Below are 57338 nucleotides of genomic sequence, written 5' to 3'. Positions count from 1 at the left end.
CGTCGGGGAATCCCGCCGCTACCGCCGCCGCGACTTCCAGCAGTGCCTTTCGCGTGCGCCCACGAAGACGATCGAGTTCGATTTCCGCCCCCTCCTCGAGATGCGGGTCGAACGGGATCGTGCGAACCCGAGCGCAGCGCTGCTCGAAGTGTTCGACAACCTTCTGCAGGTCGACCTTTCCGGCCCTCTGCCGAACGCCGTTGACGACCGCGACCGATGTGGCGACCAGTTCCCGGTAGCCGTGCGCATCGAGCCAATCCAGCGTTGCCGACGCGCTGCGCACACCATCGACCGACCCCGAGCTGACCACCACCAGAGTGTCGGCTCCCTCGAGAATTCTTTCCATCGCCGAGTGCATCAGACCGGTGCCGCAATCGGTGATGACGATGCTGTAGAACTTCTCCAACAGCGACACCGCGCGATCGTAATCCTCACCGCTGAATGCCTCCGACGCTGCCGGATCCGAATCGGATGCCAACACCTCCAGTCGATGCACGTTCTGCGACGTGTATGCCCTCACGTCGCTGTAGCGGTCCAGAGACTGTATGTCGCGCAACAGATTACGGACGGTGGAGGTCGTCTCGAGCGGCACCTTCTGACCCAGCGTTCCACGATCGGGGTTGGCGTCGATCGCGATCACCCGATCACCTCGAATCTCGGCGAACGTCGAGCCGAGGGTTGCCGTCGTCGTGGTCTTGCCGACACCGCCCTTCAGCGACAGCACCGCGACGCGATGGCATCCGACAAGAGGCCGATCCACCTGCGCGGTCAAGGCCGAGCGTCGCTGCTGGGCGGCACTGTTTCCGACATCCACACGACCACCCGTCATCAGATACAACGCCCGACGCCACCCTCCCAGCGGCGGCGCATTCCCCGATCGGACGAGCAACGAACTACCGAGATCGAGTGAGGAGACCTGCTGCTCCGCCGACCGACTCTGGTCGAAGGCCGCCGGTGCCGGTGCGACCACCATCGCGTCACCCGGGGCATGCCTGAGCTGCTGTGGCTGACCAGGATGCGGCTGATTCGGATGTTGCCGACCGGGCCACTGGCCGGGCTGAGGTCCCCATTGCGTCTGAGGGTTCCACTGATTCTGGGTATGCCACTGACCCCCCGCCACCGAGTGCTGCTGCGGATCGCCGTGGTTCTGCGGTGCCCAATTGTGTTGCGGCCCAGCCTGATTCTGCGGAGCCAACTGATTTTGCGAAGCCCACTGGTTCTGGGGCCCCGGGTTCTGAGGGGCCCAGTTCTGAGGCACCGAATTCTGAGCAGCCCAGTTCTGAGGCACCGAATTCTGAGCAGCCCAGTTCTGCGGAGTCGAGTTCTGAGGCAACGGGCCCGAAGGCACCGGGCCCGAAGGCACCGGGCCTGACGGCATCGGACCCTGCGGCGGGGGTGGTGCCGACGCGACGGGCGGGCTCGCCTCGGGGGGCGTGTGTGGAGGAGTCGGTTTCACGGTCGGTGCCACGGGAGCCTTCGGCGCTTGCACCGGTGTCGTCGGTGTTGCCGTCGCGGTCTTGCCTTCCTCGGCCGGGGTCGCGGCGACCCCGGCATCCTTGCCGTCACCTTCTACCGGCCCAGACGAGTCTTTCGGTCGGGAAGCGCGCGGTGCAGGATTCGGCGGGGGTGTCGGCGCGGTCTCGGGTTGCGGCGCGGGCGGGTTCGAGATGCTTTCGGGCGGCATGGTGATGGGGGTCGATCGAAAGGGCTCGCGCGGCGGTGTGGGTGTGGCCTCCGTCGTCGCTGCGACGGCGATAGGTTCGGATCCCGTCGTGGGCGGCGCTGCGTGATCTTCCGGCACATCGTCGTCCAGTGGCCGGACGGGTTGCCAGTTGTCCTCGTGCCGATCGGCCATGACCGATTCCCCCCAGTTTCGCGTCCCACATCGAAGATCCGAGCTCGGATGTGTCCCCCATCGAGCCGGATCGGACGCTACCAGCTGGAGGTCCAGCGTGGAGGCTGTGGAACGAGCGAAGGTCAGTTCAGTCCCGCGTAGCTGTGCAGTCCCGAGACCACCATGTTGATGATGAAGAGGTTGAAGAGCATGGCGGTGAATCCGGCGATGTTGATCCACGCTGCGCGAGTGTTGCGCCATCCGGAGGTGGCGCGGGCGTGCAGGTAGGCGGCGTAGATGATCCAGGTGATGAACGACATGGTCTCTTTGGGGTCCCAGCCCCAGAAACGTCCCCATGCGGCTTCGGCCCAGATTGCGCCGAGGATGACGCCTGCTCCGAAGAGCGGGAAGGCGACGATCGTCGTCTTGTAGGCGAGTCGGTCGAGAGCTTGGGCGTCGGGCAGCTTGGAGGCGAATTTGCCCCAGAAACCGACGCTTTCCTCTCCCAGGGGCTGCTTGATGCGGAGCAGGAACAGCAGGCTCGCGACGCCGGAGACCAGCAGGATGCCGCTTCCGACGCTGACGATGGTGACGTGGATGGGCAGCCAGTACGAGCGCAGAGCGGGGACGACCGGTGCGGCGTCGGCGTAGAGCTTGGTGGCGGCGAAGAACATCAGCACGATGATGGGCGCGAGGACGAACACGAGCATCGGGCGCATCGTCTTCTTGCGCAGCACGATCACCGAGGTGAGGGCGGCGGCCGCCGTGGCCATGGTGACGAACTCGTACATGTTGCCGAGCGGGAAGCGGTGGGTGGCGAAGCCGCGGAGTACCACCGAGGCGACGTGCAGGGCGAGGGCTGGGGCGAGCAACGCGAAGCCCATGCCTGCGAGTCGTTCGGACAGCGGTCGCTTCGGTGTTTCGACGACGCGTCCGGGTCGGCTGTCGGCAATGGGGGCACCGGCACCGACGAGTTCCTTGGCTTGTACTGCCGTCGCCTTGGCGGAGGCGTACTGGGCGATGAGCAGGACGAATGCGAGCACGTAGATGGTGAACGCTGATTCGAAGGACCAGTCGCTGTACTGCGAGAGGGTCTCGTTGATCGGCATCGGTCAGTTCTCCTGTTTCGAGGTATCGCCGAGCAGGCGGGTGCACAGGCGGTCGAACTCTTCGCCCCACCCCGCCTGATCGGTGCGTGCAAGTCCGCCGAGGTCTACTACAGTACGTCGTGCCTGGGCGTCGGCGGTGAGTCGGACCCAGATTCTGCGACGTTTGATCACCAGTGAGACGAGCAGTCCGCCCATCATCGTGAGCGCGAAGACGAGTACCCAGGTCTGAGCCGGGTCGTGCGAGACCTGAAGGTTGACGAATTCCTCCGCTCCGTCGAACGTGACGATCGTTCCGTCGCTCAGGGTCGCGGATTCTCCCGGCATCAGGTTGACGCGGTCCTGCTTCACGAGTCTGCCCTGGGCGATCATTTCCTGATCGAGCGAGAAGATGGACTGCGGCAGCCCGGTGTCGAGTCCGGTGTCGCCCTTGTAGATGTCGATGGCGACGGCGGGGTCGTTCATGGCGGGGAAGCTCGACGACAGCAGGCTTCCGTGGAACGACGCCGTCGGCGCGAACAGACCCTCGATGGCGATCTGATTCTTGCGCCGGTCGAGAGGGTCGGGATACAGGCCGCCGGGCGGGTCGACGCGCAGCACTCCGCTGGAGAGGAAGGTCGTGGCGTCCGTCGGCTGCCATTGGATGGTGTCGGTGCGGGTTTCGCCGTTGGGGAACGTCACGGTGAAGGTGGGTGCGTAGCCGTGCCCTTGCAGGTAGACGCGGTCCCCAGCGACGCGCAGCGGGTGGTTGACCTGAAGTTGGTCGTCGCGCCAGACGTTGTTCGTGAGGTCCTGGCCCGCCTGGTACTCGATGTTGGAGGTGAACATCTCGGCCTGGCCGGTGTCGAGGTAGTCGGCGGTGAAGTCCTTGACGCGCACGCACAGTGGCTCGAGGTCGGTGCCGTCGACGAGGTTGCCTGCGCGGAACGAGTCGTAGTTCGCCGGGGTCGAGGTGCAGAAGCCCGGGCCGTCGTCGGCGATGACGATGCGGTTGCCCTCGTAGCCGAGCAGCTTGCCCATGGCGATGGCGGCGAGCAGTCCGACGAGGGAGAGGTGGAAGACGAGGTTGCCGAGTTCGCGGACGTAGCCCTTCTCCGCCGACAGCGTCACTGCTCCGCTGTCCTCGGTTCTCTGGGCCACGCGCCAACCGCGCAACTGAGCGCGCACCTGTGCGGCGATCTCCTCCGGCGTTCCGTCGACGTCGTAGCGGGTGTGGTGCGGCAGGCGGGAGAGGTTACGGGGCGCGCGAACCGGCTTGGTGCGCAGTTGCTTCGCGTGCTCGATGCAGCGCGGCAGGATGCAGCCGATCAGCGAGATGAACAACAGTGCGTAGATCGCGGTGAACCAGAAGCTGCCGAAGACGTCGAACAGTTCCAGCTTGTCCATGATCGGGCCGAGGGTCGGGCGGTTGGCGATGTACTCGTCGACCTTGCCCGCGTTGAGGCTGCGCTGCGGCACCAGGGCACCGGGCACAGCGGCGAAGGCAAGTAGGAACAGCAGAACCAGCGCGGTGCGCATGCTGGTCAGGCCGCGCCAGGTGTTGCGAACCAGGGCCACTCCCCTGCCCAGCACCGATTGCTTGTGCGGCGGCGACGCTTCGGTGCGCTCTTCGGTGTCGGCGGTCATATCGGCAACACCACATCGGAGACGAAGGCGTCGCGCACCCAGCCGACGAACTGATCCCAGGCACCGGTGACCAGTGCAATTCCTACTGCTATCAACATGATTCCGCCGAACACCTGTATCTGTCGTGCATGTGTACGTAGCCAGCCGACGCCTCGCAGCGCGCTGACCGAACCGAACGCGAGGATCACGAACGGTAAGCCGAGACCGAGGCAGTACGCCACGATCAGGACGACGCCGCGCGCTGCCGTCGTACCGTCGGTACCTGCGGCCAACGAGATGACGCCCGCGAGCGTCGGCCCGAGGCACGGGGTCCATCCGAGTGCGAAGACGCCGCCGAGCAGCGGTGCTCCGGCCAGTGAGCCGATCTGTTTCGGCTCGAAGCGCACATCGCGCTGCAGGGCCGGGATCAGTCCGACGAACACCAGGCCCATGGCGATGGTGACGACGCCGCCGATTCGCATGAGCAGTTCGCGGTTGATCGCCAGGACGGAGATCGCTCCGAACACCGACGCGGTGGCGAGAACGAAGACGACGGTGAATCCGAGAACGAACAGTCCCGCCGCCCCGGCCACGCGCAATCGACCGCTGCGCACCTTCGTCTGCACAGCTGCCTCGTCGGCGCTGACGGCCGGAGCGTCGGCTCCGACGACTCCGGCGAGGTACGAGAGGTAGCCGGGCACCAGGGGCACCACGCACGGCGACGCGAAGGAGACGAGCCCGGCCAGCACGCAGGCCCCGAGGGCCAGGATCAGTGGCCCGGAGGCCGCAGCTTCCTGGAAACTCGCGCCGATCCCGGCCAGGTGAGTCACGTTCACTGCTGCACTGGCTCCTCGGCTGCCACGCGTTCGACGACGGGTTGCAGGTCCTCGGCGAGCAGCTCACGCAGGAACACTGCTGCGACGCGGTGCTGCCGGTCGAGCACGACGGTCGTCGGAATGACGGAGGTGGGAACGCCGCCGAGCGCGGTCAGGGTGCGCATGGGCGGGTCGTAGATCGAGGCGTAGCTGACGTTGTTGCTGACCACGAAGTCCTGTGCGGCGGTCTGCGACTCGTCGCGCACGTTGATGCCGAGGAACTCGACGCCGAGGGACTTGGTGGCCTCGTAGACGTCCTCGAGGTCGTCGGCCTCACCGCGGCACGGACCGCACCATTGGCCCCAGACGTTGAGAACCACGACGTCACCGTCGTAGTCCGACAACGAGGTCGTCTTGCCCTCGGTCATCAGATCCGGCCCGGACAGTTCGCCGATTGTGCCGCGTTCGTCGGGCTCGTAGAAGATGTCGGTCTGCCCGCCGGGTGAGACGAACTGGAAAGTGCCGCCCTGCGCCACCGCGTCGGTGCCGGTCGAGCATCCTGCGACAAGAGCGATGGCAGACGCTGCACAGACGGCGAGGAAAAATCTACGCACCGGTGATCCTCGGATCGGATGCTCCCGCGGGCTCGGAGTAGACGAGGTCCACGAGCTGATCGCCCTCGTAGACGAGCGAGGTCAGCGACGCGAGCCCGCACTGACGATTGCGCGGGTCGTGCCAGAGCCGGTCGCCCTGCAGGAACCGGCGCAGCGTCCACACCGGGAGCTGGTGGCTCACGCACACGGCCTCGTGCCCGACGGCTTCGACGCGGGCCGCGTTGACGGCGGCGAGCATGCGGTGCGCGATCTGCAGGTACGGCTCGCCCCAGGAGGGGGTGAACGGGTCGCGCAGCTTCCACCAGTGCCGTGGTCGGCGCAGGGCACCGTCACCGACGGCCACGCGCAGGCCCTCGAATTCGTTGCCTGCTTCGATGAGGTTCTCGTCCTCGGCGATCGACAGACCGTGGGCCGCTGCGATCGGCGCGGCGGTCTGCTGCGCGCGCAGCAGAGGTGATGCCACGACGTGAGTGATGTCGTGGCCGGAGAGCGCATCGGCCACTGCCTTGGCCTGCGACTGGCCGGTCACCGACAGCTTGAAGCCCGGCAACCGCCCGTACAGGATGCCCTTGGGGTTGTGCACCTCGCCGTGCCGGAGGACGTGCACGATGGTGCGCGTCGTCGAGTGCGGATGTGTTGCGGGGGCCTCGGTCACGTCGGGGTCCTGTTTCTCGCTAGTCGGGTGGTGAATCAGTTCGTTGCGGTGGCGGCAGCTGCGGCTTTCGCGGCGGCCGGGGCCGCGTCGGCGATGATCTCGAAGGCTCGGTCGTCGAGGGCAGCGGAGACGAACCAGGCCTCGAATGCACTCGGCGGCGGGTACACCCCGCGGGAGAGGAAGGCGTGGAAGAACGCCGGATATCGCCACGTCTGCGCGGCCTTGGCCTGCGCGTAGTCGGTGACCGGTCCATCGGCGAAGAACACACTCACCATAGTGCCCGCGAACTGCACGTGATGGGTGACGCCTTCGGCGGTGAGGGCGTCGCCGAGCAGTGTTCCGAGTCGCTGCGAGTTGGTCTGCAGCTTCTCGTAGACGGCTGCGTCGGCCAGTTGCAGACTGGTCAGTCCGGCCGCGACGGCGACGGGGTTACCGCTCAGCGTGCCTGCCTGGTACACCGGTCCGGCGGGCGCGAGATAGGCCATCACGTCCGCTCGACCGCCGAATGCCGCGGCCGGCAATCCGCCGGACATGACCTTGCCGAAGGTGTAGAGGTCGCCTGCGATTCCGTCGATGCCGTACCAGCCGGATGCGCTGACGCGGAAGCCGGTCATCACTTCGTCCATGATCAGCAGTGCGCCGTGCTCGGTCGCGAGGCGGCGCAGTCCCTCGTTGAAGCCGGTGACCGGAGGGATGGCACCCATGTTTCCTGCGGCTGCCTCGGTGATGATGCACGCGATCTGGCCCGGGTTGGCCTCGAAGGCCGCGGTGACGGCGGCGAGGTCGTTGTAGGGAACGACGATGGTGTCCGACGCCTGTGCGCCGGTGACGCCGGGCGAGGTCGGCAGTCCGAGCGTGGCGAGCCCCGAGCCTGCGTCGGCCAGGAGGGCATCGACGTGGCCGTGGTAGCAGCCCGAGAACTTGACGATCTTGGTGCGGCCGGTGAAGCCGCGAGCCAGACGCACAGCGCTCATGGTGGCCTCTGTGCCCGAATTCACAAGACGAACCTGGTCGACGGGGCCGACGCGACGCACGATTTCCTCGGCGAGTTCGATTTCGCGGAGCGTGGGTGCACCGAACGACAGGCCGGTCGCGGCTGCCTTCTGGACGGCTTCGACGATGGCCGGGTGGGCGTGTCCGTGGATCATCGGACCCCAGGACGAGATGAGGTCGACGTAGGAGTTTCCGTCGGCGTCGGTCATGGTGTATCCGCTGGCCTGCGTGATGAAGCGGGGCGTTCCGCCGACCGACGCGAAGGCACGTACCGGCGAGTTGACGCCGCCGGGAATGACCGCGCTCGCGCGGGCGAAGAGTTGGGCCGATACGGGGGCGTCGTTGCCGGGGGAAACAGTCACGACTTCCAGTGTCCCAGGTTCGGTGAAATCACCAACTACAGGGCGTAATAATCCGGAAAGCGGGGGATCGGCCTGTTTCGGTGGTTGAACGGCGAGTGCGCCGGGTAATCGGTGCCGATGACCAACACCGATGGCGTCAGCAAAGTCGCCGAATTGATGTCCGAAGCCGGGCTCTGCATGTTCACCACCGTCGGCCGAGACGGTCACCTCATCTCGCGCCCGATGGCGCTGCAGGAAGCCGAGTTCGACGGCGACCTGTGGTTCTTCGCCGCTCACGATTCGCGGAAGGTGAGCGACATCGCGGCGAACCCGACCGTCAACGTCTCGTTCCAGTCCGGCGAGGGCTGGGTGTCGTTGTCCGGTACGGCCGCGGTGGTCGACAACACCACCAAGGCCGAGGAACTGTGGAACACCCGAGCGGCCGCGTGGTTCGAGAAGAACCCCGATTCGCGCGAGGTCGACCTGATCCACGTGGCCGCTGAGGGAGCCGAGTACTGGTCCACCCCCGGGTCGAAGGTCTCGAACCTGTTGGCCTACGCCAAGGCCAAGATCACCAACGAGCGACCGGACCTCGGCGAGCACGACGTCGTCGAACTCGAACTACCGCACAATTCGACCGGCTAGTACCGATCGCGCCGGGCTCGCCCCGGACGGCAGCAGCTTCTACCGGTCAGTTCGTGCGGTGGTGTCCGTTGTCCGTGCGTGGGTCGACGGTGTCGCGAACCTTCTCCCCGGTACTACGCGGGTCGGCGCTGGTGTGCGTGGCGGCATCACGATCAGCGGCGTTTCGTGTCCCGGAGTCGTGCTGGCCGGGGAAGGTCTCGCCGATGTCTGCTCCGCGGCGATGCGCTCGATCGTGATCGTCCGACCGGCCGTCGTTGTCCGTGTGTGCGGCCTTGGCACCCGATCGGTGATCGACGTCCGGATCGAGTTCGTTCGCGCGAGCGAATTCGGCGTCCAGCTCATCGCGCGACTTCGCCGCAACACCCTGATGTGACTGAGCCTGCTGCGCGAGCTTGTCGGCCTCGGCTGCTTTGACATCCGCTTCTGCCTGGGCCCAGCGTGCCTTGGCCTCGCTTTCCCTCGCCAGCAGTTCACGCTCTTCGACGATTGCTGCGTCGTTGGCTGCCTTTTCGCGAATCTCGTTCGCTTCCAACCTCTTACGTTCCTTACCCTTGCGTGCGACGACGACGGCGAGGGCAACGACGACGAGTACGACTACTACTGCGACGATGATCCATACTGTGGTGCTCATTGGCGGACTCCCATGTTCTCGACTGCCGGACCGGCAGTCGATCTATGCCGGGTACCCGAGTAAAGACTCGACAAACTCACCGAAGGCACCGACCGCCACGGCTTCGAAAGCGCGCAACGGGAGCAGACCCGCCTCCTCCGGGATACACGCGATGAGCCCGACACCCGTCACGAGCGGCAGCTCGTCGAGGTTGACCCGCGCGGCCAGGCTCGGTGCGGCGGGCCACGACCCGATCACCAGACCTGCGCAGTCGACGCCGGCCGCCCGCGCTGCCGCAACGGTCAGAGCACTGTGGTTGAGCGTTCCCAGCTCCGCACCGGCCACGATCACGATCGGCGCAGACATCGCCCCGGCGACGTCGAGCACGGTGAACCCTCCTGCGCCCAAACGCACCGCCACTCCCCCTGCGCCTTCGACCAGCACGAGGTCGTTGGCTGCGTCGAGCTCGCGCACGGCTCCGATCACAGCGTCGAGTTCGAGCATCGGCCGACCCGATCGGCGGGCCGCGACGTCCGGGGCCAGCGGCTCGGGATACCGCGCCAGCTCCACTCCCCGAACGCCCGAAAGGCGTTGCACCACATCGATATCGGCTTCGTCAGGGTAACCGTCTCCGACGCCGGTCTGCGCCGGCTTGCACACCGCGACGGATCGCCCGCCTGCCCGCGCTGCCGCCGCGAGTGCCGCGGTGATCACGGTCTTGCCGACGCCGGTCGACGTTCCGGTCACCAGCAGAACCGTCACCACACAACCGCCGCATTCGACACCGCCGCGAGGACCGACGCGGCACGATCGATGTCGGTGTCGGTGAGATCGGCGCGCGCGGTCAGTCGCAGTCGAGAACCGCCGGCCGGAACCGACGGCGGCCGGAAGCATCCGACGCGGACGCCGAGCTCGAGGCAGTCCGCCGCCGCGCGCACTGCCCGCTGTGCGTCGCCCAGGATCACCGGAACGACCGCCGATGTCGTCGGTTCGACGCCGGCTGCGGCGGCGAGTTGTGTTGCACGTATACCGATCGAGTGCACCCGGTCGGGTTCGCCCCGCAGGACGGTCAGCGCGGCCGACGCCGCTCCGACGGAGGCGGGTGCGAGTCCGGTGTCGAATACGAACGTGCGTGCACCGTGCATCACCTGCGTGCGCACCGCTGCCGGCCCGAGCACCACTCCACCCTGCGATCCGAGGGCCTTGGACAGCGTTGCGGTGATCACCAGGTCCGGCGCTCCGGCGAGGCCTGCTTCGTGGACGGCTCCCCTGCCACCGTCCCCGCGTACACCCAATCCGTGCGCCTCGTCGACGACGAGCACCGCGTTCCGTCTCCGGCACACCGCGTACAGCTCGGCCAGAGGCGCGAGATCGCCGTCGGCGCTGAACACCGAATCGGTCACCACGAGGGCCCGCTGTTCGCGACGCTCGCGCAACAGCTGGTCGACGTGGCCGGTATCGCAATGTCGAGCGACGGCCACCCGGGCCCGCGACAGGCGGCAGGCATCGATGAGCGAGGCGTGCGACGCGGCATCGGAGATCACCAGCGCGTCTCGGCCCGCCAGTGCCGTCACGATCCCGAGATTGGCGGTGTAACCGGAGGAGAACACCAGTCCGGCCTCGGCTCCGACGAACTCCGCGAGATCCTCCTCGAGGCGCTCGTGTGCGGTCGTCGTCCCGGTGACCAGCCGCGATCCGGTGGATCCGCCGCCCCATCGGCGCACAGCGGCGCAGGCTCCGTCGATGACGGCCGGATGCCTGGACAGTCCGAGGTAGTCGTTCGACGCCAGATCGAGGATGTCGTCCTCGGCGGTGCGGGCGATCACGATGCGCTCGAGACCGTCCTCGCGTCGGGCGTGCGCGGTGGCGTCGAGCCAGTCCAGAGCGGTCATGGCAGCACCATACTTGAACGCCGTTCAAGTATGGTCGCGCGCCACCGCCACCAGGGCTTCGGCGATGGTAGCCACCTCCGCATCGGTACAGATGAACGGCGGCATCGCGTACACCAGACGCCCGAACGGCCGCAGCCACACTCCCGCGTCGACGGCCGCTGCCGTGGCCCGTGCCATGTCCACCGGACTGTGCATCTCGACGACGCCGATGCCGCCGAGAACGCGAACATCGGCGACTCCCGACAGCGACCGGGCCGGCGCGAGGCCGGCGGCCAGTCCCGACGCCAGAGCGGCGACCTCGGCGCGCCAGTCACGCGAGAGCAACAGTTCCACCGAGGCCACCGCGATCGCGCACGCGAGCGGATTGCCCATGAACGTCGGCCCGTGCATCAGGCCGCCGGCCTCGCCGCCCGAGACCGTCTCGGCCACCTCGGTGGTGCACAGCGTGGCCGCCAGGGTCAGATATCCGCCGGTCAACGCCTTGCCGATGCACATGATGTCGGGCGCGACGCCGGCGTGGTCGGCTGCGAACAACTCGCCGGTTCGGCCGAAGCCGGTGGCGATCTCGTCGAAGATCAGCAGGAGGCCGTACTCGTCGGCCAGGCGGCGTAGTTCCACGAGGTAGCGCGGGTCGTGGAACCGCATCCCACCGGCGCCCTGCACTATCGGCTCGACGATGATCGCCGCCAGTTCGCTCGCGTGTTCACCGAGTATCTTCTCGAATTCGGCGACGTAGTCGGCGTCGAACTCCACGGGCGGGGCCGGAGCGAACACCTGCTTCGCCAATACATCGGTCCACAGCGTGTGCATCCCGCCGTCCGGGTCGCACACGCTCATCGGAGCGAAGGTGTCTCCGTGGTACCCGCCGCGCCAGGTCAACAGCCGCGTGCGGCCGTTCTCGCCGCGCCCACGCCAGTACTGCAGCGCCATCTTCACCGCGACCTCGACCGAGACCGAGCCGGAATCGGCGAGGAATACCTTGTCGAGCCCGGCGGGGGTGATGTCGACCAGCAACTCGGCCAACCTGGCGGCCGGAGCGTGTGTCAGTCCGCCGAACATGACGTGGCTCATCCGGCCCAGCTGATCGTGCGCGGCGGCGTCGAGCACCGGATGGCGGTAGCCGTGCACTGCCGCCCACCACGAACTCATGCCGTCGATGAGCTGCCGACCGTCGGCCAACGTCAGCCGCACGCCCGACGCACTGTCGACCACCAGCGGCGTCGCACTCGCCGGAAACCGGCTGTAGGGGTGCCAGAGATGGTCGGAGTCGAGTCGACGGACGTCTTCGGAAGTCAGCACGCCAGAGCACACTGCCACAGCACCCGACCGGCCGTCCCGAGACTGGCGAGGTGGCGAAATGTCCGAATCCATTAGCATCGCAGCATGACGACGCGGACCGTGACGAGACTCGTGGGGGTGGTCGTGGCCGCAACGCTGACGCTTGCCGCCTGCGGGGGCACGTCCGCAGCGCCCGTGCCCACCACGACCGTTCCGGACTTCGCCGTCGACACCTCCACCCCCGTCGGTGCCCTCAACGAACGCATCCTGCGATGGATCAACGCCGAGGAGGCACCCGACCCCGCCGAGGTCGACGCCGTCACCGGACCCGAGCTGGCCGAGGCCGTCGCTCCGCTGGGTGGTCTCGCCGGGCCACTCGAACAGCTGCGCGCAGGCACCCCGAACGTGGCCACGGGGTTCGAGGCCGGTCCCGATTCCGGCGTTCTGCGTTTCACCACCGCAGGCATCCCGGCCACGATCACGACGTCGATCGGTGCGGACGGCAAGCTCGACGGCTTCCTGGCCCGGCCGGACACGCCCACGATCTCGTCGTTCGACGATCTCGACGCGGCACTGTCGAAGGTGGCTCCGAACTACTCCTACAGCGCGTCACGGCTCAACGGCGGCGACTGCGAGTCGATCTACTCCACCGATGCGGACTCGGTGCTGCCCCTCGGGTCGGTGTTCAAGTTGTACGTCCTCGGCGCGCTCACCGACGAGATCGAGGCAGGCACCGTCCGCTGGGACGAGCAGCTCACCGTTCGCGACGCCACCAAGAGCGCGCCGTCCGGCGAACTGCAGAATCTGCCCGACGGCACGAAGGTGTCGGTCCGCGACGCGGCCGAGAAGATGATCTCGTTGTCCGACAACACCGCAACGGATCTGTTGATGGATCGCCTCGGCCGCGACCGGGTCGAGCGTCAGCTCTCGGTCATGGGTCATCACGATCCGTCGGTGATGACGCCGATGATGGACACTCGGCAGTTCTTCGTCATCGGGTTCGGCAATCCGAACATGCGAGCCGAGTGGTCCGAGGCCGACCCCGACGCCCGGGCCGAGCTGCTCGAGCAGGCGGACGCGAGGCCGCTCGAGATCGACTTCGAGAACTTCGTCGACAACCCGGCGTCGGCCGACGGGGTCGAGTGGTTCGCCAACGCGCAGGACGTCTGTGCCGCGATGGGTTACCTGGCGACGAGTGAGTCGGCCGAGGAGAACCGTCGCATCCTGGCGATCACTCCGGGGGTGCAGCTCGACGCGGCGCTGTGGCCGTATTCGGGGTTCAAGGGCGGCAGCGCTCCCGGCGATCTGGCGGGCGCGTTCCTGGCCACCGATGCCTCCGGTCAGGACTGGATCGTCACCGAGCAGTTCCGGGCCGACGACGCGATCGATCCGATCCCGTCCAGCTACGCGTTCCTCGTCGCCCAGCAGGCTTTCGCACTGCTGAAGTGAGTGGGATTTGTAACATCGGTGTTACTGCTGCATTACACTCGCGGTCGTGGAGGCACAACACGAACCAGCCCAATACGCGTGGCCGGAGGGCTTCAAGGAGTTCCTGGTCGGTGAGTTCACCGACTTCAGCCCCCTGGTGAACAGGGCTCTGGAGGACAACTGCGCGTCCCTGTTCCACGACGGTCCGTACGCGAAATCGGGCTTCTGGCGCACCGTCCGCGCGGTGTGGAAAGAATTCGTCTGGCCGGTCTGAGATTCCGGCCTTCACGGGCGGCTGCAAAAGGTTACCGTCGAGTATGGCAACCACAACGGATCACCTTCGGAACACTCTGGACGGCCGCTGGCGAGATGTGAAGAACGAGGCGCGCAGGCAGCTTGCCCGCGACGAGTTCCGTCCGCACTACACGCCGAACACCGTCATCGCCCGCACCAAGGCGATGGAACAGCTCAAGCTTCTCGCCGCTGCAGGCGCTGCCGACAACGGCTTCAAGAAGGAACACGGCGGCACCGGTGATGTCGGTGCAGCGGTGACGATGATCGAGATGCTCGCGATGAGCGATCTGTCGCTGATGGTCAAGGCCGGCGTCCAGTGGGGGTTGTTCGGCGGTGCCATCGAGAATCTCGGCACCGAACGCCACCACGAGGCCTACGTCCCCAAGATCATCAGTCTCGACCTGCTCGGCTGTTTCGCCATGACCGAGACCGGTCACGGCAGTGACGTGCAGTCGCTCGAGACCACGGCGACGTACGACCCGAAGACCGACGAGTTCGTCATCAACTCCCCCACGCCGTCCTCGCGCAAGGACTACATCGGTGGTGCCGCCGAAACGGCGACGGTCGCCGCAGTGTTCGCCCAACTCATCACCGCAGGCCCGGGCGAGGAGCCCGAGAGCCACGGCGTGCACTGCTTCTTCGTTCCACTGCGCGACGAGAACGGTGACGACCTGCCCGGTGTCACCACCTCGGACTGCCAGTACAAGGGCGGTCTTCCCGGAGTCGACAACGGCCGCCTGATGTTCGATCACGTCCGCATCCCGCGAGACAATCTGCTCAACAAGTACGCCGACGTGTCCGACGACGGTACGTACTCCTCCCCGATCGAGAACAAGTCTCGACGGTTCTTCACGATGCTCGGCACGTTGATCCGCGGACGTGTCACGGTCGGCGGCAGTGCCGCGGCGGCTGCCCGTGTCGCCCTCGACATCGCGACGCGATACGCGTTGCAGCGCAGGCAGTTCTCCGCGCCCGATTCCGATCAGGAGGTCCTGATCATGGACTATCTGGTGCATCAGCGTCGACTGTTCCCACTCATCGCCAAGTCCTACGCCCTGCAGTTCGCGCAGAACGAGCTCGTGTCGAAGATGCACGAGCTGCAGACCTCGGACAATCCCGACGCCGAGGAGCAGCGCGAGCTCGAATCGAGGGCTGCCGGCCTCAAGGCGGCGAACACCTGGCACGCCACCGCCGCGATTCAGGAAGCGCGCGAAGCGTGCGGCGGCGCAGGCTATCTGGCCGAGAACCGGCTGATCTCGCTCAAGGCCGACACGGACGTGTTCACCACGTTCGAGGGCGACAATCATGTGTTGACGCAGCTGGTCGCGAAGGAGCTGCTCACCGCGTACGCCGACGACGTCAAGTCCATGAGCCCGGTCGAATGGGTCAAGTTCGCCGCCGACATGGTGGGCGACCGCGTCGTCAAACGCACTGCGGCCCAGGCGATCATGCAGACCATCCTCGATCGGCGTCAGGACAACGAGGAAGAGGGCTCGCTGTTCAACCGCGGCACCCAGGTCAAGATGTTCGAGGATCGCGAGGAGTACCTGCTCTCCACCGTCGCCCGCCGGCTGCAGTCCAAGTCCAAGGAGACCAGCCCGTTCGAGGCGTTCAACGCGGTGCAGGATCACGTTCTGCATGCCGCGAGCGCGCACATCGATCGGATCATCTTCGAGGCATTCATCGCCGGCATCGAATCGTGCGAGGACTCCACCACCAAGGATCTGCTCGACGAGGTCTGCGACCTCTACGCGCTGTCGGTGATCGAGGCGGACAAGGCATGGTTCATCGAACACCGCTACCTGTCCACCGAGCGATCCAAGGCCGTCACCCGCGCCATCAATGAGCGGTGCCGCACCCTGCGTCCGCACGCCGAACTGCTCGTCGACGGTTTCGGAGTACCCGAGGCGTTGGTCGGTGCTGCGATGCTCGGTGAGCCCGGGGCCGGAACCGAGGAAGAGCCGGCCGCGAACCCCAGTCACGCGCACTGACGCGTAGCCGGGTTCAGCCGGGAGTCACTGCGAAGACCCGGCAGGGACCGCCGGTCGCGCCTGCGTGCTTCGGTGCGCCGACGACGACCGTCGCCCCTGCCGGGGGCACCGCGTCCAGATTTGCCAGTGCCTCGACTCCGTATCGGCCTGCCCCGAGAACCGCTGTGTGAGCCGGGTATTCGCGGTCGTTCATCCGGTCGAGGCTCAGGGTGTCCACTCCGATTCCGACGATGCCCCGCTCGCGTACCAGCAGCTGCGCCGCGTCCGCGCCGAAGCCGGGGGCCGCACGTTCGGCCAGCCTGTTCTGCCAGCCACTGTGCATCACCACCAGCGCGCGGTCCGGAATCCGGCCGTGCTCGCGCTCCCACTGCGCGATGTCCTCGCTCGTCACCACGGCCTCGGGGTCGGACGCGGCCCGGGCGGAGATGTCAACCACCACCAGCGGGGCGATCAGATCCTCCAGGGGCAGGATGTCGGCCGTCGCGCCGCCCCGAATGCGGTGCGCCGGGGCATCGATGTGCGTTCCCGTGTGCTCCCAGTACGAGAGTTCGTTCACCAGGAACCCGCCCAGTTCGTAGGCGGCGACCGGCCGCATCGTGAACGGTTCGCTGCCCGGCCACACCGGAAACGTCGGGCTCAGGGTGTGGGTCAGATCGACAAGGCGGCCCGCCGGAATCGCCGAACCGACTACGGGTTCGGCGCGCGCCGCCCCGGCCGTCGCAACGGTCAACGCGGCGGCCCCCAACGATCCGAACAGCGCCCTACGGCCGATTCTGCGGTGAACGGTCTCGATGACCTCGGGGCCGCACATCAGTCGGCAGCGGGGGTGACCAGCAGAACCTTGTCGTCCGATCCGTTGTCGGTGGTCAGGAGGAATGCGCCGTCGTCGCCGAAGCTGGTGAGCGAGCGCAGTCGACCGTACGTACCCACCAGGGCGTCGGCCTCGTCGACGTATTCCGTGCCGTCCTCGGACAGCTTCAGAAACGTCAGCTTCTCGCCCTGCTGACTCGAGATCACCGCGGCCCCGTTCCAGGAACCCCATCCCGCGCCGTTCGCGAAGGTCAGACCGGGCGTGGCGATGGTGGGACTACCCGAGCTCCACACGGCGGCGAGTGCACCGGGCACGCGGGTCGGATCGGTCATCGGTACCGACTCGTCGTAGATGAACGGGAGTCGATCGGGGCGGTAGCCGTAGTTGCCGCCGGGCACCAGCAGGTTCATCTCGTCGTCTCGGGTCGTGCCCTGCTCCACCTCGTAGATCTGACCGGTGCCGGGTCGAATCGCCAGGCCTTGCACGTTCCGATGTCCCAGAGTGAAGATGCGATCCGGGGCGTCGGGTGCGGCGGTGCCGTCTGCATTGATATGTAGCACCTTGCCGCCCAACGAGTTCCGATCCTGCGGAACCGTCGGAGTCGCCGTGTCTCCGGTGCCGACGTACAGGGTGCCGTCGGGGTGGGCCAGGATGCGGCAGCCACCGTGACGACCGCCGTCGGCAACGGGAATGTCGTCGACGAGGGTGCCGGTGCGGGTCAGAGCGGTCCACTCCGGATCCACGGTCCACGAGAGCACGGCGATGTGGTTATCGCTCGCGCCTCCCGCACTTCCGGTTCCGGCGCTACCGGTACCGCCACTACCGCCGCCCTGCACACCCTGGCACGTGTAGATCGTTCTGGATGCGGCGAAATCCGTCGCGAGGGCAATGCCCATCAGGCCCGTCTCGCCGGACGCGTACAGGTCGTCGAGGTCCGCGGCCAGTTCGCGGGTGGCACCGCCGACGTCGCGGATCACGAACCGTCCCGAGCGTTCACCCGTCAGCACCGTTCCGTCCGGCGCGACCACCGCATCCCACGGCTTGGCGAGTCCGTCGAGCACGGTGGTGACCGTCAGATCGGGGAGCGGGTCGGCCTGCGCCGTCGCGGTGGTCGTACCGGCAAGCGTCAGGAAGACGCTGGCAACTATCACTCCGGAACTGGACACCAGCTTGTTCATCCACACTCCTGACGACGATCCGCGACCGGCCCGATATGACCGGTATCACATGATCTTAAACACACTCTTCGGGCAAACCGCCGACTCATGACGCGATTCGGTTCCCGGCAGCAGAACGAATCCACGGCAATCCCCGGTGAGGCGTGGTGGCGGCAACCCCTGGTCAGCCGACCTCGGGGGTGACGAGCAGCACCTGGTCGTCGGAGCCGTTGTCGGTGGTGAGCAGGAAGCCGCCGTCGCTGCCGAAGGGGGTAAGCGACCGCAGCCTGCCGTACGTGCCCTCCAGTGCGTCCGCCTCGGCGACGTACTCGGTTCCGTCGTCCGACAGTGCCAGGAAGACGAGCTTCTCGCCCTGCTGACTCGAGATCACCGCCGCACCGTTCCAGGAACCCCACTGCTCACCGTCGGTGAACGTGACGTCGGGGGTGGCGATGGTGGGATCACCCGAACTCCACACTGCGGGCAGGGCACCGGGAACCCGGTCGCGGTCGGTCATGGGGACCGATTCGTCGTAGACCGACGACCGTCGATCGGGGCGGTAACCGTAGTTGCCGCCCGGCACCAACAGGTTCAGCTCGTCGTCTCGGCTCGTCCCCTGCTCGACCTCGAAGATCTGGTCGGTTCCGGGACGGATCGCCAGTCCCTGCACATTGCGATGACCGAGAGTGAAGATCCGATCCGGGGCATCGGCTGCGGCGGTGCCGTCTGTGTTGACGTGTAACACCTTGCCGCCCAGTGAGTTTCGATCCTGAGGAACAGTGGGGCTCGCCGTGTCCCCGGTGCCGATGTACAGCGTGCCGTCGGGATGGGCCAGGATGCGGCAGCCACCGTGACGCCCGCCGTCGGCAACGGGAATGTCGTCGACGAGGGTGCCTGTGCGCGTGAGGGCCGTCCACTGCGGGTCCACGGTCCACGACATCACGCCGATGTGGTTACCGTCGTCGCCGCGCACACCCTGACAGGTGTAGATCGTTCGCGACGCAGCGAAATCGGTAGCCAGTGCGATCCCCATCAGTCCGGTCTCACCGGCGGCGTAGAGATCGCCGAGGTCCGCATTCAGTTCACGCTGGACTCCGGCCGAGTCGCGGATGACGAACCGGCCGGAGCGCTCCCCCGTCAGCACCGTTCCATCGAGAGCGACCACCACGTCCCACGGTTTGTCGAGGCCATCGAGCACGGTGGTGACCGACAGGTTCGGTAGCGGCCCGGCAGGCGCGGCCGGGGAAGGAGCAGCGTCGGAAGAGCTCTGCGACGCGGTCGCGGACGACTCGCTCGGCTCTGCGCTACTGCCCTGGTCGGTGGTGTCCGCCGAACAGGCCGCCAGCAGGGCGACGCTCATGGCGAGGACGGCTGCGCCGGTGACAGGTTTCTTCACGAGCGCTCCTGACGATGTTCGATGAGTCCCATTTTTCCGGTATCACCGTTTTCGCGACTTCCGAACCACCGACCGAGTGTGTCAGGACACCAATCGATACCCGGCTTCGGCGACTGCGGCGTCCACCGCCGCGGTGTCGAGCGTCGAATCGCTGCTCACCACGACCGCACCGGAATCCACATCGACGTCGACGCCGGTGACTCCCGAGATCTCCGATACCTCTTCCGTCACCGATGCGGCGCAGTGCTCGCACGTCATGCCCTGGACCGAATATGTCGTCTGCATCTTCACTCTTCCCTCTCGAGTCAGGAACGAACCAGGCGCGCGATGGCCTCGGAGGCCTCTTTCACTTTCGCGTCCGCCGCGGGTCCGCCGTGTTTCGCGGCTTCCACCACGCATCCAGCGAGGTGGGCGTCGAGCAGCTTCAACGACACCGACTGCAGAGCTTTGGTCACCGCGGACACCTGGGTGAGAACGTCGATGCAGTAGCGATCGTCTGCGACCATTCTCGATATCCCGGCCACTTGGCCCTCGATACGACGCAATCGCTTCAGCAGGTCGTCCTGCTCGGCGCTGTAGCTGCTCATGTCCGCCCATGATACCCCTACCCGGTAGGGGGTGCGCCTCCGGACACGAGTCGCCGGACGCCGTCGACCGTCAACAGTCCGGCCACGATGGCGGCAAGAGCGGCCAGCGCGATCCAGGACCCCGAGTAGAACGTCCCCGAATACGCCGGGGACACCTCCGGAACAGCGGGAAACTGCGTGGTGCGCACCCCGGCGTTCCAGCACGCCACCGCTCCGATCACCGCGAGCAGAGCCAGCACCAACTCCGCCCACCCGAGGGACTTCCTCACAGGTACTCCCGCTTCGCCGTTTCGAGAGCCGCGCGCAGACCGTCGTCGTCCTTCGCCCACGCCTGCACCAGTCCGCCGCCCACCAACCGCAGCCCGATGCCGTGCCGCTTGCGCGGGACGCCCGACAGCTCTCCGAGTACCCGCGCGGTCTCCCACTTCTTCGGCTCGTATTCGCCGTCGGCGTACTCGGCTGGGGGCAGAATGTCGTCGATCTCGTCGAGGTCGACGGTCTCGGTTCCCTGTCGCAGCCGACGGGTGGTGAGTTCGACGCTGACGTGCATCCGCGCGGCGCGGAGCTGGACGTACGTGAAACCGACGAGAATCAGCGAGAAGAGAGCGAGAGCGAACCAGTGGACCACCGGTCCTGATGCGAGCTCGACCGCGAGTACTACGAGGCAGAACACCGGCCCCCAGGCCAGCATCCGCCACCGGCCACCGGGCTCGTGGAAGAGCACGGTCTCGTCGATGGGGGTATCACTGCTCACGGATGAACCACTCCCGTGCCGACGGCCGGTAGACCAGGACCGCTGCGACCACCAGCGCGACGGTGATCACCAGCAGCACGAACGGGAACACCAGCGCGGCGAAGGTCAGCAGCAGCGCGGTGGCTCCGGACAGCGCGACAAGGGCGCGTCGGAACCGGCGGTCTCCGCTCCGGACCGGGCCCGACATCAGGCCGACGGCCAGCCCGACCACACCGAAGATCACGCCGAGTCCACGAAAGACCGTCAGGAAGGAATCGACCTGTTCGTCCGTCGCACCGCCGGTGGTGAACGACGCGCGGATCTGGTCGGCGGGGAGCGTCAGGGCGATCATGCACACGACGATCAGCAGCACCGCGGAGGTCAGCCACAGCCAGTAGGCGGCGGAAACCACTCGGGGCCGGACGATCGGTGTGTCGGTGTCTGCGCTCACGCCAGACATCCTGCCACCGGGGGTGAGCTGTGCGTTCGGCCGGCAGAGATTTCCGCGCCGACGCGACGTGCTCAGCCTGCAGAAATTCCCAGTGCCATGATCGCGATGGCGGCCGAGACGGCGAGCAGCAGCCCGAGCAGGGCCCAGCCGGGGCGACCGCTCTCGGCGGGACAGGGCTCGCGATCGACGGCCGGTGCTGCGGTCGGCTGCGTGATGCTCGCTGCTGCAGGGGTGTGCTCTGCCATGTCGGTTCCGATCACTCGAGACGATATCGACAGTGATGCTAGTCACACAGCCCGTACCGCAGCCCCGAACACGCCCGAAATTATCGAGTTCTGAAAACTACCGCCGTCCCGAAGCGACGAAGTATTCGTTGGATTCCCGACGGTGCATCAGGTAGATCGCCCCGGCGGCCAGCACTCCCTGGCCGATGCCGAGCACACTCATCACGATGTTCATCGCTCCTGCGCTCGACGCAATGGCGAACAGTTCGAGGATCATGGTGAACACGGTGAACGATCCGATGATGGTGAGCAGCATGCGCGCCCACATCTTGCCTGCGCGCATCCGCTTGACCCAGAACAGGAACAGCGCCCCGAAACCGAGTACGACGAACACCGTGACGACGAGCATCACCGTCACCATCGACTGCGTGGACTCCACCGTCATGTCGGCGGCTGCGTCCTGCGCTGCGAGGTCGTCGAGGAGGGACTGCGCGAATTCCTCGCGCGCCCCGAACAGCGTCCACACCGAGAACAGCGCCGAGAGCGCCCCGATCAGCGCCACTCCCCACCACAGGTGGCGTGCGGTCTCGACGTCGACGGGCGCCGGACGCGGGGTCGGCTCGAGCTCCGGTCCTGTCTGCGGGAACCCGTGCTCGAGCTCCCAGCGCTGCCAATCCGGCTGCGGCGGTGGGTTACCCGGCCTGTTGCTGTCTGGGTTGGTGCCGTCCGGGTTGTTGCTCGGAGGAAATTCGTTCACAACCAGCCCGCCACTTCGGTAGCCCAATAGGTCAGTACGACATCGGCACCGGCGCGTCGAATGCCGACGAGCGATTCCAGCACCGCTGCGTCGCGGTCGATCCACCCGTTCTGAGCGGCGGCGGTGATCATGGCATATTCCCCGGAGATCTGATACGCCGCAACCGGAACCGGTGACATCTCGGCGACGTCGCGAAGAATGTCGAGGTACGACATCGCCGGCTTGACCATCACCATGTCGGCACCCTCGGCGAGATCGAGTTCCACCTCGTGGGTGGCCTCGCGGCGGTTCGCCGCATCCTGCTGGTACGTCCGGCGATCGCCCTGCAGCGAGGACCCCACTGCTTCGCGGAACGGGCCGTAGAAGGCCGAGGCGTACTTCGCCGAATACGCCAGCTGACCGACCTCGACGTGGCCTGCAGCGTCGAGTCCGGCGCGGATGGCCCCGACCTGCCCGTCCATCATTCCGCTCGGTCCGAGCAGGTGCGCACCGGAATCCGCCTGTGCGACGGCCATGTCGACGTACCGCAACAGGGTGGCGTCGTTGTCGATGGAACCGTTTTCGCCCAGGACTCCGCAGTGCCCGTGGGAGGTGAACTCGTCCAGGCAGGTATCGGCCATGATGACCGTCGAATCCCCGAGGTCGGCCTTCAGCCGCGCCAGGCCTCGATTGAGGATTCCGTCCGGGTCGGTTGCCCCCGAGCCGGTTTCGTCCTTGTCCTCGGGCCTCGGTACGCCGAACAGCATGACGCCGCCGACGCCTGCCGAGACGGCCTCCTCGGCGGCAGCACTGAGCGAATCCAGCGTGTGCTGAAACACTCCCGGCATCGAGCCGATGGCCCGCGGCTCGGTGATGCCGTCGGCCACGAACATCGGCAGCACCAGATGCCGTGCCTCGAGCGAGGTCTCGGCCACGAGTCGACGCAGTGCCGGCGTACGGCGCAGGCGTCGGGGACGGTCGGTGGGGAACAAGCGAACTCCTTACGGACCGGGTGTGCTGAGCGTGAGATCGGCGGCCGAGTTACCGGCGGCGCGACTTCTTGCGCGGCGGGGGCAGTGCGCCCTCGGCCCGCAGGCGGGCCGCGTGCTCGGCGAGAGCCTCGACCAGCGGTCCGACCTGTGCCGACTCGGGCTGCACATCCACGCGCAGACCGAATTCGACGGCCGTCTCGGCGGTCTTGGGTCCGATGCACGCCACCAGGGTGCGAGCGTGCGGCTTTCCGGCGATGCCGACCAGGTTCCGGACGGTGGAGCTCGACGTGAAGCACACTGCGTCGAAGCCGCCGGTCTTGATCATCTCGCGGGTCTCGGCGGGGGGCGGTGCCGCCCGAACGGTGCGGTAGGCCGTGACGTCGTCGATCTCCCAGCCGCGTTCGCGCAGCCCCTCGGCGAGCGTTTCGGTGGCGATGTCGGCGCGCGGCAGAAGGACTCGGTTGACCGGGTCGAAGACCTCGTCGTACGGCGGGAAGTCCTCGAGCAGTCCGAGCGAGCTCTGCTCACCCGAGGGCACGAGTTCGGGGTTGATGCCGAACGAGCGCACCTTCGCCGCGGTTGCCTCACCGACACAGGCGATCTTGACGCCGGAGAACGCGCGAGCGTCCAGACCGAACTCCTCGAACTTCTCCCACACCGCGCGAACGGCGTTGGTCGAGGTGAAGACGACCCACTGGTAGCGACCGTCGACCAGGCCCTTGACGGAGCGTTCCATCTGGGCCGGGCTGCGCGGGGGCTCGACGGCGATGGTCGGAACCTCGATGGGGATGGCACCGTGGGTGACGAGGCGATCGCTCATCTCCCCTGCCTGATCCTTGGTGCGAGGCACCAGCACGGTCCAGCCGTACAGTGCGCGAGATTCCCACCAGGACATCTTGTTTCGACCCGAGACGACCTTGCCGACGGTGACGACCAGGGATCCGACGAGCTCGGATCCGGCGTCGTTGAGGGTGGCGAGGGTGGCCTCGACGGTGCGCTGCTGACGGGTGGTGCCGCGGACGGTGATGGCCGCGGGTGTCTGCGGTGCCAGGCCGTGTTCGACGAGGGCACTGGCGGTTTCGGCCAGGTGACCCGATGTCGCGTGCAGCACCAACGGGCCGGGGGCCGCGGCGAGAGCTGCCCAGTCGACCTCGCCTCGAACGTCGGCCTCGGTGTGACCCGAGCCGAGTGCCATTCCGGCGTAACTGGGCACGGCCGATCCTGCGGGCAGCCCGGGGAGCACCTCGAACGGCACGTGCGTGCGTGCGACGGCACCGACCTCGGCGATCACCGAGTCGGTCGTGAGCGGATCACCGGAGACCAGGCGAACCACGTCGTGGCCGTTCTTGGCTTCGGCGAGAAGAGTTTTGGCGACCTCGGCCGGTTCGCCGAGTGCCGGACGAACCTCGACACCGTTCTCGCCCGTCTCCGGGTCACGCGGAACGTCGGCACCGACAAGGGCGGTGACGCCCTTGTCGACGTCGGGATCGGTGAATGCGAGCTCGGCCGCTCCGAGCACTTCCCGTGCCCGGACCGTGAGCAGAGCCGGGTCACCCGGCCCGGATCCCACGAACAGGATCCGTCCGTTGGTGTTCTTGCGGACTGGGCTCATCGGTTGTTCTCCAGTGCTGTCTTGTGTGGGTACTGCAGTTCTATCGGGGTTGCGGTGCCCCGTTTCGGAATCAGTCGAGCGGTGGCGATCGACTCTCTTCGCACCACGGGACGGGTCGCCTTGCGTTTGGCGTGTCCGCGGACGGGTGCCGTTATGGCCCTAGACATGAGATCCACCCCGTAGACGAGAATCGGCCTGTGCCGGTTCGGTGACCGAAACGAGTTCGCGCGCACCGAGATCGAGCAGTTCGCGGGCCAATTCCCGGCCCAGCTCCTCGGCTCGCTCGGGTGATCCGACGATCGACGCGCGGATGGTGTCGCTGCCGTCGATGGCGGCGACGCAGCCTCGCAGGGACAGTTCGTCGAAGATTCGGCCGTCCTCGTCGATGGATTCGACGACCTCGGCGATCGCGCCGACCGGGGCGGTGCAGCCGGCTTCGAGTTCGGCGAGCAGTCCGCGTTCGGCTGCCACCGCGGAACGTGAGTGCGCGTCGTCGAGGGTGGCGATGGCCGCCGCGAGATCGGTGTCCTCGACGCGGCATTCGACGGCGAGCGCACCCTGGGCGGGTGCCGGAAGCAACTGAACCGGGTCGAGTGCTTCGGTGACCACGTCCAGTCGGCCGATGCGGGCCAGTCCGGCGCGGGCGACGATGACGGCGTCGAGCTCACCCGACGCCACCTTCCCGATCCGCGTGTCGAGGTTGCCGCGCAACGGCTGAACGTCCAATCCCTGTCCGAGAGCGCGCAATTGAGCGATACGACGCGGGGCGGACGTGCCGACCTTCGCGTCGGCGGGCAATTCACCGAGTACCAGTCCGTCACGGGCCACCAGGGCGTCGCGCGGGTCCTCGCGAGCCGGGATGGCGGCGATGGTGAACCGGTCGTCGGCCGCGGTCGGCAGATCCTTGTACGAGTGCACCGCGATGTCGACGGTGCCGTCGGCCAATGCCTCACGCAGCGCCGCGGTGAAGACGCCGACGCCGATCGTCTGCACGGGAGCAGCAGACAGGTCGCCTGCGGTCTTGACGATCACCAGTTCCGCTTCGACTCCGGCTGCCGCGAGGGCCACCCGAACCGTGTCGGCCTGGGTGGTCGCGAGAAGGCTTCCGCGAGTACCGATCTTGACGACGGCGGTCATTCGGCACGCTCCTGACCGGTGGTTCCGCCGGGGTAGGCGTCCGAGCGTAGATCGGTGCGGCTGGCGGTGAAATCGTCCACCAGTTCCAGCGAGCCGATCTCCATGGGTGTGGCGACGGCATCGACCGAGCCGGGGCTCAGCTCGAACAACTCCCGCAGCGCAGCGGCATAGGAATCTCCACCCGGTGTGCTGGCGAGCTGCTTGACCCGCACGGTGGGCGAATGCAGGAGCTTGTCCACGACGCGGCGCACGGTGCGCGCCACCTCGTCGCGCTGCGGCGAGTCGAGCCCTGGCAGTCGCGATTCGAGACGGAGCAGCTCTCCCTCGACCACCTCGGCAGCGCGCTGGCGCAGCGCCGTGACGGTGGGGGTGACCTCGGCAAGTCGTTGTCCGGCAAGGTAACCCGAGAGTTCACTGGAGACGATCTCGCGGGCGGCCGAGGCGTCGTTGGCTGCGGCACCGGCAGCAGGATCGCGCTGCAGGGACTCCATGTCGAAGACGGTGACGCCCGGCAGACCCGACACCGCGGCGTCGACGTCGCGCGGCAGACCGAGGTCGCAGATCACCAACGGTCGATCCGAGCCGCGGCGGGCGAGCGCGAGGTGGGCGTCGGCGATGGAGACCACGGCCCCCACCGCTCCGGTACAGGTGAGGAGGATGTCGGCCTCGGCGACTGCGTCGGCCAGGTCCTCGATGGCGACCGAGGTTGCTGCGATCCCGTTGGAGACGGCGTTCTCGGCCAGGTGGTCGGCTCGCTCGCGGGTGCGGTTGACCACGGTCAGCGCGCCGATGCCTGCGCGGCCGAGGTGGGCGACGGCGAGGCCGCCCATCGCTCCGGCTCCGAGGACGACGGCCTTGCGGCCGGCGAGGGAACCGTCGAACTTGTCGGCGGCGCGGTCGAGGGCTACCGAGACCACCGAGGCTCCGGCGGCGTCGATTCCGGTTTCGCTGTGCACGCGCTTGCCCACGCGCAGGGCCTGCTGAGCCAGTTCGTGCATCACGCGGCCCGAGGCCTGCTGGCCGTCCGAGGCGGCGTAGGCCGAACGGATCTGGCCGAGGATCTGCTGCTCGCCGATGACCATCGAGTCGAGGCCACTGGCCACGGCGAAGAGGTGCTCGACGGCGGCCTCGCTGTAGCGGACGTACGCGTGCTTGGTCAGGTCCGCGATCTCGAGCCCTGAGTGTTCGCCGAGAACTTCGCCGACGGCGGTCAGCGCGCCGTGGAAGGCGTCGACGACGGCGTAGATCTCGACCCGGTTGCAGGTGGACACCACCATGACCTCGGAGATGCTTCCGCTGGCCATCAGCTTGTCGGTCAGTTTCGGGCGATCGGTGTCCGTGATGGCGACACGCTCGAGAACTGCGACGGGAGCGCTACGGTGCGAAATCCCGACGAGAAGGACACTCACGGTGCAATCACCGATCCGTTTCTTGTCGAACTGTTGACTGGGCTTGGATTGCCGGCGATGCGCGGGCCGTGACTGCGGCCGAGGCGTGCCGTTGACGTGAGCGGGGGCGGCGATACCGGCTGCGGCCGGGGGGCGGTGACGATGGCCGGACCGTCGATGTCGGTCGGTCCCGAGACGTTGCGGGAGCTGTTGAAGGAGAGCACCTGCATCTCCACTGCCAGGTCCACGCGCCGCACCTCGACATGCTCGGGGACGTCGAGAACCATCGGCGAGAAGCTCAGGATGGATTCGACGCCACCGGAGACGAGTTGCTCGGCGACGCTGTGCACGGATTCGTCGGGGGTGGCGATGACGCCGATGGTGGCTTCGAGTTCACGGCAGGCGACCACGAGTTCGTCGACGTGCCGGACGGTCAGTCCGTCGATGTCGATGCCGACGCGCGCCGGGTCGTTGTCGAACAGTCCGACCATCGTGAAGCCGCGTCGGGCGAATCCGCCGTAGCCGGCCAGCGCCTGTCCGAGGTTGCCGACTCCGGCCAGGACGACGCGATGGCCGCGATCGAGTCCGAGTGCGCTGTCGATCTTGGCGCGCAGGCGCGCCACGTCGTAGCCGACTCCGCGAACGCCGTTGGGGCCGAGAAAGGACAGATCCTTGCGGAGTTTGGCCGATCCGACGCCTGCTGCGGTGGCCAGTTCTTCACTGGAGACGATGAGAACGCCCTCGTCTGCGAGGATGGAGAGGACCCGCAGGTACGTCGCCAGACGGGTGACCGTAGCCTGAGGGATGACCCGCTCTACGCCGCTGGGCGACGGGCGCTCTTCGGTCACGTCTGGGGCTCCTCGTCCGAACGGCGTCGATGCCGGTCTTCACGCTGATCCTGCGTTCGTGTCTATTTCACGGACGCTGTTCACACCACGGTAACTGCTTGTGAACGAATGAACAAAGTTGCGCACACCGGCCCTCACCTGCACACGCGAGAGCAATCACACGTTCTTAGGGTGCCCTGCCCGGGTGAGATCGGCTCGCAACCGCGGCACGTCTACCTCCCAGTAACTGTGTTCGATGCCGTCGAGGAGCACCACGGGCACTCGATCCCCGTACTCCGCACGCAGGTCAGGCGATTCCGCTGCCGCCTCGTCGACGTCGACGACGGTGACCGGCACGTCGAATTCGCGGCACACCTCGCTCAACACCTCGAACGCGTGCGTGCAGGAATGGCAGCCTGCGCGGGTGAGAAGAGCCACGCCGGTGGGAGTCGTCTGCATGAATCCACTGTGACACGAGCTCGGCGGAGACGAAGGTCACAGTCCCCGGTCCGATTCGGGGGCCGAACGACGGGCGCGCAGTACTGCCCTTCGCCTGTCGTCCGGACGACCCCGACTAGGCTTGCGGCGAGCGACTCGACTGGGAGGTGGACATGGTGAGCGACGGGGGAACAGACCTGCCGATCGAGAACACGCCCGATATCGACATGGTCGATACCAACGATCCGAGCGAGGACAAGCAGTTCAAACGCCGCATCCGCAGGATTCGCAATCCATTCGGCCCGACCGACGCCGAGGTCCGCGCCAACGTGGCAGGCCAGGCCAGTGCCGATGCCGCCCTGGCGTTGCAGATCGAATCCGAGGCGGCCGTTCCGCGGGATCTGACTGCTGCCGCCTTCTTCGACGTGGACAACACGATGGTGCAGGGCGCGTCGATCATTCACTTCGCTCGCGGGTTGGCCGCGCGCAAGTACTTCACCAGCGGCGATCTGGCCCAATTCGCTTGGCAGCAGGTCAAATTCAGGGTCAGCGGCAAGGAGAACAGCGAGGACGTGGCCAGCGGCCGCGAGAAGGCGCTCTCGTTCATCACCGGCCGTCCCACCTCGGAGCTGACCCGGCTCGGCGAGGAGATCTACGACGAGTTGATCGCGGACAAGATCTGGGCCGGTACCCGGGCTCTCGCGCAGATGCACCTCGACGCCGGTCAGCAGGTCTGGCTGGTGACGGCCACTCCTCTCGAACTGGCCCAGATCATCGCCAAGCGCCTCGGCTTGACCGGGGCACTCGGAACGGTCGCCGAGAGCAAGGACGGGGTGTTCACCGGCCGTCTCGTCGGCGACATCCTGCACGGCATCGGTAAGGCGCACGCGGTGCGTTCGCTGGCGGTGCGCGAAGGTCTCAACCTCAAGCGCTGCACCGCGTACTCGGACAGCCACAACGACGTGCCGATGCTCTCCCTGGTCGGCACCGCCGTGGCGATCAACCCCGATACCGACCTGCGTGAGCTGGCCAAGAACCGGGGTTGGGAGATCCGCGACTACCGCACCGGACGCAAGGCAGCCAAGATCGGAGTGCCCACGGCGTTGGCCCTGGGAGCGGTGGGCGGTGGGCTCGCCGCGGTGATCGGCCGTCGCAAGTCCTGATCCATCCCGGTGACGACAGTCAGAGCGTGAGCTGCATCAGCGTCAGGTCCAGCCAGCGACCGAACTTCACACCCACCTGCGGCATCTGCCCGACGGTGACGAACCCGAGTTTCTCGTGCAGTGCGATCGAGGTGGTGTTCTCGGATTCGATGAACCCGACGAGCACGTGCACCTCGCTCGCCTGCGCCCGCTCGATCAGTTCGCTCAGGAGCGCACTGGCCAGTCCGCGACGGTAGAAGTCTCGGTGGATGTACACCGAGTGTTCCACCGAATGCCGATAGCCGCTCTTGACCCGCCACTGCCCGTACGACGCGTATCCGGCCACCCGTCCGTCGACCTCTGCGGTGAGGACCGGGTATCCAGCGGCGATCCGGCCCTCGAACCAGGCCGTGCGATCGGCGAGATCGACCTGTTCCTCGTCCCAGATGGCGGTGGTGTTGGCGACCGCATCGTTGTGTATGTCGAGAATCTCGGGTAGATCGGCAGCGGTGGTGTCGCGGATATGCACTGGCACAGGGTAACCCGAGCGTCTAACCCAGGAAGACGTTGCGCCTCTTGGCAAGCAGTCGATACAGCGTGTGCTGGATGGTCTCGCGGACGTGGTCGGTCAACTCGAACAGCACCATCGGATCCTCGAACGCGGTGGAGTCGTACCCGTCGGTGGGGATCGGTTTGCCGAATTCGATGTACCACTTGGACGGCATCGGAATCAGACCGAGCGGACCGAGGTGCGGGAAGAAGGGCGTGACCGGAAAGTAGGGCATTCCCATCAGTCGGGCCAGCGGTGCGATGTCGCCGATCTTGGGGTAGATCTCCTCGGAGCCGACGATGGAGCACGGGATGATCGGCACACCCGTCCGCAGTGCAGCCGAGACGAATCCGCCGCGGCCGAATCGCTGCAACTTGTAGCGCTCACTGAACGGTTTGCCGATGCCCTTGAACCCCTCGGGGAACACCGCGGCGACCTCGCCGGTACGCAGCAGACGCTCGGCGTCGGGGTTGCAGGCCAGCGTGTGCCCGGCCTTGCGGGCGATCGTGCCGACACCGGGCATCTCGAATGCCATGTCGGCGGCCAACATTCGCAGAGGCCGGTGTGCCGGGTGGTGATCGCGCACGGCGACCGACGCCATCAACGCATCGACGGGCACCACGCCTGCATGGTTGGCAACGACCAGTGCGCCGCCGTCGGACGGAATGTTCTCGATGCCTTTGACCTCGACGCGAAACCACTTGTCGAACAGCGGCCGCAGCAACGGAAGCCAGATCGCGTCGGCGAAGTGCGGGTCGTAGCCGAACTCGTCGACGCTGTAGTCACCGGCCAGCCGCCTGCGTACGAACTCGGCGACCGAGGAGATCTGGTCGACGATCGTGGACTTGGTGTCGTCGATCATCGACAGCAGTGGAGCCGGTATCGACGGCGTCACGGCCGATGCGGCGGCAGGCGCCGGGTCCAGCAACGGCGTCGGCTCTCGGGGATCGGTGTAGGCGGAGGGGTGCCGCTCACGCGAGCCCGCAGCCGCTCGGGCCGAGCGTCCCGAGGTGCCGCCGTGCAATGGAATCACTTTGGCCACTTCGCTCACCCGTCCCCTCCCGAACTACGCACCGCTCCGGAACGCGGCAGTGCTGCCAGTGCACGCGCCGTGGACGCGCCTGTCTCGACGGCCGAGACCAGTCGATCCTCGACGCTGTCCACCCATTCGGTTCTGATGACCGGCCGCAGCGCTGCGCCTCGGACGAAGTCGTCGAATGCCTGAACCGTGGTCCACCGCGGCCCGAATCCCAGGACGGACCGCATGCGGGTGGTGTCGAGTCCGCAGCCGAAGTGGAAGTAGTCGAGTTGCTCGGTGGTGAACTCGCGCATCATGCCGCCCATCAGGGCGCGGCCGACGCTCTTGAAGAGGGGGAACGGTACCGGCACCTGAACGCGGCCGGCTCGGCGAATCGCCTGGGAGAGCATGATCGTGCCGTCGGCTCCGATGTTGAACGTGCCCGCCGACCCGCCGAGAGTGGCGCGCTCGAGCGCAGCCAGGGCGTCCTCTTCGTGCAGCAACTGCATGCGGGCGTCGCGACCGACGATGCTGGGGATCAGCGGCGAGGTCATGTAGCGCGAGATGGTGCCGTTCAGTCGCGGACCGATCAGCGGTGCCATGCGCAGGATCGACACCGCGATGTCCGGTCGTCGACGGCCGAGGCCACGTAGGTATCCCTCGATGTCGATCGTGTCCCGCGCGTACGCACCGCTCGGGGGGCGTCGGGCACTCATCTCCTCGGTGAATTGCACGGGGTCCTTCGCGCTGCAGCCGTACACCGAGGACGACGAACGCAGTACGACCCTCTCGACGGTCGGTGACTTCTGGCAGACCGCGAACAGCTGCATCGCGCCGATGACGTTGAGGTCCTTCATCGTCGCGCGGCCACCGGATTTCGGAGGCTTGGCGACGGTCGCTGCGTGCACGACGGTATCGACGCCTGCATTGCGAATCACTTTGCCGATCAGCGGATTACGAATGTCGGCGCGGACGAATTCCGCGCGACCCATCCGGCGCAGCAGATCCTTGCTCGGAGACACGGCGTCGACGGCGATGACGCGCTCGACGTTCGGATTCTGGGCCAGCCTGGTGACGAGGTAACCGCCGAGGAATCGACTCGCTCCGGTGACGAGGACCACTCGGGGCGCGGTCGATCCACGATCGCTCGGACTCACTGCGCACCCCCAACGTCGGTTCCGCTGCAAAGCCTACTGGATCAGCAGGTGTCCGGGTGGGTGAGAAGCAAAGCCCGTTCTTCGAACGGAAGAAGCCCGCCACCGACGGTGACGGGCTTCTTCGTGAAGCAGATGACGGCAGGCTTATTTGCCGAGTTTCCTGCGCTGCACGCGGGTACGACGAAGCAGCTTGCGGTGCTTCTTCTTCGACATGCGCTTGCGACGCTTCTTGATCACTGAACCCATGCGGGTGTCCTCACGTTCTTCTCTAGCGTTTTCGCGCACGCCGTTTGCGTACGCCTACCTGACAACCAAGCCCTGAGGCTGCGGTCACCGAGCTGGCGCTGGGGCCACGTACTCGCCCACGGCTACACACCGGCTGGCTGGCACGACGAGCGCCAATCCTACCGGTGTGAACCAGGACTTACGAAACCGGCCCCACGTGCACTACTAGCCTGCGTCGAAGTACGAGGTCTCGAGATAGTCGTGGACCGCCTTGGCGTGCACACGAAAAGATCGACCCACTCGTACAGCGGGCAATTCTCCGCCGTGCACCAGCCGGTACACGGTCATTTTCGAAACCCTCATCAGCGTCGCCACTTCGGCGACCGTGAGGAACTGCGTTCCGGCCAGAGCCGGTTGACCGTCCGGGGACGAACCCTTGGACGGCTTGTTTATAGACGCCATCAATCCACATACCTCCGGCACGTCTCATGCGGCAGGCTTCCCCTCCTGCCGAACAGACACGCACGTGCTGCCCCCGAGCCTATAGGGACAGATGGGGTTACTGCGACGGGAGTGGGGAAAAGATTTTTTATTCTGCTGTGATGCCCATCTCAACGGATCGGGCATTCGCGGCACCGAGGGCATCGAAAAACGCTGCTCGGAGGCCGTTTCTCTCCAGTTCGCGCACCGCAGCGGCGGTGGTTCCGCCCGGAGAAGTCACGGCGTATCGGAGCTCGCTCGCGCTCTCGTCGGAGCGATCGAGCATCGCCCCCGACCCCACCATCGTCTGAACCACGAGCGCCGACGCCACGTCGCGGCTCAATCCCAGGCCTACTCCCGCGTCGATCATGGCCTCGGCCACCAGGAAGAAATAGGCCGGGCCGGAGCCGGACACGGCCGTCACGGCGTCGAGCTGATTCTCCTTGACCACGACCACCTTGCCGACGGCCGAGAGGATCGAGCGCACCAGTTCGAGGTGCTCGGCGCGGGCGTACTTGCCCGGTGCCAACACGCTGACGCCCTCCCCCACCAACATCGGGGTGTTGGGCATGACCCGAACGACCGGGAAACCGGCGGGGAGCTTGGGCTCGAACTTGGCGGTGGGGACGCCTGCGGCCAGCGAGACGATGAGTTGTTCGCGATCGCCGTCGAGTTCGATCTTCGTGATCTCGTTCAGTGCCGCTTCGACGTCGGCCGGCTTGACCGCCAGCACGATCACGTCGGCACCCTCGGATGCGTCGCCGACGGTGGTGGTCAGTACTCCGAATTCCTCGGCGATCTCCTTGGCGCGGGCCTCGGACTTCTCGGCGACCACCAGATCGCGCACAGCGTGGCCGGACTCGAGGAGTCCCGCAATCAACGCCTCGCCGATCCGTCCGCCGCCGATCACTGCAATTCTCGTCATGGACGCCAAGCCTGCCATGTCAGTTCGAGCGCGGCACCATCGCCAACTGTCTGCTCTGCACCACGACGGCACCGGTCGAATCCAGCACCACGTGGTCCTCCTCGAACCAGGTGCTGCCGATGACGGTGCTGGTCGCCGCCACGCGCAGCCACCCCGGTGCCGGACGGCGTCGCAGGTAGGTCGTCAGCTGCACGGTCGGAGCCCAACCGAACATTCCGCGGTTCATGGTCACCGGGGCCGAGATGTCTCCGGTCATCAGCGCGAACAGGACGGCGGTGTCGACGTCGGCCTCGTCGCCCGCGAAGGGGCGCACCCACAATCGAATCTCCGCCTCGCCCTGCTGACCGGTCAGGAACGACGCCGACGATGCGTCGATACGCATCTCGCAGCCCTTGGCGACGTGCACGATGGACGCCATCGGATGATCGCCTGCCACCGCGAGTGTCTCGGCGGGAGGTTCGACGGCCATCGACGACAACGACGTCGGTGTCTCGTGGTGGGGTTCGTCGGAGTCCGGACGACCGAGGGTCACCACCGCCCGCACGGCAACGCGTCCGGCCTGGGTGAGCTCGACGTCGACGTGGGAGACCTGGCGACCGCGCTTGCGCACGATGGTCGTCAGCGCTACCTCGCCGGGATCGGGTGCGGCCAGGTAGCTGACGCTCACTGCGAGCGGCTGGATCTCGGTCTGCTCCGGGTCGGTCCTTACGATCTGCTGACGCGCTGCTGCGGCGCAGACCGCGAGCATCGCGCCGCCGTGCACCTTGGGACCGATGGTCCAGGTGGAGTCGATCGCGCCCGCGAACGATGCGGTGTCGGCGTCGACCTCGAGCGCGGTCAGGGTGGTGGCGGCCTTGAAGGGGCTGGCGGAACTCATTGGCGACAACTTACCGGCGGCCTCAGGACAGGTGTGCGCGGGAGAACTGCAGTGCTTGTCCGAGCATCGACGATCGTTCGGGGACCGTGCGCGCGTTCTGCGTGTTGATCTCGATCACTGCCTGACCTTCGAAGCCGCGGCGCACCAGTTCGGTGCACACCTCGACACATGGCTGGCTGCCGTGACCGGGGATCAGATGCTCGTCGACCGATGCGCCCCGGCCGTCGGCCAGATGCAGGTGCGCGATGCCCTCGCCCATCCGGTCGAGCATCTCGAGCGCGTCCGAGCCTGCGGTGGCGGTGTGCGAGAGGTCGAGCGTGTAGTGATCGTGGCCGACGTCGGTCGGGTCGTACGACGGCGAGAACGCCGACAGGGCTGCGCCCGGACCACCGCGTCGTTCGAGTCGCTGTGCGGATTTCTCCTTGCGCCCGAAGAAGCGGTCGGCCCGCATCGGGAACATGTTCTCGACGGCGACCACCACGTGGGAGTTCGCTTCGAGTTCGGCGACCTGATCGGCGAAGCCGTCGCTGTACTTGCGCTGCCACCGGAACGGTGGGTGCACCACGACCGTCGCCGAGTCCAGCTTCTCGGCCGCCTCGACCGAACGGGCGAGTTTGGCGACCGGATCCGATCCCCACACTCGCTGCGAGATCAGCAGGCACGGCGCGTGGATGGCCTGCACCGGCATCGAGTACTCCCGCGAGAGCGCGGCCACCGCGTCGACGTCCTGACTGACCGACTCGGCCCACACCATCAGCTCGATGCCGTCGTACCCGAGCTCAGCCGCGTACCGGAACGCCGCCTCGGTGTTCTGCGGGTAGACCGAGGCCGTGGACAGTCCCACCCGAATTCGCTGCGCACCCATCGGCGTGCCGGCTCAGCCGGTACTGAGCTGGAAGGCGAGCGGACCGAGCGTGACGAAGACACCGACGGCGATCGCGATGACGATCGACATCAGATCGTCGGTGCGTCGCAGAATTCTCACCACTGCGACGAGCCCGACGATGACCAGGACCGACAGCACCAGCGCGACCCACGGCAGCACGTCCCACAGTTGCTCGAAGCCCTTGAACAGCAGCGCGCCGACAGCGATCGACACCACGGCCTGACCGATCAGCACCAGCCATTGCCGGACGGCACCGCCCTTGCCCTTGACCGCCGCTGCCCGGCGATCGGTGCGCGAGGCCGCAGTCGCGCTGTCGGCCTCCGCGTCCGGTGCGTCGTCGGTTGCCGTGTCGGTCTCGACGTCGGTCGCGGTCTTCGGCTCGTCGTCGATCCCCGGCTTCACGAGATCGACGACCTCGGTGGCGGCGGACGTCTCGACCCCCGCCGACTCAGCTGTGGTGTCCTCGACGCGCGCGAGGCGCGGCGACACCACGGTCTTGGTCAGGTCGTCGACGTCGACGACCGCTGCTCGCGGAGCGACATCGGTGTTCGGCTCGGCCACCTCGACCTGCCGCGGTGCGCGGAAGCCAACCGGCTTGCGGGTCCGACTCTGCTCGGCCGGGGTGGATCCGTACGGAAGCCGATCCGACGTCGGCGTCGCAGCCGCCGTCGGTGCCACCGGGTGCCTGGCGCGTTCGGTGTCGTCGTGCGAGCGGTTCAGCAGGTCACCGGCAACCGTGGTGGAACCGGACAACAGTTCCGGCTCCGGCTGCTGCTTCTCGCGCTTGCCTGCCGGTTGGAACGGGGTGGGGCGAGTGCTCTGCGGCCGAGCCGGCTGTGGCCGCGAGGAGACGGCGGCGGGTGCAGCGTCCTCGGCCGCATCGTTGCTCTGCGGCGCTGCCGGAGCGACGTCGGACGTCTCGGGCTCGGGCTCGTCGGGGGCCGGGGTCTCGACAACCGGGGCGCTGCGGTTGCCGGGCTCGTCACGAACGACGGGGATCTCACCGGTCAGCTCGGCGACGGAGATGCCGCCCTTGACGCCACGGCGACGGCGACCGCCCGCGCTCAGGTTCGTCTTCTGACCGTTTCGGGCCAAGAGCTCGGCAACCGAGATCTGTCCGGTGTCCTCCGGGTTGGTGTCGCTCATCTCGAACTCCCCACCAGATCGCCGTCGGTTTCGGGGTCCAGCTTCCTCAACATCAAACCTTCCTTCAGCGCCCACGGGCATATCTCGAATGACTCCGTTGTCGATGCCCGCATGCTCGCCTCCGCGACCAGAGCCCCGGCCGCCAGTTGTGGCGACCCGTCGGCGCTGACACCTACCGATTCTGCACGGTCGGCCGCCATGATCCGCGATACGAACGCTACGAGTTGCCTCGAGGAGTTGACTCGAGCCGCGTCTGCACCGACGTCGAGCACCCCTATTCGCACATGCCCACGGTACTGGGTCTACCGTCGTCGTTTGTGACAGCAGGTCGTGAGCAGCAGCCGTTCGCTGCAGAGGTCGAGATGGATTTCCCTCGAGAATGGGTCGAGTTCCCCGACCCCGACAATTCGGAACACCTCATCGTCGCGGATCTGACGTGGTTGTTGTCCAACTGGACCTGCGTGTTCGGGACTCCGGCGTGTCAGGGAACCGTCGAGGGCAGGCCCGACGACGGGTGCTGCTCCCACGGCGCGTTCCTGTCCGACGACGACGACAAGCGCAAGCTCGACGAGTCGGTGAAGTTGCTCACCCCCCAGGACTGGCAGCTCATGGACAAGGGTCTCGGCAAGAAGGGGTACGTCGAATACGACGATCTCGACGACGAGCAGTCACTGCGTACGCGGCGCTACAAGGGTGCCTGCATCTTCCAGAATCGACCCGGGTTCGAGGGCGGAATCGGGTGCGCGCTGCACTCGATGGCACTGCGCAAGGGCATCGAACCGCTCGAGGTCAAACCCGACGTGTGCTGGCAGCTGCCGATCCGGCGTACTCAGGACTGGGTGACGCGGCCGGACGGCTCCGAGATTCTCAAGACCACGATCGGTGAGTACGACCGACGCGGCTGGGGCGAGGGTGGTCTCGATCTGCACTGGTACTGCTCGGGCTCGCCCGACGCGCACGTCGGATCGAAGCAGGTGTTCGAGTCCTACAAGCCGGAGTTGACCGAGCTGCTCGGCAAGGCTGCGTACGACGAACTGGCGTCGCTGTGCAAGCGTCGCCGCGGTCTGGGTCTGATCGCGGTGCATCCGGCCACTCGTGAGGCGGAGCGGCTGCGCCGCACGTGAGCGAAACTTCGTAGCCCACTACGAATTTCCGCTCACATGCCGCAGGCTCAGCGCTCACCTGCCGCAGGCTCTACCCCTCGAGCTTGTAGCCCAGTCCGCGCACGGTCACCAGGTGTTCCGGCTTGGCCGGATCGGATTCGATCTTCGAGCGCAGTCGCTTGACGTGCACGTCGAGTGTCTTGGTGTCGCCCACGTAGTCGGCTCCCCACACGCGGTCGATCAACTGCCCGCGGGTCAGCACTCGACCGGAGTTGCGCAGCAGATACTCGAGTAGGTCGAATTCCTTGAGCGGCAACGTGATCTGCTCGGATCCGACCATCACCACGTGGCGTTCGACGTCCATGCGCACCGGTCCGGCTTCGAGCACTCCGGTGTCGACTCCACCGTCGACCTCGGCGTCGGAGCCGCGCCGAAGAACTGCGCGGATGCGGGCGATGAGCTCGCGTGCCGAGTACGGCTTGGTGACGTAGTCGTCGGCACCGAGTTCGAGCCCTACGACCTTGTCGATCTCACTGTCGCGTGCGGTCACCATGATGACGGGAACCCCTGAGCGCGAACGCAATTGCTTGCACACGTCGGTTCCGCTCATGCCGGGGAGCATGAGGTCGAGCAACACGATGTCGGCTCCTGCGCGGTCGAATTCCGCCAGTGCCGACGGTCCGTCTCCGACGACGGTGGCCTCGAAGCCTTCCTTGCGGAGCAGGAAGGCCAGTGGATCGGCCAACGACTCTTCGTCTTCCACGATCAGAACGTTGGTCACTGATTCTCTCTTTCTGTAACCGAAGCGTCGTCTTCTTCTTCGAAGTACGCAGGGATCTGGAGGGTGAAGGTGGATCCGGTGCCCAGCTTGCTCCACAGCGAGATGCTGCCGTTGTGGTTGGCTGCGACGTGTTTGGCGATGGCCAGGCCGAGGCCCGTGCCACCGGTGGCCCGCGACCGAGCTTTGTCGACGCGGAAGAATCTCTCGAAGACGCGTTCCTGGTCTGCCTTGGCGATGCCGATGCCGCGGTCGGTGACGGCGAACGCCACGTTGTCTCCGCGCAGAGCTCGGCTCACCGAGACGGGCGAGCCGTCCGAGGAGTAGGCGATGGCGTTCTGGATGAGGTTGGCCAGGGCCGTCACCAACAGAGCTTGGTCTCCGAGGACCTCAAGGCCGCTCGGGTGGTCGGTGGTGACGGAGATTCCGGCGTTCTCGGCGGCGAGCTTGGATCGATCCATCGCCTCGTTGACGACGGTGTCGACGTCGACCACCTCGAGGTCGGGTAGCTTCTCGGCTCCCTGGAGTCGCGAGAGCGCGATCAGTTCGGTCACCATGTTGCCGAGCCGTTTGGATTCGGCGACGACCTTGCCGCCGAAGTGCCGGACGGAGTCCGGATCGTCGGCCGATTCGAGCAGCGCCTCGGCCAGCAGGCTCATCGCGCCGACGGGGGTCTTCAGTTCGTGGCTGACGTTGGCGACGAAGTCCCGACGCGTCGCCTCCATCCGGACCTGCTCCGAGTCGTCGTCGGCGAACAGCACCACGAAGCGCTTGTCTTCCTTGCTCAGCAGGCGCGCGACGCAGCGGACGGCGATCTTGTCGCGGCCGGTTCTCGGGTTCTTCGAGCTGAGGTCGACCTCGACGGGGTTTCCGTCGGCCAGGACCTTCAGAACGGTCTCCCAGGCACGATCGTCGATCAGACGGTTACGCACCAGTCCCAGCTCCTCGGCGCGCGGGTTGAACAGCACCACGTCGTGAAACTGGTCGACGACGGCGATGCCGCTCTCCGATGCGAGGACGATCAGGTCCAGTACCTGCGACATCGTCAGGCCGGAGCTGGCTCGGCGACGCTCCGAGTGTCGAGTGTTGAGGTACGGGATCAGAACACCGCCGACGAGGTATCCCACGAAGGCCGCGGCGATAGCCAGTAGTACGGCCGATGCGACACTCACACCGGAATCGTACGTTCGATGGACAGCTCACATACGCAGGGTGCAGGCATTTCCCTGGTCGTCATAGTCCCCGTCGGCAGTGTTCTTCGATCGTTCACCTGCAGTTACGACAAAACGTCGGTTTGCGGGAGGTGGCGTTACTTGCCGCCCTGGTTTGCCACGGCAGCTGCGCCTGCGGCCGCTGCTTCCGGATCGAGGTAGGTGCCGCCCGGGTTGGTGGGCTTGAGCTTCCCGTCGACCTCCTCGAGGTCGTACTGCAGCGGAATGCCGGTGGGGATGTTCAGTTCGGCGATGTCCGCGTCGGAGATCTCGTCGAGGTACTTCACGAGAGCGCGCAGCGAGTTGCCGTGCGCGGCGACGAGGACGTTCTTGCCTGCCTTGAGGTCGGCGACGATCGTCTCCTCGAAGTACGGGATCAGGCGCTCGACGACGTCGGCGAGGCATTCGGTCAGCGGAACGCTGTCCAGATGGGCGTAGCGCGGATCGGCGTCCTGGCTGTGCTCGCTGCCGATCTCGATGGGCGGCGGCGGGGTGTCGTAGCTACGACGCCACAGCATGAACTGCTCGTTGCCGTACTTGTCCTTGGTCTCGGCCTTGTTCAGTCCCTGTAGTGCGCCGTAGTGCCGTTCGTTCAGACGCCAGTCGCGGACGACGGGTATCCAGTGCCGGTCGGCCGCGTCGAGTGCGAGGTTGGCGGTGCTGATCGCGCGACGCAGCAGCGAGGTGTACAGCAGGTCGGGCAGGGTGCCCGCCTCGGCGAGGAGCTGGCCTGCGCGCTTGCCCTCGGCCTCACCCTTCTCGGTAAGTCGCACGTCCACCCAACCGGTGAACTGGTTGGACGCGTTCCATTCGCTCTCGCCGTGACGAAGCAGAATCAAGGTTCCGATACTCATGTGGTCAGTTTCTCATGCTCCGGCTGCGCCGGCCCGCGTACGACGAGCACGCCGACGACGACGATCATCACGACGGCGGTGAGGGTGATCGGGATGGGAATGACGGGGTCGAACAGCACGAGCACGGCACCGGTGGGGACGACGACGTTGACCACTCGATCGGCGTGGGCACGGATAGCGATGAGCCAGACCCCGAACACGAACACCGCGATCGGGATCGTGACCGTGAACGACGCGGCGGTGTCGCCGAGCTTGCTCTGCTCGGTCAGTACGTCGATCTCGACCTCGATGCCGGCCGAGAACGCGCCTGCTGCCGCGAAGATGAAGTAGTGGGCGTAGCCGTAGATCACCGAGTTGCCGAATTTTCCGATCGCTCGGTGATGCGGGGGCCAGAAGTAGATCCACCACAGGCTCGCGGTGACGACGAGAGTGAGGACGGAGATCGAGATCAGTGGTGCGAGGGCGGTCTCGTCGTGAATTGCCTCGATGATCGCGTTGGCCGACGCGAGGAGGGATTCGCCGAGCAGAATCAGTGTGAACAGTCCGTAGCGTTCGGTGATGTGGTGCGGATGCCACGGTGTCGTGCCCCGCCGCTCGGCGATCAGCGGTACCGACATCTCGACGCCCGCGAGTACGACGAACACGACGATCGCGGCGGTGCCGTCGAGCAGCAGTACCCAGAGAATCCACAGAACCTGCACTCCCGCAATGCCTATCGCATAGGTCAGCGCGGTCTGTCGATGTTCGGGGCTTCGCGATGCCCGCAGCCACTGAGTCACCATCGCCACGCGCATCACCACGTACCCGATCACCACGATGGTGAAATCCTGGTCCACGAACGCCGATTCGATTCCTGCGGAGAGCACCAACACCCCGGCCATCTGTACGACGGTCAGCGTCCGATACAGCCAGTCGTCGGTGTCGAAGGACGTCGCGAACCACGTGAAGTTCATCCACGCCCACCAGATCGCGAAGAACACGAGCGCATAGCCGAGCAAACCGTCGGCGATGTGGTTCTCGGTGAGGTCGTGATGGAGTTGAACCGACGCAATGCTGACGGCCACCACGAACACCAGGTCGAAGAACAATTCGAGTGGGCTCGCGGAGCGATGCGGCTCGTTCGGATCACGAGGTCGCATCGGCACCAAACGGGCAGCGGAAGGGTTCACGATCGCAGACTAGGTCATCCCATTCGTGAGCGTTGTCTCGATTGTGTTGCAGGGTTGATATTGCGGACATTTCGGACATTGTTCGACGCTTCGCCGCCGGGACTGTCGACACCTCACCCCTTTTCCCGACTGCGCGCCGGGGTTCGAGTCCTGGCTGGTGTGTGAGGTCGACAGAAAGGGTGTGAGGTTACCGGCTCACTCCCCCAGGTCCGCCCCGATCGCGCCGATTCGAGCTCCCACACTCTCATCGAGCTCCTCGGTCTCGACGAAATAGCGACGAAACACCGAGCGCATCAATTCGATGACTTCGATGTGCTGTCCGAGGACAACTCGAAGCGACCGGTCACCGCTGTAGGTGATTCTCTCGAACTTCTCACCCAGTTTTCTGGAGGAATCGAAATCACCGAACGCCCCGACATCGATGACGTATTGCAGGCCGTCGATCATGTCTTCGAGATGGTCGACGTACTTGGCGCAAGCAGCGTCGCATTGCGCGGCGACACCTTCAGGGATTTCGAGCTGCCCGGCTTGCGCCTGCGCGGACATATTTCGCCAGTACTGCATCGACGCGTACAGCTGATTCGAGTCGAGCCCCATGCCGTTCTCCTTCGCTGCTAACCGACTACAGGCGGCATCGATGATCGAAGTGCCATCGCTGTTCGCCCGACTTCTGTGCACGGGTCCCCAAGGGCATCACGAACAACCCGTTTGTCGAGGACGAAATAGACGACGCCGCCTTCCACCTCGTATGCCACACCGCAACTTTCACTTCCGTCCTGTCCTGATCGAAGGAATCGCTCCCCCCCGAGCGCAGGATCTTCGGTGAACTGTTGAAAACGTTCGTTCTGACGGACGTCCTCGATCGAGGAGTTCGACGATGAGAAGATGCCCAGTAGGTACCACGAGCTCGGCTCAGGATTGTTCCAACTGCAAACTCTCCAGTTCGCTATCTCGGTGATCCCGCGCGCACCCGACTCCTTAGAGTCCACATCCAATCCCGCTGCCTCGATGGCGTCGTTCGGGATGGTGCAGGGATCCCATGGCTCGTCTTCCACCGGTGTCGCGACCGCCGAGCTCTTCGGCTCTGCAACCGGCGCGCTCTCCGTCGCCCCGCCACATCCGGAGACCGACACCATGACGCCGACCAGACCCGCCACCAACCACCGCGTTGCCCTCACCTCTGGTTGGACGCGGCGAATGTCGGTTCGGTTCCGCGACGACCTCACACACCTACTGACGAGTGCGCGCCCCCGCTCACTTCAGAGTGGGGGCGCGCAGTCGCCAGAAAAGGTGTGAGGTCACCATCGAGCAGAGATCAGCCGCAATTCGACGGAGCCGGCTCCCCTCGGAATCGCGCGTCCACGTAGGCGTAGGCCTCGGGCAGTCCGACGAGCGATCCGCTGAAGTGCTCGGCGAGTGGGTAGGCCCGGAACTGCACTGTTGCCCCCGCTGCGCAGTAGCGGTCGACCGTCTCTTTCACCGGTGCGAAGGGAGTGATGAAGTCGTTGATCCCATGCCAGATGTACACCGGGGCGGTGGGAACCCCCTCGTACTCCACGAGACTGTTCTTCTTCAGAACCGCCTGCGCAGAAGGCAGCGAGGCAATATCGACATTCGACAGGTCCCGGGCGCTCTTGAAGGCTCCGCCGATGATGATGGGACGCCTGCATTCGTTGCTCACACGGTCTCGCAGGGCCAGACCCGCCGCATTGAGGTTCTCCGAGACGGGAAACTCGGTCGGGTATTCACGTTCGAGTCCGAGGGATGCCGCCAGCGCCATCCCGAAGGCCGGATGCGGAATGGCACTGTAGCCCAGATTCTTTGCGATCAATCCCAGGTCGGCAGGCGTTCCGCCGTGCACGCTGGCCACGATGTTCAGCTCGGGGGCGTACGTGGGTGCCATCGCACCGGCCCACGATGTCGCCAATGCGCCTCCGGAGTAACCCAGTAACGCGACGGGGCTGTCCTTCAGCGGCAACTGCTCGAAGTTCTGCACGGCTCGAACCCCGTCGAGCGTCAACCGACCTTCGTACTCGGCAGCGCCGTAGGCACCGGTCGGTCCGAGGTAGTCCGGCACCGCAACCGCCCAACCGCGCGCGACCATACCGAGGTACAGGCTCGGCGCTTCACCGATCTCGTAGGTGAAAAGTCCGTGCGACGGGGCACATTTGACGCCCAGAGCATTGATGACGGCCTGGTAGGACACCAGCGGGGTTCCCGCGCCTCTACCTCGGGGCATCAGCACCGTGGTCACTGCGGCAACCGGTGCACCTGCGGAGTTGGTGGACCGGTACTTCAGTTGCCAGATGTCGGTGTTGGGGTACATCCAGGCGTCCGCACGACGGCTGGCCAGGATGTCACCCGGCGCGTGATCGGCGATGTCGGCCGGTGCCGCATAGAAGACGTCCGGATCGGGGGCCGTCGGCGCAGGAGCCGCCGACGCTGTTGTGCCCGTTGCGAACAGGTACACGCAGAGTGCCACCAGGATGGACCCTAGGGTCGAGAGCTTTCGGATCACGGTGCGCCTTTCGGAGTGAGCAAGATCGAAGATCACGGAACTACGGGAAGAGAGAACTGGTTGATCGGATCCGTCGAGGACACGGTGACGTCCGCTGGGCCCGGCCCACCCGCGAAGGACGGATCCGATGCGGTGATCTCGACGGCGATGCGGTGTCCGAGGTCGAATCGATGGACGATGCTCGGTAGCGAGATGGTCACCGGCTCGCCGGATCCGGTGAGTACGGCAGGTGCAACCAGTCCGTGGATCGGACTGCGCGCACCGTCGGGTGCTACGTCGAGCACGGTGACGAAGACGGTCGCGGGCCCGGACACCGTGGGACTGATGGACAACGTCGGTGCGCCGACGACATCGATGGGTTCGGTCAGTGGCGGGGTCGTCCAATTCGCGGCAGAACCGGGTAACGAGACCCGCGGCACGGGCAACTCGCCCGCGAGATTCGGCAGTCCGAACGTGGTGGGCATCGACGCACCTGCACCCCGAATCGTCTGTTTCCAAACACCATTCGTCGAATCACCCTCGGACAGCGATCCATTCGACAACTGGAACGTGCGTCGGGCACCTACCGGAAATGTCTCGGATTCGACGTACGCGGGCGACGCGACGCCGCTGTAGGGCACCCAATCTCGGAAATAGGTGAATGCCGGCCCCGGGTCGACGTCGCGATCTTTGAGGTGTCGGTCGAGCCAGTTGCCCACCAGTGCCGCTTCGTGCTGCGTGAACGGGTCGGGTGCCTTGATGTCGAACTCTCCCGGATAACCCTTCCGATCGTTGTGTCCCCACGAGTGCCAGATCATGGACGTCTCGACGCCACGCGAACGCAAGGTCTCGTAGGTGGCGGCCGCCTCGTCGAGGCTGAACAGTGAATCCTTCTGGCCCTGCGTGAGCAACACCGGGACATCGACGCGATCGAGGTAGTCCACCGGCGATACGTGACGCATCGCCGCCAGAGTTTCCGGGCCGGGTTCGCGATTGGCAGCGAAGGCGGACGCGGCGTCGCACACCCACTGGGCGTAGTTCGGGCACCCCTGCGCCCGTGCCGGATCGACTGCGTATCCGCCCGGGCCGGTCAGAATTGCGCCCGCCGCCAGAAACGCCGACCCGAACACGCTCTTGACCGGTCCGACGGATCTGCGGCCCGCCCCGTCCGGTGCCATCGACCGCGCCAGATCGTTCCAGGTGATCATCGACGCCACGGTGTCCAATCGTGGATCGACCGATGCCGTGGCCAATCCTGTTGCGCCGGCGTAGGAACCGCCGAGGTAGCCGACGCGCGGGTCACCGGGTCCGTCGAGTCGAACCACGTCGAGTGCCGGAGCGGCCACCGTCCGTGCGGGGTCGGTGAACACTCCGCCGCTCTCGCCTGCGAGGTAGCCGACGAGAGCCGACGCGGCCATTCCGTCGTAATCAGGATCGGCGAAGTAGATCTTGCACGTCGAGCCGCCGAAACCCAGGGCCGAGTAGGACAGCACCACGTAGCCGTGGGTGGCGAATCTGGCAGCGGCACCTGCCTGGTCGTCCTTGGACCCGCCGAAACCGTTGCTGGTCAGAATGGCCGGGGCTCGGTGGTCCGGTCCGAGCCCGGCAGGAACATAGATATCTCCGACGACGGTGCAGTGCTGATCGCGTTCGGGTCCCACTGCGATGTCGAAGTACCGAGTCTGCACCGAGAAGCCGCCGAGCGTCTGCGGTGCCAGGACCGGAAGATCCGCTGCGTATCCGGGCACCGACGCCGTTACCAGAGCTGTCGTCACGGTAGCGACGACAGTTGCCCACCGTCTCATCGGAGGCAGTTGGTCGGCGGCGCGACGCCCCGAAACCTGTTGTCCAGGAATGTCAGTGCGGCGGGAAGCCCCTCGAATGCCGCCTGGATGTGCTGCGGTGCATGGACGACGTCGAACTGCAACGTGGCCCCACTCGCGCAGTACCGCGCAGCAGTGTCACGCAGCGCACCGATCGGAATCAGCGGATCGTTGTCGCTTCCCCACAGAAGTGTGGGTGCCGTCGGCACACCTGCGTACTTGACCAGACTGTTCTCGTCGATGATCTGCTGTGCCTCGGGGCTGTCCACCAAAGAGGTGGTGGTCGACACGGCCAGCGCACTCTTGAACGCTCCGGTCGCCAGGATCACCGGCGTGCACGCATTCGACACCTGATCCTTCAACGCCAGACCGGTGGAATTGAGTTGTGCGGTGATCGGCAAGCGATCCGGGTACTCGCGTTCGAGTCCGAGGGCGGCAGCGAACGCGAGACCGAATGCCTGGTGGGGCTGAAAACCCAATGCGCGGGCGATGTTGTCCAGATCTGCGGGCACACCTCCGGCTGCGGCACCGACGATGTTCAGCTCGGGTGCGTAGCTGGGAGCGAGCGCCGCGGCCCACGCCGTCGCCATTCCGCCACCGGAGTAGCCGGCCATACCCACCGGGCTCGCTGCCAAACCGAGTTCCGGCACGCGCTGTGCGGCGCGGACGCCGTCGAGCGTGATCTGTCCGCCCAATTTGGCTGCGCCGTAGGCACTTTTCGGCCCGAGGTGGTCCGGTACCGCCACGGTCCATCCACGCATCAGCGCGAGATTGAGAAATTCACGTTCCTGCACGCCGGTCGTCGGGTCGGCACCGAACAGAGACTCCGACGGAGCGCACTGCAACCCGAGCGCGTTGACGAAGGGTTGATAGGACAGCAATGGTCCGCCCGAGGCGCGGTTCATCGGTGCCAGAACGGTTGTCACTGCGGCGATGGCGTCGCCTCGGGAATCGGACGACCGGTACTGGAGCTGCCAGATGTCGGCGCCGGGATACAGGGGGCTCGAAAACCGCCGACTGGCAACGATATCGCCGTTGTTCTTTCCGTTCAGGTCTGCAGCCGCCGCATACAACGTGCCTGGTACCGGGGCCGGATCACCGGGGGCTGCCGACGCGTGGGGAGCAGAAGCGAACAACAGCGACATCAGCCCGACGACGAGTGTGAGGGTCACGAGGGTGCGAAGCATGGCGAAATTCTTCTCGATTTCGATCGGCCCGAACGCACGGTTCGGGTGAGAGATATTCGGATACCGTTGACGGACAATCGACTTCGAAACATTCACGGCGCACCCTGGGAGACCATCGGCGAGTTGCGGTCGACCGACTCGCGATCGCCGCGGGGCAGCGCGGCCGCGACTGCGGCGGCCAACCCCATGGTCGCGGCCAGCCCGAACAGCACGGCCCGCTGCGACGTCAGGTAGTCCGCGGCGACCGGCTCCGCGGGAAGCAGGTTGAAGTACACGGCACCGGTGACCGCAGTACCCACAGCAGATCCCACTTGCTGGACGGTCGGCATGATCCCCGACGCCGAGCCGATGGCGTGCGGGGCCACCCCGGCGACGATGGTGCTCTGCAGCGGCGCGATCACCGACCCGAGACCCGCGCCGAGCACTCCGAGCGGGACGACCGCCCACCAGGGGAAGCCTGCACTGTCGAGATACTCGGTGGTGACGCCGAGAACGAGCAGAGCCAGTCCCATAGCCCCCGCACCGGCCACAACGACTCGACAATCCCAGTGACGGAACGAGATCGGCGCAGCCGCGGAGGCGAGCACGGCTCCGAGCGCGAAGGGAACGGTGATCGCTGCCACCGTCGACGCGCTCTCACTCAGTCCGGATTGCAGTGTCACCGACATCGTCAGAACGAATCCGGTGAAAGTGCCGTACACGAGGGCCGACACCGCACATCCCACGGAGAATCCGCGTACACCGAAGACACCGATGTTCACCATGGCGTGCGCTCCCGCTGCACGTCGACGACGCTCCCACACCACGAACCCGGCCAGGGTCGTCAGACCGAGCGCAACCGCGGGCATGGCAGCGAGGGCACTCGAGCTGATCATGACGGGGCAGACGATCAGCAGAGCCCCGATCGACCACAGGGCGGCACCGACCGCGTCGAACCGTCCTCCGTGTCCTGCCGGGACCTGCTCTGAACCCGGTGCGACGAACCTGTGACCGAGAACGACTGCAGCCGCAGAGATCGGGATGTTGATCAGAAACAGTGCGCGCCACCCGGTTCCGAGGATGTCGAGGTGCAACAGCGCTGCGCCGATCGACGGCCCGGCGAGTCCGGTCAGCCCCGCGGTGCCACCGTACAGCGCGAACGCGGTGGTGCGCCGGGTGCCGGAGTAGGCCGCTGTCACGATCGCCACCGTCTGGGCCGACATCGCCGCTCCCGCGAGCCCTTGCAACACGCGAGCGAGGACGAGCAGTTCGACCGTCGGCGCGTACGCACAGAGCACCGATGTCACGGCGAACAGCACAGTGCCGGTGACGAATACCGTTCTGCGACCGAACACCTCACCGGCGCGTGCCATCGTGAGCAGCGCGCAGGCGAACGCGAGCAGGTACGCCGTTGGGATCCAGACCTGCCCGGTGCCCGACGCGTCGAGGTCACGCGCAATCGTCGGCAACGCCACGGTGACGGCGGTGACGTCGATCATCTGCATCGTGACGGCCAGCAGACAGGCACCCAGCGTCAGCCACGAGCCGCTGCGAGGGTGCGTCATACCCGGCTGACGTCCGGAAGCTCGTGGGCGAACACGCGAGCCTCGGGCGGCTGTGGAATGTAGTCACCCTTGTCGACCACGGCGGAGTAGATTTCGGAGATCTTGGAGAAGTACAGGTCGATCGAACGATCGGCCTCGTCCGTGCCCGGGTACAGGAACTCGACGCCGGTGTGGTCCTCGAAGCGGTTGATCCACATGAAGACTTCCTCGGAGCTGCCGCGGTTGCCGTAGAGACCGGCTCCCGCCGCGTCCAATTCGGCTTCGCCCGGTAGCTTGCGAACGTCGACGTAGGAGATCATCGGCGCGGTCCATCCCGGCTGCGTCGTGATTCCGTGTTCCGGCAAGGCCAGCTCCAGCACCCGGTGGTACGAGGTGTTCGCCAGCAGCTTTCCGGAGTCGAATGCCTCTTGCGCGAGCACCGCGAGAGTACGGAACGTCGGCTGCTCACCGAGGTCGAATTGCACCGGAATCAGGCTCGAGTACCAACCGATCGACGCGAATTCACCCGGCGTCGACCGAGTGCTCTTGGGTGTCAGCCCGAGGTAGCTGTCCCGGCCGGCGAGCTCGTACTCCGCCAGGGCTGCGGCGGCGAAGATTCCGCCGATGAACTTGACTCCCACGGCTGCACACGCCTCGTCCACTGCCCGCGCCGTGGCACCGTCGAACAACGGGAACGAGCTGTGCGAGGTCCGTGTGTAGTCGACACTGCTGCGTCCCAACGGAAGTGGGAACGTCGGAAGATCACCTCCGTTGTCGGTGACCAGATCGATCCAGGTCCGAACAGCAGGACTGTCCAGGGTTGTGGCGTCGCTCTCGAGACGTTCACGCTGGCAGTATTCGAGGTAGCTGCCCGGGGTGAACAGGCCGTCGGACTCCCCTGTCACCGCATTGCGGTAGAGCTGGCGCAGTTCGTAGTAGGTCAGAGCCTGCGAGATGCCGTCGGTGTCGAGGTGATCGACCGCCGCGTACACCACGAAGTGATCGTCGTGTTCGATCGTTCCGAACGAGAAGCAATCCCAGCTCTCGGGACCGGGCGTGCTGTCCTGCACGTGACGCCGGATGGCCTCGGAGTCCGCCGGCACTCCGAAATCGGTCGGTTCGAGCGCGATGTCGGCGATGTCGACGAGGTGGCGCGTAGAACCTTCTGCTGTGGTGGAGAACCAGCTGCGGAACGAATCGTGCCGGGTGACGAACGTGTTGAATGCGCGCCCCATCGCGGCGCGGTCCAGTGCGCCTTCGATCTCGAACGTCACCAGGCAAAGCCGGGAGAATCGGAACGACGATCCCCGGTTGCGGTACGCGGCTTCGAGATACGCCTGCTGGATGTGCGAGGGCGGTGCCGGGTGAACGGGCGCGGCCGCGGCAGCAGCTCGTGAAGCGACGGTGGGTGACCACGTGGTGAGCGGTCCTGGAGCGGGTTTCCACTCGTCGATGAGTCCGAATGCGACCACGACACAACCTTTCGAAGGAGACAGAGCGATTCGACGCGGAGAAGTGCGTCGGAGGAGCCAGTGCATCATCCGGGCCGAGGCCGAGAAACCCGCCGACGAGCATTTTGGAAAATTGACAACGATCCGCGGGATATCTGTGTCAAAACTGAACAATCGTCAGCATTGTTGTCGATGACAGTGTTCCGATCTACCGTCTGAGGTCGTACCGCGTCGGACACAGGCCTGTCGCGCATTGCTCCCACGATGTCAGGAACCATTGATGCCCAGTCGATTTCGCCTCGGTCAGGCGACCTCGTCGGCTCTGAGCGCGCTCGCTACCGCCGTCGTTCTCCTGTCGAGCACGGCGGCACCGGCTACCGCCGAAACCACCTCGTCGGTGGTCGGCGTCGAGGGCATTGCCGACCGACGAGACATCGTGTGGGTGCATTCGGCAGCCATGGACCGCGATATCCAGGTCGACGTATTTCGGTCGGCGCAACCCGGTTCACCGACGCTCTACCTACTCAACGGAGCGGCGGGCGGAGACGGGGGAAGCAGCTGGTTCGATCAGACCGACATCGCCGGCTTCTTCGGAAACAAGAACGTCAACGTGGTGGTCCCGCGCGGCGGCGCAGCGAGCTACTACACCGACTGGCTGCACGACGATCCGGTTCTGGGCCGAAACATGTGGTCCACCTTCCTCGGTCGGGAACTTCCTCCGTTGATGGATGCTCTGCTCGACGGCAACGGGGCAAATTCGGTCGCCGGTATCTCGATGGCAGGCACGTCCGTCCTGCAGTTGGCGATCGCCCACCCGTCGGTGTATCGATCCGTCGCGGCGTTCAGCGGATGTGCGCGTACCAGCGACCCGGTAGGTGCCATGTACGTCAGGTCGGTGGTAGAAGCCCGCGGCGGTGGGTCGACCGCCAACATGTGGGGACCCCAGGGAAGCGCCGACTGGATTGCCAACGACCCCTATGTCAATGCCGAGGGGTTGCGCGGCATCGACGTGTACATCTCGTCCGGAACGGGAGCGCCCGGGGCATTCGACGTACCGGGTGGTCCCGGTATCGGCAGCGATTACGGCAAGCTCGCCCAGCAACTCGCCGTCGGTGCCGTGATCGAGGCGACGACCGATGTGTGCTCGCAACAGATGCAGAAACGCTTGCAGGAGCTCGACATCGAGGCCACCTACAACTTCCGACCCAACGGGACCCACTCCTGGGCCTATTGGCAACAGGATCTGCACGACTCGTGGTCGGTGATCGCACCGTCGTTGGGGCTGCCGACCGGCACGTCCTGACCCGTGACTCCTCGAGCGATGACGAAGGAAAAGCGATGAACCGAACCGACGCTGCGGGCACTCCGGCTCTGGCTGCCACCTGGGCCCGCTCACCGTGGCCACTCGCCGACATCATTCGGGCCAAACGTGGCCGGACCGTCTCGGTCGTGCTACCCGCTCTCGACGAGGAGGAGACCGTTGCCGGCGTCATCGCCTCGATGACTCCTCATATGGGCAGCCTGATCGACGAACTGGTGGTGCTGGATTCGGGATCGACCGACGCCACCGCCGCTCGGGCCCGCTGCGCCGGTGCCACCGTCGTCTCCAGGGAGGACGCACTACCCGGCACACCCGTGGTCCGCGGCAAGGGTGAAGCGCTGTGGCGCGGCGTGGCTGCGACCTCGGGGGACATCGTGGTGTTCGTCGACTCCGATCTGGTCGATCCCGGTTCGCACTTCGTTCCCTCCCTCGTCGGACCCCTGGTCATGGACGACGACGTCGAGTTGGTCAAAGGCTTCTTTCGTCGACCCCTGACGATCGGTGACACCACCGACGAGGACGGCGGCGGCCGCGTCACGCAGCTGACGGTACGGCCGCTGCTGACGGCACTTCGGCCCGAGCTCGCCGGTGTCTTCCAACCCTTGGGCGGGGAATACGCCGCGACTCGTCGCCTCTTGGAGGCACTTCCGTTCGCGCCCGGCTACGGCGTCGAGATCGGTGTCCTGCTCGATACGTGCGACCGGTTGGGTATCGGCGCGATCGGTCAGGTCGGACTGGGAACCCGACGGCATCGAAATCGACCGACCTCGGAGCTGGCGGTCATGAGTCGGCAGATCATCGCCACGATGTTCTCGCGCCTCGGCCTGAACGATTCCGGAGCCGAGTTCACCACATTCTCGACCACCGGGTCTCAGGTCTCGATGAGCGTGGCACCCTTGTCTCTCGTCGACCGTCCCCCGCTGATCACCGTCGACCAGTACCTCCGTGCCACTCGCCGGAACTCGGTGAGCGCCCCGGTGTGAGACGCAGCCAGCCGCGCCCTCCACCGTCGAGCACGGTGGAGGGCGCGGCTGGGGCTTTCGAGAAACGAGCTACTTGCCTGTCTCCGCGGCACGCAGGTCCTTGCGCAGAATCTTGCCCGCCGCAGACTTGGGGACGATGTCGATGAACTCGACGCGTCGCACCTTCTTGTGCGGCGACACGCGCTCGGCGACGAAGGCGATGACGCCCTCTTCGTCGATCGTGGCACCCTGCTGGCGGACGACGAACGCCTTGGGAATTTCCTCGCCCTCGTCGTCGAGCACTCCGATGACGGCGGCGTCGGCGATCTCCTCGTGCGTGAGCAGCAATGCCTCGAGCTCGGCCGGGGGCACCTGGTAGCCCTTGTACTTGATCAGTTCCTTGAGGCGGTCGACGATGTAGACGACACCCTCGGGATCGACGACGGCGATGTCGCCGGTGTGCAGGTAACCGTCGGAATCGAGGGTTTCTGCGGTGGCGGTGGGATTGTTGAGGTATCCAACCATCACGTTCGGTCCCTTGACCCACAGCTCACCGGGCTTGCTCAATCCCTCAGTGGGCAGCTCGATCTCCTCGAGGGTGCCCGGGTCGACGAGCTTGTTCTCGGTGTTCGCCAGCGGCTGGCCCACCGAGCTGAGCGGCATGTCGTCGCGATCGAACGGAATGGCGTGGCTGACGGGGCTGAGCTCGCTCATGCCGTAGCCCTGACGCACCCGCGTGTTCAGACGCTTCGCGACGGCCTTGCCGAGTTCCTCGTCCAGCGGTGCCGCGCCCGAGAAGATGGTGTGCACGCTGGAGAGGTCGTACTGATCGATCATCGGGTGCTTGGCGAGCGCGACGGCCACCGGCGGTGCGATGAACAGATACGTGAGCTTCTGATCCTGGATGATCCTCAGGAATTCGACGAGGTCGAACTTCGGCATCGTCACCAGGTGGGCGCGCAGCTTGAGGGCGATGTTGAGCAGTACCGTCAGGCCGTAGATGTGGAAGAACGGCAGCAGCGCCAGGATCGCGTCGTCGCTGTCGATCCCGACGCGCGGTTCCATCTGAGCCACGTTCGCGACGAGGTTGCGGTGGGTGAGGATGACGCCCTTCGGCACACCCGTCGTGCCGGAGGAGTACGGCAGCACCGCAACGTGGGTGGCCGGATCGAACGAGACCTCGGGGGCGGGTGCGCCCTGGGTGAGCAGGTCGCGCAGGTTCGGGTGGCCCTCTGCGCCGTCGAGCACGATGACGTGGTCTGCGTCGAGGCCGACCTTCTCCGCGGCGGCCTTGGCCTGCGGGTACAGCGGGGAGACGGTGAACAGGAACTTCGCGCCCGAGCCGGTGAGTTGCTTGGCGATGTCCTCGGCCGTGTACAGCGCGTTGATCGTCGTCGCAGTTCCACCCGCGCGCAGGATGCCGTGCAGCACCGACGCGAACGCGGGCACGTTCGGCGAGTGGAGTCCGACGACGTCGCCGACCTCGAGTCCGCGTGCGGCCAGAGCGCCTGCGATGGCGTCGATCTGGCCGATCAGCGTCTTGTAGGTGGTGACCGCACCCGACGTTCCGTCGATCAGTGCAGGCTTGTCGAGGTCGGACTCGGCGATCGATCCGAACAGGAAGTCGTAGACGCTGAGTTCGGGAATCTCGACATCGGGAAAGGGACTGCGGAAGCTCATGGCTCTCCTTCGAAAAACTGCGGCAACAATGATCGAACCCTACAGTGAAAGCGGTCACAACGGACGTACGACCCTACCGCCGAGTCAGGTAGTGGAGGGCTAACTTCGCGACGCGTACGGTTTGCCCGCTGCGGCCGGTCCCCGGACGTGGCCCACCAGGCCCGCGACGGCGAAAATGGTCACCACGTAGGGCAGCATCAGCATGAACTCACTGGGTACCGGCGAGCCGATGATGCCCAGTACGTTCTGCAGGTTCGACGCGAATCCGAACAACAGTGCAGCCAGCGTCGCGCGTACCGGATCCCAGCGCCCGAAGATCACGGCGGCGAGAGCGATGTAGCCGGCACCGGCCGTCATCTCCTTGCCGAACGCTCCGACCGAACCCAGGGTGAAGTACGCACCACCGAGGCCGGCGATGGCACCGGCGAGGCAGACGTTCCAGAATCGGGTGCGAGCGACATTGATTCCGACGGTGTCGGCAGCTTGCGGGTGTTCACCCACGGCGCGTAGTCGCAGGCCCCACTTGGTGTGGAACAACCCGAGGAAAACCAGAGCTACCGCGACGTACATCAGGTACACGATGAGCGTCTGCCGGAACAGCACCGGGCCGAGAATCGGAATCTGCGAGAGCACCGGAATGTCGATGCGCGCGAAGCGCGGTGGTGAGTTGAGTGTCTCGGCGTTCTTGGTGAGCACCACCGAATACAGGAAGCTGGTCAGTCCGACCACCAGCACGTTGAGCACCACACCCACGATGACCTGGTTCACGAAGTAGCGAATGGAGAACACGGCCAACAGGGACGCGGTCAACGCTCCGGCGATCAGTGCAGCGAGTAGCGCGACGTACGTGGAGCCGGTGATCGACGCGACGACGGCGCTGACGAACGCACCTGCCAGAAGCTGTCCTTCGATGGCGATGTTGATGACGCCGACGCGTTCGGAGATCACGCCGCCCATGGCACCGAAGATCAGCGGGGTACTCAGAGCGACCGCGCCGATGAGCAATCCGGGAACGGGAATGGTCTCACCGTCCGCGGCCCACGCCAGGAACCCGAAGACGAACAGCACGGCGAACACTGCGAGCAGCCACAGCGGTGCCGAGCGGTACTGCGAGGCCAGGAACGCCGCGTATGCGGTGATGACGGCCAGCGCGACGACCACTGCGAGACCGGTGCCGAACGACGGCACGCCCACGGCGGGCAACGCGAAGAAGTCGCCCTCCGAGGCCAACGCGAATGTGCTTGTGCCCGAACCCTTCTTGACGACGAACAGCACCAGAGCGAGCAGGGTCACGACCCCGAGGATCGTGGGCACCTTCCAGCTGCGACCCAGCACCGCCTCGGCGGGGGCACCGACGGCGTCGGTTGAGGTGGTCACAGTGCACTCACCTTCGCGGTCTCGGCTTTCGCGAGTTTCTCTTCACCTGGTTTGGGCAATCGGAACACCGCTCGCACCAGTGGCGGCGCGGCGATGAACAACACGATCACCGACTGCACGACCAGCACGATGTCGATCGGTACGCCCTCGGCTGCCTGCATGGCGAACCCGCCGGCCTTGAACGCGCCGAACAGGATTCCCGCGAAGAACACGCCCCAGGGTTTCGATCGGCCGAGCAGGGCGACGGTGATGGCGTCGAACCCGATTCCGGCGTCGATGTCGGCGCTGAAGCCGGTGGTGACGGTGCCGAGCACCTGCGCCACTCCGGCCAAGCCGACCAGCGCGCCCGACAGGATCATCGCGTACAGGTAGATCCGATTGACGTTCATGCCCGCGACGCGCGACGCGTGCGGATTCTCGCCGACGGCGCGGAAGCGGAATCCGAGACTGGACCGTTCGAGCAGCCACCACACCGCGACGGTCACGACGATCACCAGCACGAATCCGAGGTGCAGACTGTAGCGGTCGCCGAAGAGCTTGGGGAACACCGCAGTCGACGCGATGGGCGGGGTCTTGGGGTTGTTCGATCCCGGTGCCTGCAGAGCACCGGGGGTACGCAGCAGATACGCGACGAGATAGAACGCGATGTAGTTGAGCATGATGGTGACGATCACTTCGTGAGCGCCGGTGCGTGCCTTGAGGAATCCGGCGATACCGCCCCACACTGCGCCGCCCAGGACTCCGGCGACGACGGCCACGAGGAGGTGGATCCCGGCCGGCAGGTTCACTCCGAAGCCGACCCAGCCTGCGCACGCCGATGCGATGAGCATCTGGCCGCGGCCACCGATGTTGAACATTCCGACGCGGAAGGCCAGTGCCACACCGAGTCCCGCGACGATCAGCGGAGTGGCGAAGGTCAGCGTCTCGGTCAGCGGACGGATGCCGTTCTCGAATCCTGGACGCCGGAAGTTGTACACCGAGCCCTGGAACAACGACGAGTACGCTCCGGCAACGGAATCCCAGACCGCCTCGAGCATGTCCGAGGGACGGGAGAAGAAGTACCCGGCCGATTCCTGCACGGCCGAGTTGGTGGCGGCGATGAGCACGGCCCCGACGATCAACGCGAGCAGTACCGCGAGAACCGAGATGATCGCGCTGCCGGTGAAGATCTGCCGCAACACGACATGCGACTTCGACGGCTCCTGAGGTACCGACGGCCGCTCGGCCTCACTCACCGCGTTCACCGCCCATCATCAATCCGAGTGTTTCGCGGGACGTATCCCCGGGGACGATTCCCACGATTGCTCCTCGATACATGACGGCGATGCGGTCGGCCAGTGCGGCAACCTCGTCCAGTTCGCTCGACACCACGATGACCGGGATCCCCGAATCCCGGGTGGCGACGA

At 66.1% G+C, this 57338-nt stretch carries 59 protein-coding genes and 1 pseudogene (2 of these 60 running past the window's edge); 8 read left to right on the top strand and 52 right to left on the bottom strand.

Features of this window, described 5'->3' with window-relative positions; translation table 11 throughout:
* The 7 genes from CH296_RS15200 to hemL form a co-directional block, all read right to left on the bottom strand.
* Positions 1–1378 carry the 5' portion of a MinD/ParA family protein gene (locus CH296_RS15200; RefSeq protein WP_218830260.1) on the bottom strand. It extends 26 nt beyond the left edge of the window, so only the first 1378 of its 1404 coding nucleotides appear in the window; the start codon lies at positions 1376–1378; the stop codon falls past the left edge of the window.
* A gap of 599 nt (positions 1379–1977) precedes the next feature.
* Positions 1978–2943 carry a c-type cytochrome biogenesis protein CcsB gene (ccsB, locus tag CH296_RS15190; RefSeq protein ID WP_032393902.1) on the bottom strand — a complete coding sequence of 322 codons (966 nt, stop codon included), beginning with the start codon at positions 2941–2943 and terminating at the stop codon, positions 1978–1980.
* A gap of 3 nt (positions 2944–2946) precedes the next feature.
* The gene (locus CH296_RS15185; RefSeq protein WP_094685115.1) at positions 2947–4566 is read right to left on the bottom strand and encodes a cytochrome c biogenesis protein ResB; all 1620 of its coding nucleotides are present in this window, start codon (positions 4564–4566) and stop codon (positions 2947–2949) included.
* Complete coding sequence (locus tag CH296_RS15180) at positions 4563–5381, bottom strand: cytochrome c biogenesis CcdA family protein (protein WP_032393900.1); 819 nt, start codon at positions 5379–5381, stop codon at positions 4563–4565. Before CH296_RS15180 ends, CH296_RS15185 begins: the two co-directional genes overlap by 4 nt.
* Complete coding sequence (locus CH296_RS15175; protein ID WP_045198940.1) at positions 5378–5974, bottom strand: TlpA disulfide reductase family protein; 597 nt, start codon at positions 5972–5974, stop codon at positions 5378–5380. Before CH296_RS15175 ends, CH296_RS15180 begins: the two co-directional genes overlap by 4 nt.
* Positions 5967–6629, bottom strand: a complete 663-nt coding sequence (locus CH296_RS15170) for a histidine phosphatase family protein (RefSeq protein ID WP_045198939.1) — start codon at positions 6627–6629, stop codon at positions 5967–5969. Before CH296_RS15170 ends, CH296_RS15175 begins: the two co-directional genes overlap by 8 nt.
* Positions 6630–6664: 35 nt before the next feature.
* Positions 6665–7984, bottom strand: a complete 1320-nt coding sequence (hemL, locus tag CH296_RS15165; protein ID WP_032393897.1) for a glutamate-1-semialdehyde 2,1-aminomutase — start codon at positions 7982–7984, stop codon at positions 6665–6667.
* A gap of 117 nt (positions 7985–8101) precedes the next feature.
* On the opposite strand from hemL, the gene CH296_RS15160 reads away from it, so the two are divergent.
* Positions 8102–8608: a pyridoxamine 5'-phosphate oxidase family protein gene (locus tag CH296_RS15160; RefSeq protein ID WP_032394174.1), complete on the top strand. Its 507-nt coding sequence runs from the start codon at positions 8102–8104 to the stop codon at positions 8606–8608.
* A gap of 46 nt (positions 8609–8654) precedes the next feature.
* Here the strand turns inward: CH296_RS15160 and CH296_RS15155 are convergent, their stop codons facing one another.
* The 4 genes from CH296_RS15155 to CH296_RS15140 are packed head-to-tail and all read right to left on the bottom strand — an operon-like array spanning position 8655 to position 12406.
* A complete protein-coding gene (locus tag CH296_RS15155) occupies positions 8655–9239 on the bottom strand; it encodes a hypothetical protein (protein ID WP_094685114.1) in 585 nt (194 codons plus the stop codon).
* 42 nt (positions 9240–9281) lie between these two features.
* Positions 9282–9980, bottom strand: a complete 699-nt coding sequence (gene bioD / locus CH296_RS15150) for a dethiobiotin synthase (RefSeq protein ID WP_094685228.1) — start codon at positions 9978–9980, stop codon at positions 9282–9284.
* A complete protein-coding gene (locus CH296_RS15145) occupies positions 9977–11110 on the bottom strand; it encodes an 8-amino-7-oxononanoate synthase (protein WP_094685113.1) in 1134 nt (377 codons plus the stop codon). The genes bioD and CH296_RS15145 overlap by 4 nt, the downstream gene beginning before the upstream one ends.
* A gap of 24 nt (positions 11111–11134) precedes the next feature.
* Complete coding sequence (locus CH296_RS15140) at positions 11135–12406, bottom strand: adenosylmethionine--8-amino-7-oxononanoate transaminase (protein WP_373557286.1); 1272 nt, start codon at positions 12404–12406, stop codon at positions 11135–11137.
* Positions 12407–12493: 87 nt separating this feature from the next.
* Between CH296_RS15140 and CH296_RS15135 the strand changes: the two genes are divergently transcribed.
* The 3 genes from CH296_RS15135 to CH296_RS15125 are packed head-to-tail and all read left to right on the top strand — an operon-like array spanning position 12494 to position 16101.
* On the top strand, positions 12494–13837 hold the full coding sequence (locus CH296_RS15135; protein ID WP_094685112.1) for a serine hydrolase: 1344 nt from the start codon (positions 12494–12496) through the stop codon (positions 13835–13837).
* A gap of 46 nt (positions 13838–13883) precedes the next feature.
* On the top strand, positions 13884–14090 hold the full coding sequence (locus CH296_RS15130) for a hypothetical protein (RefSeq protein WP_045198931.1): 207 nt from the start codon (positions 13884–13886) through the stop codon (positions 14088–14090).
* Between the two features lie 43 nt (positions 14091–14133).
* Positions 14134–16101, top strand: a complete 1968-nt coding sequence (locus tag CH296_RS15125; RefSeq protein WP_032393893.1) for an acyl-CoA dehydrogenase — start codon at positions 14134–14136, stop codon at positions 16099–16101.
* Between the two features lie 13 nt (positions 16102–16114).
* On the opposite strand, the gene CH296_RS15120 is transcribed toward CH296_RS15125, so the two are convergent.
* From CH296_RS15120 to CH296_RS15045, 16 genes are all read right to left on the bottom strand, one after another.
* Positions 16115–16912, bottom strand: coding sequence for a cyclase family protein (locus CH296_RS15120; RefSeq protein ID WP_094685111.1), 798 nt, complete (start codon positions 16910–16912; stop codon positions 16115–16117).
* Positions 16912–18090 (bottom strand): sorbosone dehydrogenase family protein, encoded by a 1179-nt coding sequence (locus CH296_RS15115; protein WP_094685110.1) that lies wholly within the window; start codon positions 18088–18090, stop codon positions 16912–16914. Before CH296_RS15115 ends, CH296_RS15120 begins: the two co-directional genes overlap by 1 nt.
* 163 nt (positions 18091–18253) lie before the next feature.
* A complete protein-coding gene (locus CH296_RS15110; RefSeq protein WP_094685226.1) occupies positions 18254–19429 on the bottom strand; it encodes a sorbosone dehydrogenase family protein in 1176 nt (391 codons plus the stop codon).
* Between the two features lie 117 nt (positions 19430–19546).
* Entirely contained in the window at positions 19547–19750 is a 204-nt protein-coding gene (locus CH296_RS15105) for a heavy-metal-associated domain-containing protein (RefSeq protein ID WP_094646896.1), read from the bottom strand.
* 20 nt (positions 19751–19770) lie between these two features.
* Positions 19771–20052 (bottom strand): metal-sensitive transcriptional regulator, encoded by a 282-nt coding sequence (locus CH296_RS15100; RefSeq protein WP_094685109.1) that lies wholly within the window; start codon positions 20050–20052, stop codon positions 19771–19773.
* A 17-nt stretch (positions 20053–20069) separates the two neighbouring features.
* The gene (locus CH296_RS15095; RefSeq protein WP_256980464.1) at positions 20070–20321 is read right to left on the bottom strand and encodes a hypothetical protein; all 252 of its coding nucleotides are present in this window, start codon (positions 20319–20321) and stop codon (positions 20070–20072) included.
* Entirely contained in the window at positions 20318–20743 is a 426-nt protein-coding gene (locus CH296_RS15090; RefSeq protein WP_045200992.1) for a hypothetical protein, read from the bottom strand. The genes CH296_RS15095 and CH296_RS15090 overlap by 4 nt, the downstream gene beginning before the upstream one ends.
* Before the next feature lie 52 nt (positions 20744–20795).
* Positions 20796–21236 carry a hypothetical protein gene (locus tag CH296_RS15085; protein ID WP_094629727.1) on the bottom strand — a complete coding sequence of 147 codons (441 nt, stop codon included), beginning with the start codon at positions 21234–21236 and terminating at the stop codon, positions 20796–20798.
* Between the two features lie 71 nt (positions 21237–21307).
* Positions 21308–21481, bottom strand: a complete 174-nt coding sequence (locus tag CH296_RS28960; RefSeq protein ID WP_155290783.1) for a hypothetical protein — start codon at positions 21479–21481, stop codon at positions 21308–21310.
* Between the two features lie 97 nt (positions 21482–21578).
* Positions 21579–22217 carry a hypothetical protein gene (locus CH296_RS15075; RefSeq protein WP_094685108.1) on the bottom strand — a complete coding sequence of 213 codons (639 nt, stop codon included), beginning with the start codon at positions 22215–22217 and terminating at the stop codon, positions 21579–21581.
* Positions 22214–23188, bottom strand: a complete 975-nt coding sequence (hemB, locus tag CH296_RS15070) for a porphobilinogen synthase (RefSeq protein ID WP_094629729.1) — start codon at positions 23186–23188, stop codon at positions 22214–22216. The genes CH296_RS15075 and hemB overlap by 4 nt, the downstream gene beginning before the upstream one ends.
* 49 nt (positions 23189–23237) lie before the next feature.
* Positions 23238–24800, bottom strand: a complete 1563-nt coding sequence (locus CH296_RS15065) for a bifunctional uroporphyrinogen-III C-methyltransferase/uroporphyrinogen-III synthase (protein WP_032393884.1) — start codon at positions 24798–24800, stop codon at positions 23238–23240.
* A 159-nt stretch (positions 24801–24959) separates the two neighbouring features.
* Positions 24960–25937, bottom strand: a complete 978-nt coding sequence (hemC, locus tag CH296_RS15060) for a hydroxymethylbilane synthase (RefSeq protein WP_094685107.1) — start codon at positions 25935–25937, stop codon at positions 24960–24962.
* Positions 25934–27346 carry a glutamyl-tRNA reductase gene (locus CH296_RS15055; RefSeq protein WP_094685106.1) on the bottom strand — a complete coding sequence of 471 codons (1413 nt, stop codon included), beginning with the start codon at positions 27344–27346 and terminating at the stop codon, positions 25934–25936. The genes hemC and CH296_RS15055 overlap by 4 nt, the downstream gene beginning before the upstream one ends.
* Entirely contained in the window at positions 27343–28173 is an 831-nt protein-coding gene (locus CH296_RS15050) for a redox-sensing transcriptional repressor Rex (RefSeq protein WP_032393881.1), read from the bottom strand. The genes CH296_RS15055 and CH296_RS15050 overlap by 4 nt, the downstream gene beginning before the upstream one ends.
* 156 nt (positions 28174–28329) lie before the next feature.
* Entirely contained in the window at positions 28330–28611 is a 282-nt protein-coding gene (locus tag CH296_RS15045; RefSeq protein WP_032393880.1) for a glutaredoxin family protein, read from the bottom strand.
* A 206-nt stretch (positions 28612–28817) separates the two neighbouring features.
* Between CH296_RS15045 and CH296_RS15040 the strand changes: the two genes are divergently transcribed.
* On the top strand, positions 28818–29753 hold the full coding sequence (locus tag CH296_RS15040; RefSeq protein ID WP_045200988.1) for an HAD family phosphatase: 936 nt from the start codon (positions 28818–28820) through the stop codon (positions 29751–29753).
* Between the two features lie 19 nt (positions 29754–29772).
* On the opposite strand, the gene CH296_RS15035 is transcribed toward CH296_RS15040, so the two are convergent.
* From CH296_RS15035 to CH296_RS14990, 10 genes and pseudogenes are all read right to left on the bottom strand, one after another.
* Positions 29773–30261, bottom strand: a complete 489-nt coding sequence (locus CH296_RS15035; RefSeq protein WP_032394167.1) for a GNAT family N-acetyltransferase — start codon at positions 30259–30261, stop codon at positions 29773–29775.
* Positions 30262–30283: 22 nt separating this feature from the next.
* Positions 30284–31333: a lysophospholipid acyltransferase family protein gene (locus CH296_RS15030; protein ID WP_094629731.1), complete on the bottom strand. Its 1050-nt coding sequence runs from the start codon at positions 31331–31333 to the stop codon at positions 30284–30286.
* A complete protein-coding gene (locus CH296_RS15025; RefSeq protein WP_256980462.1) occupies positions 31330–32457 on the bottom strand; it encodes an NAD-dependent epimerase/dehydratase family protein in 1128 nt (375 codons plus the stop codon). The genes CH296_RS15030 and CH296_RS15025 overlap by 4 nt, the downstream gene beginning before the upstream one ends.
* 144 nt (positions 32458–32601) lie before the next feature.
* Entirely contained in the window at positions 32602–32703 is a 102-nt protein-coding gene (locus tag CH296_RS15020) for a 30S ribosomal protein bS22 (protein ID WP_003402602.1), read from the bottom strand.
* A 204-nt stretch (positions 32704–32907) separates the two neighbouring features.
* A complete protein-coding gene (locus CH296_RS15015) occupies positions 32908–33144 on the bottom strand; it encodes a helix-turn-helix domain-containing protein (protein ID WP_008713658.1) in 237 nt (78 codons plus the stop codon).
* Positions 33145–33271: 127 nt separating this feature from the next.
* Positions 33272–34087, bottom strand: coding sequence for a pyrroline-5-carboxylate reductase (proC, locus tag CH296_RS15010; RefSeq protein ID WP_032394165.1), 816 nt, complete (start codon positions 34085–34087; stop codon positions 33272–33274).
* A gap of 19 nt (positions 34088–34106) precedes the next feature.
* Positions 34107–34964, bottom strand: a complete 858-nt coding sequence (locus CH296_RS15005) for a thioesterase family protein (protein WP_094685104.1) — start codon at positions 34962–34964, stop codon at positions 34107–34109.
* 22 nt (positions 34965–34986) lie between these two features.
* Positions 34987–35829 (bottom strand): sugar phosphate isomerase/epimerase, encoded by an 843-nt coding sequence (locus tag CH296_RS15000; RefSeq protein ID WP_045198902.1) that lies wholly within the window; start codon positions 35827–35829, stop codon positions 34987–34989.
* Between the two features lie 12 nt (positions 35830–35841).
* A complete protein-coding gene (locus tag CH296_RS14995) occupies positions 35842–36996 on the bottom strand; it encodes a hypothetical protein (RefSeq protein ID WP_094646858.1) in 1155 nt (384 codons plus the stop codon).
* Positions 36993–37247, bottom strand: a pseudogene (locus tag CH296_RS14990) (hypothetical protein); the annotation flags it as partial. The pseudogene CH296_RS14990 and the gene CH296_RS14995, both read right to left, overlap by 4 nt.
* A gap of 111 nt (positions 37248–37358) precedes the next feature.
* Here CH296_RS14990 and CH296_RS14985 point away from each other — a divergent pair.
* Positions 37359–38120 carry a hypothetical protein gene (locus tag CH296_RS14985; protein WP_179272857.1) on the top strand — a complete coding sequence of 254 codons (762 nt, stop codon included), beginning with the start codon at positions 37359–37361 and terminating at the stop codon, positions 38118–38120.
* A 70-nt stretch (positions 38121–38190) separates the two neighbouring features.
* Here CH296_RS14985 and CH296_RS14980 read toward each other — a convergent pair whose 3' ends face one another.
* The 11 genes from CH296_RS14980 to CH296_RS14930 form a co-directional block, all read right to left on the bottom strand.
* The gene (locus tag CH296_RS14980; protein WP_032393874.1) at positions 38191–38880 is read right to left on the bottom strand and encodes a response regulator transcription factor; all 690 of its coding nucleotides are present in this window, start codon (positions 38878–38880) and stop codon (positions 38191–38193) included.
* Positions 38877–40049, bottom strand: a complete 1173-nt coding sequence (locus CH296_RS14975; protein ID WP_032393873.1) for a cell wall metabolism sensor histidine kinase WalK — start codon at positions 40047–40049, stop codon at positions 38877–38879. Before CH296_RS14975 ends, CH296_RS14980 begins: the two co-directional genes overlap by 4 nt.
* Positions 40050–40186: 137 nt before the next feature.
* A complete protein-coding gene (locus CH296_RS14970) occupies positions 40187–40942 on the bottom strand; it encodes a phosphoglyceromutase (protein ID WP_094646857.1) in 756 nt (251 codons plus the stop codon).
* Complete coding sequence (locus CH296_RS14965; protein WP_094646856.1) at positions 40939–42081, bottom strand: low temperature requirement protein A; 1143 nt, start codon at positions 42079–42081, stop codon at positions 40939–40941. The genes CH296_RS14970 and CH296_RS14965 overlap by 4 nt, the downstream gene beginning before the upstream one ends.
* A gap of 225 nt (positions 42082–42306) precedes the next feature.
* Positions 42307–42708 (bottom strand): hypothetical protein, encoded by a 402-nt coding sequence (locus tag CH296_RS14960; RefSeq protein ID WP_094685103.1) that lies wholly within the window; start codon positions 42706–42708, stop codon positions 42307–42309.
* 17 nt (positions 42709–42725) lie between these two features.
* Positions 42726–43247 carry a DUF3558 domain-containing protein gene (locus CH296_RS14955; protein WP_143546365.1) on the bottom strand — a complete coding sequence of 174 codons (522 nt, stop codon included), beginning with the start codon at positions 43245–43247 and terminating at the stop codon, positions 42726–42728.
* Between the two features lie 179 nt (positions 43248–43426).
* Positions 43427–44593 carry a lipase family protein gene (locus CH296_RS14950; RefSeq protein WP_256980461.1) on the bottom strand — a complete coding sequence of 389 codons (1167 nt, stop codon included), beginning with the start codon at positions 44591–44593 and terminating at the stop codon, positions 43427–43429.
* Between the two features lie 68 nt (positions 44594–44661).
* Positions 44662–46383, bottom strand: coding sequence for a CocE/NonD family hydrolase (locus CH296_RS14945; protein WP_179277728.1), 1722 nt, complete (start codon positions 46381–46383; stop codon positions 44662–44664).
* Positions 46384–46409: 26 nt separating this feature from the next.
* Positions 46410–47618, bottom strand: coding sequence for a lipase family protein (locus CH296_RS14940; protein WP_094685223.1), 1209 nt, complete (start codon positions 47616–47618; stop codon positions 46410–46412).
* A gap of 92 nt (positions 47619–47710) precedes the next feature.
* Positions 47711–49162 (bottom strand): MFS transporter, encoded by a 1452-nt coding sequence (locus CH296_RS14935; protein WP_094685100.1) that lies wholly within the window; start codon positions 49160–49162, stop codon positions 47711–47713.
* Positions 49159–50613 (bottom strand): condensation domain-containing protein, encoded by a 1455-nt coding sequence (locus CH296_RS14930; protein WP_094685099.1) that lies wholly within the window; start codon positions 50611–50613, stop codon positions 49159–49161. The genes CH296_RS14935 and CH296_RS14930 overlap by 4 nt, the downstream gene beginning before the upstream one ends.
* Before the next feature lie 259 nt (positions 50614–50872).
* On the opposite strand from CH296_RS14930, the gene CH296_RS14925 reads away from it, so the two are divergent.
* Positions 50873–51895, top strand: coding sequence for an alpha/beta hydrolase family protein (locus tag CH296_RS14925; protein ID WP_032393866.1), 1023 nt, complete (start codon positions 50873–50875; stop codon positions 51893–51895).
* 35 nt (positions 51896–51930) lie between these two features.
* Positions 51931–52896, top strand: a complete 966-nt coding sequence (locus CH296_RS14920; RefSeq protein ID WP_094685222.1) for a glucosyl-3-phosphoglycerate synthase — start codon at positions 51931–51933, stop codon at positions 52894–52896.
* Between the two features lie 69 nt (positions 52897–52965).
* On the opposite strand, the gene CH296_RS14915 is transcribed toward CH296_RS14920, so the two are convergent.
* From CH296_RS14915 to CH296_RS14900, 4 genes are all read right to left on the bottom strand, one after another.
* Positions 52966–54555 (bottom strand): AMP-binding protein, encoded by a 1590-nt coding sequence (locus CH296_RS14915; RefSeq protein ID WP_032393865.1) that lies wholly within the window; start codon positions 54553–54555, stop codon positions 52966–52968.
* Positions 54556–54654: 99 nt separating this feature from the next.
* Positions 54655–55932: an ABC transporter permease gene (locus tag CH296_RS14910; RefSeq protein ID WP_045198883.1), complete on the bottom strand. Its 1278-nt coding sequence runs from the start codon at positions 55930–55932 to the stop codon at positions 54655–54657.
* Positions 55929–57167, bottom strand: coding sequence for an ABC transporter permease (locus tag CH296_RS14905; protein ID WP_094685221.1), 1239 nt, complete (start codon positions 57165–57167; stop codon positions 55929–55931). Before CH296_RS14905 ends, CH296_RS14910 begins: the two co-directional genes overlap by 4 nt.
* Positions 57160–57338: the 3' portion of an ABC transporter ATP-binding protein gene (locus CH296_RS14900; protein ID WP_094629742.1), read on the bottom strand. Its footprint extends 1324 nt past the window's final position; only the last 179 of its 1503 coding nucleotides appear in the window; its start codon lies beyond the right edge, outside the window — the gene reads right to left on this strand; the stop codon is at positions 57160–57162. The genes CH296_RS14905 and CH296_RS14900 overlap by 8 nt, the downstream gene beginning before the upstream one ends.

This window comes from Rhodococcus sp. 14-2496-1d, assembly GCF_002259365.1.
In the GTDB taxonomy this organism is placed as follows: Bacteria; Actinomycetota; Actinomycetes; order Mycobacteriales; family Mycobacteriaceae; genus Rhodococcoides.
The sequence above is the reverse complement of the archived record's forward strand: the minus strand, read 5'-3'. Positions and strand labels throughout refer to the sequence as shown.

What these genes read in the sequence shown, in the direction of transcription:
- ccsB (WP_032393902.1), bottom strand. Translation starts at nt 2,943, where the DNA reads ATGCCGATCAACGAGACCCTCTCGCAGTACAGCGACTGGTCCTTCGAA.
- CH296_RS15185 (WP_094685115.1), bottom strand. Translation starts at nt 4,566, where the DNA reads ATGACCGCCGACACCGAAGAGCGCACCGAAGCGTCGCCGCCGCACAAG.
- CH296_RS15160 (WP_032394174.1), top strand. Translation starts at nt 8,102, where the DNA reads ATGACCAACACCGATGGCGTCAGCAAAGTCGCCGAATTGATGTCCGAA.
- CH296_RS15155 (WP_094685114.1), bottom strand. Translation starts at nt 9,239, where the DNA reads ATGAGCACCACAGTATGGATCATCGTCGCAGTAGTAGTCGTACTCGTC.
- CH296_RS15145 (WP_094685113.1), bottom strand. Translation starts at nt 11,110, where the DNA reads ATGACCGCTCTGGACTGGCTCGACGCCACCGCGCACGCCCGACGCGAG.
- CH296_RS15135 (WP_094685112.1), top strand. Translation starts at nt 12,494, where the DNA reads ATGACGACGCGGACCGTGACGAGACTCGTGGGGGTGGTCGTGGCCGCA.
- CH296_RS15125 (WP_032393893.1), top strand. Translation starts at nt 14,134, where the DNA reads ATGGCAACCACAACGGATCACCTTCGGAACACTCTGGACGGCCGCTGG.
- CH296_RS15120 (WP_094685111.1), bottom strand. Translation starts at nt 16,912, where the DNA reads ATGTGCGGCCCCGAGGTCATCGAGACCGTTCACCGCAGAATCGGCCGT.
- CH296_RS15115 (WP_094685110.1), bottom strand. Translation starts at nt 18,090, where the DNA reads ATGAACAAGCTGGTGTCCAGTTCCGGAGTGATAGTTGCCAGCGTCTTC.
- CH296_RS15110 (WP_094685226.1), bottom strand. Translation starts at nt 19,429, where the DNA reads ATGAGCGTCGCCCTGCTGGCGGCCTGTTCGGCGGACACCACCGACCAG.
- CH296_RS15105 (WP_094646896.1), bottom strand. Translation starts at nt 19,750, where the DNA reads ATGCAGACGACATATTCGGTCCAGGGCATGACGTGCGAGCACTGCGCC.
- CH296_RS15100 (WP_094685109.1), bottom strand. Translation starts at nt 20,052, where the DNA reads ATGAGCAGCTACAGCGCCGAGCAGGACGACCTGCTGAAGCGATTGCGT.
- CH296_RS15090 (WP_045200992.1), bottom strand. Translation starts at nt 20,743, where the DNA reads ATGCTGGCCTGGGGGCCGGTGTTCTGCCTCGTAGTACTCGCGGTCGAG.
- CH296_RS28960 (WP_155290783.1), bottom strand. Translation starts at nt 21,481, where the DNA reads ATGGCAGAGCACACCCCTGCAGCAGCGAGCATCACGCAGCCGACCGCA.
- CH296_RS15065 (WP_032393884.1), bottom strand. Translation starts at nt 24,800, where the DNA reads ATGAGCCCAGTCCGCAAGAACACCAACGGACGGATCCTGTTCGTGGGA.
- hemC (WP_094685107.1), bottom strand. Translation starts at nt 25,937, where the DNA reads ATGACCGCCGTCGTCAAGATCGGTACTCGCGGAAGCCTTCTCGCGACC.
- CH296_RS15045 (WP_032393880.1), bottom strand. Translation starts at nt 28,611, where the DNA reads ATGCAGACGACTCCCACCGGCGTGGCTCTTCTCACCCGCGCAGGCTGC.
- CH296_RS15040 (WP_045200988.1), top strand. Translation starts at nt 28,818, where the DNA reads ATGGTCGATACCAACGATCCGAGCGAGGACAAGCAGTTCAAACGCCGC.
- CH296_RS15020 (WP_003402602.1), bottom strand. Translation starts at nt 32,703, where the DNA reads ATGGGTTCAGTGATCAAGAAGCGTCGCAAGCGCATGTCGAAGAAGAAG.
- CH296_RS15015 (WP_008713658.1), bottom strand. Translation starts at nt 33,144, where the DNA reads ATGGCGTCTATAAACAAGCCGTCCAAGGGTTCGTCCCCGGACGGTCAA.
- proC (WP_032394165.1), bottom strand. Translation starts at nt 34,087, where the DNA reads ATGACGAGAATTGCAGTGATCGGCGGCGGACGGATCGGCGAGGCGTTG.
- CH296_RS15005 (WP_094685104.1), bottom strand. Translation starts at nt 34,964, where the DNA reads ATGAGTTCCGCCAGCCCCTTCAAGGCCGCCACCACCCTGACCGCGCTC.
- CH296_RS15000 (WP_045198902.1), bottom strand. Translation starts at nt 35,829, where the DNA reads ATGGGTGCGCAGCGAATTCGGGTGGGACTGTCCACGGCCTCGGTCTAC.
- CH296_RS14995 (WP_094646858.1), bottom strand. Translation starts at nt 36,996, where the DNA reads ATGAGCGACACCAACCCGGAGGACACCGGACAGATCTCGGTTGCCGAG.
- CH296_RS14985 (WP_179272857.1), top strand. Translation starts at nt 37,359, where the DNA reads ATGGATTTCCCTCGAGAATGGGTCGAGTTCCCCGACCCCGACAATTCG.
- CH296_RS14970 (WP_094646857.1), bottom strand. Translation starts at nt 40,942, where the DNA reads ATGAGTATCGGAACCTTGATTCTGCTTCGTCACGGCGAGAGCGAATGG.
- CH296_RS14965 (WP_094646856.1), bottom strand. Translation starts at nt 42,081, where the DNA reads ATGCGACCTCGTGATCCGAACGAGCCGCATCGCTCCGCGAGCCCACTC.
- CH296_RS14960 (WP_094685103.1), bottom strand. Translation starts at nt 42,708, where the DNA reads ATGGGGCTCGACTCGAATCAGCTGTACGCGTCGATGCAGTACTGGCGA.
- CH296_RS14955 (WP_143546365.1), bottom strand. Translation starts at nt 43,247, where the DNA reads ATGGTGTCGGTCTCCGGATGTGGCGGGGCGACGGAGAGCGCGCCGGTT.
- CH296_RS14940 (WP_094685223.1), bottom strand. Translation starts at nt 47,618, where the DNA reads ATGCTTCGCACCCTCGTGACCCTCACACTCGTCGTCGGGCTGATGTCG.
- CH296_RS14935 (WP_094685100.1), bottom strand. Translation starts at nt 49,162, where the DNA reads ATGACGCACCCTCGCAGCGGCTCGTGGCTGACGCTGGGTGCCTGTCTG.
- CH296_RS14925 (WP_032393866.1), top strand. Translation starts at nt 50,873, where the DNA reads ATGCCCAGTCGATTTCGCCTCGGTCAGGCGACCTCGTCGGCTCTGAGC.
- CH296_RS14920 (WP_094685222.1), top strand. Translation starts at nt 51,931, where the DNA reads ATGAACCGAACCGACGCTGCGGGCACTCCGGCTCTGGCTGCCACCTGG.
- CH296_RS14915 (WP_032393865.1), bottom strand. Translation starts at nt 54,555, where the DNA reads ATGAGCTTCCGCAGTCCCTTTCCCGATGTCGAGATTCCCGAACTCAGC.